The organism is Enterobacter cloacae complex sp. P12RS, assembly GCF_014895875.1.
GTDB lineage: Bacteria > Pseudomonadota > Gammaproteobacteria > Enterobacterales > Enterobacteriaceae > Enterobacter > Enterobacter bugandensis.
On sequence record NZ_JADBQO010000034.1, the window covers coordinates 1 to 57,671 of the forward strand.

At 55.3% G+C, this 57,671-nt stretch carries 51 protein-coding genes (1 of these 51 running past the window's edge); 36 read left to right on the forward strand and 15 right to left on the reverse strand.

What is annotated here, in order from left to right; genetic code table 11:
- The first annotated feature begins 1 nt into the window (after position 1).
- The 7 genes from IM284_RS18075 (at position 2) to fhuB (ending at position 10,384) form a co-directional block, all read left to right on the forward strand.
- Complete coding sequence (locus IM284_RS18075; protein ID WP_193055856.1) at positions 2 to 697, forward strand: molecular chaperone; 696 nt, start codon at positions 2 to 4, stop codon at positions 695 to 697.
- A 19-nt stretch (positions 698 to 716) separates the two neighbouring features.
- The gene (locus IM284_RS18080; protein ID WP_047367356.1) at positions 717 to 3,197 is read left to right on the forward strand and encodes a fimbria/pilus outer membrane usher protein; all 2,481 of its coding nucleotides are present in this window, start codon (positions 717 to 719) and stop codon (positions 3,195 to 3,197) included.
- 8 nt (positions 3,198 to 3,205) lie between these two features.
- Entirely contained in the window at positions 3,206 to 4,210 is a 1,005-nt protein-coding gene (locus IM284_RS18085) for a fimbrial protein (RefSeq protein WP_082131795.1), read from the forward strand.
- A 201-nt stretch (positions 4,211 to 4,411) separates the two neighbouring features.
- Positions 4,412 to 6,667, forward strand: coding sequence for a ferrichrome porin FhuA (gene fhuA / locus IM284_RS18090; protein ID WP_045259489.1), 2,256 nt, complete (start codon positions 4,412 to 4,414; stop codon positions 6,665 to 6,667).
- A 50-nt stretch (positions 6,668 to 6,717) separates the two neighbouring features.
- Positions 6,718 to 7,515 carry a Fe3+-hydroxamate ABC transporter ATP-binding protein FhuC gene (fhuC, locus tag IM284_RS18095; RefSeq protein WP_028015563.1) on the forward strand — a complete coding sequence of 266 codons (798 nt, stop codon included), beginning with the start codon at positions 6,718 to 6,720 and terminating at the stop codon, positions 7,513 to 7,515.
- Positions 7,515 to 8,405, forward strand: coding sequence for a Fe(3+)-hydroxamate ABC transporter substrate-binding protein FhuD (fhuD, locus tag IM284_RS18100; RefSeq protein ID WP_047367357.1), 891 nt, complete (start codon positions 7,515 to 7,517; stop codon positions 8,403 to 8,405). Before fhuC ends, fhuD begins: the two co-directional genes overlap by 1 nt.
- Positions 8,402 to 10,384, forward strand: coding sequence for a Fe(3+)-hydroxamate ABC transporter permease FhuB (fhuB, locus tag IM284_RS18105; protein ID WP_047367358.1), 1,983 nt, complete (start codon positions 8,402 to 8,404; stop codon positions 10,382 to 10,384). The genes fhuD and fhuB overlap by 4 nt, the downstream gene beginning before the upstream one ends.
- A gap of 84 nt (positions 10,385 to 10,468) precedes the next feature.
- Here the strand turns inward: fhuB and hemL are convergent, their stop codons facing one another.
- Entirely contained in the window at positions 10,469 to 11,749 is a 1,281-nt protein-coding gene (gene hemL / locus IM284_RS18110; protein ID WP_041911201.1) for a glutamate-1-semialdehyde 2,1-aminomutase, read from the reverse strand.
- A gap of 177 nt (positions 11,750 to 11,926) precedes the next feature.
- Here hemL and clcA point away from each other — a divergent pair, with 177 nt between their 5' ends.
- Together clcA and erpA are read left to right on the forward strand one after the other, a co-directional pair.
- Positions 11,927 to 13,327, forward strand: a complete 1,401-nt coding sequence (gene clcA, locus IM284_RS18115) for a H(+)/Cl(-) exchange transporter ClcA (RefSeq protein WP_041911200.1) — start codon at positions 11,927 to 11,929, stop codon at positions 13,325 to 13,327.
- Positions 13,328 to 13,406: 79 nt separating this feature from the next.
- Positions 13,407 to 13,751, forward strand: coding sequence for an iron-sulfur cluster insertion protein ErpA (gene erpA, locus IM284_RS18120; RefSeq protein WP_008501923.1), 345 nt, complete (start codon positions 13,407 to 13,409; stop codon positions 13,749 to 13,751).
- Positions 13,752 to 13,809: 58 nt separating this feature from the next.
- Here the strand turns inward: erpA and IM284_RS18125 are convergent, their stop codons facing one another.
- The 3 genes from IM284_RS18125 to mtnN are packed head-to-tail and all read right to left on the reverse strand — an operon-like array spanning position 13,810 to position 15,946.
- Positions 13,810 to 14,433 carry a TRIC cation channel family protein gene (locus tag IM284_RS18125; protein WP_023616579.1) on the reverse strand — a complete coding sequence of 208 codons (624 nt, stop codon included), beginning with the start codon at positions 14,431 to 14,433 and terminating at the stop codon, positions 13,810 to 13,812.
- 21 nt (positions 14,434 to 14,454) lie between these two features.
- Positions 14,455 to 15,255: a vitamin B12 ABC transporter substrate-binding protein BtuF gene (btuF, locus tag IM284_RS18130; protein WP_045631184.1), complete on the reverse strand. Its 801-nt coding sequence runs from the start codon at positions 15,253 to 15,255 to the stop codon at positions 14,455 to 14,457.
- Positions 15,248 to 15,946 (reverse strand): 5'-methylthioadenosine/S-adenosylhomocysteine nucleosidase, encoded by a 699-nt coding sequence (gene mtnN / locus IM284_RS18135; protein WP_028015570.1) that lies wholly within the window; start codon positions 15,944 to 15,946, stop codon positions 15,248 to 15,250. Before mtnN ends, btuF begins: the two co-directional genes overlap by 8 nt.
- A gap of 82 nt (positions 15,947 to 16,028) precedes the next feature.
- Between mtnN and dgt the strand changes: the two genes are divergently transcribed.
- The 3 genes from dgt (at position 16,029) to cdaR (ending at position 20,415) form a co-directional block, all read left to right on the forward strand.
- Positions 16,029 to 17,543, forward strand: a complete 1,515-nt coding sequence (dgt, locus tag IM284_RS18140) for a dGTPase (protein WP_028015571.1) — start codon at positions 16,029 to 16,031, stop codon at positions 17,541 to 17,543.
- 131 nt (positions 17,544 to 17,674) lie between these two features.
- A complete protein-coding gene (degP, locus tag IM284_RS18145) occupies positions 17,675 to 19,111 on the forward strand; it encodes a serine endoprotease DegP (protein WP_028015572.1) in 1,437 nt (478 codons plus the stop codon).
- Positions 19,112 to 19,257: 146 nt separating this feature from the next.
- The gene (cdaR, locus tag IM284_RS18150; protein WP_032644978.1) at positions 19,258 to 20,415 is read left to right on the forward strand and encodes a DNA-binding transcriptional regulator CdaR; all 1,158 of its coding nucleotides are present in this window, start codon (positions 19,258 to 19,260) and stop codon (positions 20,413 to 20,415) included.
- Positions 20,416 to 20,507: 92 nt separating this feature from the next.
- Here cdaR and IM284_RS18155 read toward each other — a convergent pair whose 3' ends face one another.
- The 3 genes from IM284_RS18155 to IM284_RS18165 all read right to left on the reverse strand — a co-directional run bounded on the left by IM284_RS18155 (position 20,508) and on the right by IM284_RS18165 (position 23,336).
- Positions 20,508 to 20,894 (reverse strand): DUF3461 family protein, encoded by a 387-nt coding sequence (locus IM284_RS18155; RefSeq protein WP_014168696.1) that lies wholly within the window; start codon positions 20,892 to 20,894, stop codon positions 20,508 to 20,510.
- A gap of 213 nt (positions 20,895 to 21,107) precedes the next feature.
- The gene (locus IM284_RS18160; protein ID WP_131701650.1) at positions 21,108 to 22,790 is read right to left on the reverse strand and encodes a hypothetical protein; all 1,683 of its coding nucleotides are present in this window, start codon (positions 22,788 to 22,790) and stop codon (positions 21,108 to 21,110) included.
- A gap of 9 nt (positions 22,791 to 22,799) precedes the next feature.
- Positions 22,800 to 23,336 (reverse strand): hypothetical protein, encoded by a 537-nt coding sequence (locus IM284_RS18165; protein ID WP_047363662.1) that lies wholly within the window; start codon positions 23,334 to 23,336, stop codon positions 22,800 to 22,802.
- A 251-nt stretch (positions 23,337 to 23,587) separates the two neighbouring features.
- Between IM284_RS18165 and IM284_RS18170 the strand changes: the two genes are divergently transcribed.
- Positions 23,588 to 24,220, forward strand: coding sequence for a DNA-binding protein (locus IM284_RS18170; protein WP_041911197.1), 633 nt, complete (start codon positions 23,588 to 23,590; stop codon positions 24,218 to 24,220).
- Here the strand turns inward: IM284_RS18170 and dapD are convergent.
- From dapD to map, 3 genes are all read right to left on the reverse strand, one after another.
- Positions 24,217 to 25,041: a 2,3,4,5-tetrahydropyridine-2,6-dicarboxylate N-succinyltransferase gene (gene dapD, locus IM284_RS18175; RefSeq protein ID WP_008501915.1), complete on the reverse strand. Its 825-nt coding sequence runs from the start codon at positions 25,039 to 25,041 to the stop codon at positions 24,217 to 24,219. The two genes, IM284_RS18170 and dapD, sit on opposite strands and share 4 nt — an antisense overlap.
- A 32-nt stretch (positions 25,042 to 25,073) precedes the next feature.
- Positions 25,074 to 27,749 (reverse strand): bifunctional uridylyltransferase/uridylyl-removing protein GlnD, encoded by a 2,676-nt coding sequence (gene glnD, locus IM284_RS18180; RefSeq protein WP_193055857.1) that lies wholly within the window; start codon positions 27,747 to 27,749, stop codon positions 25,074 to 25,076.
- A gap of 62 nt (positions 27,750 to 27,811) precedes the next feature.
- Entirely contained in the window at positions 27,812 to 28,606 is a 795-nt protein-coding gene (gene map / locus IM284_RS18185; protein WP_028015578.1) for a type I methionyl aminopeptidase, read from the reverse strand.
- Positions 28,607 to 28,928: 322 nt separating this feature from the next.
- On the opposite strand from map, the gene rpsB reads away from it, so the two are divergent.
- The 20 genes from rpsB (at position 28,929) to tilS (ending at position 52,412) form a co-directional block, all read left to right on the forward strand.
- Positions 28,929 to 29,654 (forward strand): 30S ribosomal protein S2, encoded by a 726-nt coding sequence (gene rpsB, locus IM284_RS18190; RefSeq protein ID WP_003856207.1) that lies wholly within the window; start codon positions 28,929 to 28,931, stop codon positions 29,652 to 29,654.
- 117 nt (positions 29,655 to 29,771) lie between these two features.
- Positions 29,772 to 30,623: a translation elongation factor Ts gene (gene tsf / locus IM284_RS18195; RefSeq protein ID WP_028015579.1), complete on the forward strand. Its 852-nt coding sequence runs from the start codon at positions 29,772 to 29,774 to the stop codon at positions 30,621 to 30,623.
- Positions 30,624 to 30,773: 150 nt separating this feature from the next.
- Positions 30,774 to 31,499 carry a UMP kinase gene (pyrH, locus tag IM284_RS18200; RefSeq protein WP_008501910.1) on the forward strand — a complete coding sequence of 242 codons (726 nt, stop codon included), beginning with the start codon at positions 30,774 to 30,776 and terminating at the stop codon, positions 31,497 to 31,499.
- Positions 31,500 to 31,666: 167 nt separating this feature from the next.
- Positions 31,667 to 32,224 carry a ribosome recycling factor gene (frr, locus tag IM284_RS18205; RefSeq protein ID WP_003856180.1) on the forward strand — a complete coding sequence of 186 codons (558 nt, stop codon included), beginning with the start codon at positions 31,667 to 31,669 and terminating at the stop codon, positions 32,222 to 32,224.
- A gap of 95 nt (positions 32,225 to 32,319) precedes the next feature.
- Positions 32,320 to 33,519, forward strand: a complete 1,200-nt coding sequence (gene ispC, locus IM284_RS18210; RefSeq protein ID WP_193055858.1) for a 1-deoxy-D-xylulose-5-phosphate reductoisomerase — start codon at positions 32,320 to 32,322, stop codon at positions 33,517 to 33,519.
- 185 nt (positions 33,520 to 33,704) lie between these two features.
- The gene (ispU, locus tag IM284_RS18215) at positions 33,705 to 34,463 is read left to right on the forward strand and encodes a (2E,6E)-farnesyl-diphosphate-specific ditrans,polycis-undecaprenyl-diphosphate synthase (RefSeq protein WP_028015581.1); all 759 of its coding nucleotides are present in this window, start codon (positions 33,705 to 33,707) and stop codon (positions 34,461 to 34,463) included.
- A gap of 12 nt (positions 34,464 to 34,475) precedes the next feature.
- Complete coding sequence (gene cdsA, locus IM284_RS18220) at positions 34,476 to 35,333, forward strand: phosphatidate cytidylyltransferase (protein WP_041911193.1); 858 nt, start codon at positions 34,476 to 34,478, stop codon at positions 35,331 to 35,333.
- A gap of 11 nt (positions 35,334 to 35,344) precedes the next feature.
- On the forward strand, positions 35,345 to 36,697 hold the full coding sequence (gene rseP / locus IM284_RS18225; protein WP_041911192.1) for a sigma E protease regulator RseP: 1,353 nt from the start codon (positions 35,345 to 35,347) through the stop codon (positions 36,695 to 36,697).
- A gap of 31 nt (positions 36,698 to 36,728) precedes the next feature.
- A complete protein-coding gene (gene bamA / locus IM284_RS18230) occupies positions 36,729 to 39,146 on the forward strand; it encodes an outer membrane protein assembly factor BamA (RefSeq protein WP_028015584.1) in 2,418 nt (805 codons plus the stop codon).
- Between the two features lie 122 nt (positions 39,147 to 39,268).
- Entirely contained in the window at positions 39,269 to 39,763 is a 495-nt protein-coding gene (gene skp, locus IM284_RS18235) for a molecular chaperone Skp (RefSeq protein ID WP_014882635.1), read from the forward strand.
- Between the two features lie 3 nt (positions 39,764 to 39,766).
- On the forward strand, positions 39,767 to 40,792 hold the full coding sequence (gene lpxD / locus IM284_RS18240) for a UDP-3-O-(3-hydroxymyristoyl)glucosamine N-acyltransferase (protein WP_028015585.1): 1,026 nt from the start codon (positions 39,767 to 39,769) through the stop codon (positions 40,790 to 40,792).
- A gap of 102 nt (positions 40,793 to 40,894) precedes the next feature.
- The gene (gene fabZ / locus IM284_RS18245) at positions 40,895 to 41,350 is read left to right on the forward strand and encodes a 3-hydroxyacyl-ACP dehydratase FabZ (RefSeq protein ID WP_010426706.1); all 456 of its coding nucleotides are present in this window, start codon (positions 40,895 to 40,897) and stop codon (positions 41,348 to 41,350) included.
- A 3-nt stretch (positions 41,351 to 41,353) separates the two neighbouring features.
- Entirely contained in the window at positions 41,354 to 42,142 is a 789-nt protein-coding gene (gene lpxA / locus IM284_RS18250; protein WP_041911189.1) for an acyl-ACP--UDP-N-acetylglucosamine O-acyltransferase, read from the forward strand.
- Positions 42,142 to 43,290 carry a lipid-A-disaccharide synthase gene (gene lpxB / locus IM284_RS18255; RefSeq protein ID WP_047367360.1) on the forward strand — a complete coding sequence of 383 codons (1,149 nt, stop codon included), beginning with the start codon at positions 42,142 to 42,144 and terminating at the stop codon, positions 43,288 to 43,290. The genes lpxA and lpxB overlap by 1 nt, the downstream gene beginning before the upstream one ends.
- A complete protein-coding gene (gene rnhB / locus IM284_RS18260) occupies positions 43,287 to 43,883 on the forward strand; it encodes a ribonuclease HII (protein ID WP_028015588.1) in 597 nt (198 codons plus the stop codon). Before lpxB ends, rnhB begins: the two co-directional genes overlap by 4 nt.
- 38 nt (positions 43,884 to 43,921) lie before the next feature.
- Complete coding sequence (dnaE, locus tag IM284_RS18265; protein ID WP_041911187.1) at positions 43,922 to 47,404, forward strand: DNA polymerase III subunit alpha; 3,483 nt, start codon at positions 43,922 to 43,924, stop codon at positions 47,402 to 47,404.
- 12 nt (positions 47,405 to 47,416) lie between these two features.
- Positions 47,417 to 48,376, forward strand: coding sequence for an acetyl-CoA carboxylase carboxyl transferase subunit alpha (gene accA, locus IM284_RS18270; RefSeq protein WP_047367361.1), 960 nt, complete (start codon positions 47,417 to 47,419; stop codon positions 48,374 to 48,376).
- Between the two features lie 100 nt (positions 48,377 to 48,476).
- Entirely contained in the window at positions 48,477 to 50,609 is a 2,133-nt protein-coding gene (locus IM284_RS18275) for a lysine decarboxylase LdcC (protein ID WP_047367362.1), read from the forward strand.
- A gap of 65 nt (positions 50,610 to 50,674) precedes the next feature.
- Positions 50,675 to 51,064, forward strand: coding sequence for a VOC family protein (locus IM284_RS18280; protein ID WP_047367363.1), 390 nt, complete (start codon positions 50,675 to 50,677; stop codon positions 51,062 to 51,064).
- A 58-nt stretch (positions 51,065 to 51,122) separates the two neighbouring features.
- Entirely contained in the window at positions 51,123 to 52,412 is a 1,290-nt protein-coding gene (gene tilS, locus IM284_RS18285; protein ID WP_047367364.1) for a tRNA lysidine(34) synthetase TilS, read from the forward strand.
- A 28-nt stretch (positions 52,413 to 52,440) separates the two neighbouring features.
- Here the strand turns inward: tilS and rof are convergent, their stop codons facing one another.
- Together rof and IM284_RS18295 are read right to left on the reverse strand one after the other, a co-directional pair.
- The gene (rof, locus tag IM284_RS18290; RefSeq protein ID WP_028015593.1) at positions 52,441 to 52,701 is read right to left on the reverse strand and encodes a Rho-binding antiterminator; all 261 of its coding nucleotides are present in this window, start codon (positions 52,699 to 52,701) and stop codon (positions 52,441 to 52,443) included.
- A complete protein-coding gene (locus IM284_RS18295) occupies positions 52,688 to 52,888 on the reverse strand; it encodes a YaeP family protein (protein ID WP_008501889.1) in 201 nt (66 codons plus the stop codon). Before IM284_RS18295 ends, rof begins: the two co-directional genes overlap by 14 nt.
- 196 nt (positions 52,889 to 53,084) lie before the next feature.
- Here IM284_RS18295 and IM284_RS18300 point away from each other — a divergent pair, with 196 nt between their 5' ends.
- Genes IM284_RS18300 through nlpE form a run of 3 tightly spaced genes read left to right on the forward strand, consistent with a single transcriptional unit; the run spans position 53,085 to position 54,782 of the window.
- Positions 53,085 to 53,630: a YaeQ family protein gene (locus IM284_RS18300; RefSeq protein WP_047367365.1), complete on the forward strand. Its 546-nt coding sequence runs from the start codon at positions 53,085 to 53,087 to the stop codon at positions 53,628 to 53,630.
- The gene (arfB, locus tag IM284_RS18305) at positions 53,627 to 54,049 is read left to right on the forward strand and encodes an alternative ribosome rescue aminoacyl-tRNA hydrolase ArfB (protein ID WP_028015595.1); all 423 of its coding nucleotides are present in this window, start codon (positions 53,627 to 53,629) and stop codon (positions 54,047 to 54,049) included. The genes IM284_RS18300 and arfB overlap by 4 nt, the downstream gene beginning before the upstream one ends.
- 34 nt (positions 54,050 to 54,083) lie before the next feature.
- Entirely contained in the window at positions 54,084 to 54,782 is a 699-nt protein-coding gene (nlpE, locus tag IM284_RS18310) for an envelope stress response activation lipoprotein NlpE (protein ID WP_048960338.1), read from the forward strand.
- A 47-nt stretch (positions 54,783 to 54,829) separates the two neighbouring features.
- On the opposite strand, the gene proS is transcribed toward nlpE, so the two are convergent.
- The 3 genes from proS to rcsF form a co-directional block, all read right to left on the reverse strand.
- Positions 54,830 to 56,548 carry a proline--tRNA ligase gene (proS, locus tag IM284_RS18315; protein WP_028015597.1) on the reverse strand — a complete coding sequence of 573 codons (1,719 nt, stop codon included), beginning with the start codon at positions 56,546 to 56,548 and terminating at the stop codon, positions 54,830 to 54,832.
- A 112-nt stretch (positions 56,549 to 56,660) separates the two neighbouring features.
- A complete protein-coding gene (gene tsaA, locus IM284_RS18320; RefSeq protein ID WP_041911179.1) occupies positions 56,661 to 57,368 on the reverse strand; it encodes a tRNA (N6-threonylcarbamoyladenosine(37)-N6)-methyltransferase TrmO in 708 nt (235 codons plus the stop codon).
- Positions 57,365 to 57,671 carry the 3' portion of an Rcs stress response system protein RcsF gene (gene rcsF, locus IM284_RS18325; protein ID WP_008501883.1) on the reverse strand. 98 nt of this gene lie beyond the right edge of the window, so the window shows 307 of its 405 coding nt (coding positions 99-405); its start codon lies beyond the right edge, outside the window; its stop codon occupies positions 57,365 to 57,367. The genes tsaA and rcsF overlap by 4 nt, the downstream gene beginning before the upstream one ends.

The following is a 57,671-nucleotide window of genomic DNA, read 5'->3' on the forward strand; positions in this document are numbered from 1 at the left end:
TTTGTTATGTGGTTGTTTATTTATTTGCTGCTGTTCAGTACAGGCTAGTGTTGTTCTCGGTGGTACGCGAATTATTTATCCATCGAATAAATCAGAAGTTCAGATAGCACTTAAAAATAAAGATCCGCATACACGTTATCTGGTGCAAAGCTGGGTAAGTTACCCCAATGATGCGAAAGCGCCATTTATTATTACTCCTCCTGTTTACAAATTGCAGGAAAATCGTCAAACCCTTTTGCACGTTATTTTTACCGGCGATAAAAAAAGCCTGCCCGCAGACCGGGAATCTCTGTTTCTGGCAAACGTTAAATCCGTATCGGCACTCTCGCCGGAGCTGAAAGAGAAAAATACGCTGCAATTTGCGATGAAAACGCGCCTGAAGCTTTTCTGGCGTCCGGCTCAGCTGAAGGAAAGCGATGCCCTGGAAGCCTACGCAAAAATCACATTCCAGCGTCAGGGCGACACGCTAATTGCAAACAACCCGACCCCGTTTTACGTCTCGTTTGGCGAGCTGGCCGTTGGTGGGAAAAGTGTTCCGGTGAAAGAGACCAAAACCACGCCAGGCGCCATTTCAATGATGGTGGCTCCGTTCAGCGAGCAGCGTTTCGCGTTACCGAATTCAGCAAAGGGCGCGGTGACCTGGACAGCAATCAATGATTTCGGTGGGCAAACCCCACAGCGCAAGCAGGCTCTTTAAATTATCATGTTGGTATTTTATGTCGTCATCTCTGCTTCACAAACAGGTACTGTACGGGATCGCGCTGACGCTGCTCGCCGCGATCCAGCCTGCAAGTGCTGATGACGAATTTAACCTGCGGATCCTTGAGCTGGATACGCCCCTCGAAAATACCTCTACATTAAAAAACTTCATTAACGATAACGGGCTACTTGCCGGAAGCTACCTTACGACTGTTATGTGGGATCGGGATGTAGTGGATAAACGTCCCATCGCTTTCGTGCTGTCTGACGATAAACAGCGCCTGCTGCCGGAGCTGACGAAAGCGGACCTGCGCGATTACGGCGTGAAAGTCGACACGATCCCGGACTTAAAAGATCTGGATGACGGCGCTTATGTCCGCGATATCTCCCATTTCATTGAAAATGCCCGTTACGAATACAATCAGGATGACCAGACCCTGAAGCTGGTCATCCCGCAGGCGTATCGCGACCATGCTGCCGCTGGCGCGATACATCCAAAATTCTGGGATGACGGCGCGCCTGCCGCCTGGACAAGCTATCAACTCAGCGGTTCTCAGCAGCACTACAGTTCGGGCAAAACCTCTTCGACCTGGCTTGGCCTGGAGTCGGGGATTAACCTTGGGGCGTGGCGGCTGCGGAATAACAGCACCTGGAGCGACGCTTCCGGCTGGGAGGGCATTGCCAGCACGTTACAACGCGACATCAAAACGCTGAAAAGCCAGCTTGAGATTGGTCAGACATATACCAATGGTGAACTTTTTGACAGCGTCCAGATGACCGGCGTGAAGCTGGAAACGGATACTTCTATGCTGCCTGTTAGTCAGCAGGGCTTTGCGCCCGTCGTGCGCGGTATTGCCAATAGCGATGCGAAAATCACTATCAAGCAAAACGGCTACACCATCTATCAGACAAACGTCTCGCCGGGGCCGTTCGAGATCCGCGATTTAAGCCAGGTAACATCCGGAGCCGATCTGGAAGTGACCGTCGAAGAGGCGGACGGCAGCGAGCATAGCTTCATCCAGGCCAGCGCGTCGGTGCCGGTGTTACAGCGGGAAGGCGGCTTTAAGTATTCGCTGGCCGCAGGGCGCTATCGCGGTAATGAAGGTGAAGACGAACCCACCTTTGCGCAAGGCACGGCCATCTATGGTCTGCCTTACGGCGTCACGGCGTATACCGGCGCGCTGGGTTCATCACTGTATCATGCGCTGCTGCTGGGGCTCGGTGCCGATCTGGGGCATTTCGGCTCCGCCTCTGTCGACCTCACGGCCGCGCGTACCGCGTTTGATGACGGGCGTGACGATGCCAGTGGTTTATCCTGGCGGGCGCAGTATTCAAAAGATATTCCCGATACGGATACCACTATCACGCTTGCCAGCTATCGCTACTCCACATCGGGGTTCTATACCTTTCAGGAAGCTATCGATCAGCGTGACAGCGAAATCGATGACGGCATTTATACCTACCGCAGAACTAATAACCGCCGTAGCCGCATGCAGCTCAACCTTTCCCAGCGGTTTTCTGACTGGGGCTCGGCCTATCTCAACGGCTATCAGCAGGACTACTGGGATATGGACGGCCATGAGCGTAGCGTCAGCGCGGGGTTCAGCTCCAGCTGGCGCGACATCACCTGGTCGATAAGTTACAACCTGACCCGCACGCCAGATGCCGATACCGACCGGCAAATGGCGTTGACGGTCAACATTCCGTTATCAAAGTGGCTGCCGAATTCCTGGGCAACCTACAGTGCCAATACCTCCAGTGGCGGATTTGTCTCGCATCAGGTTGGGCTTGGCGGTACCGCGCTGGAGGACAATAAGCTGAGCTACAACCTCCAGCAGACCTATGCCAACCAGGATACGGGTTACGGCGGCAGCCTGTCCGGGCGTTATCGCGGGGCTTCCGGTGAGGTAGGGATGGGGTACAGCTACGGTGGTAACAATCGGCAGTGGAACTACAGCGCTCAGGGGTCAATCGTTGCTCACGAGCATGGCGTGACGCTGGGGCAACCCGTACGCGACGCCTTCGCCATTGTGCACATTAAAGATGGTGATAACGTCAAAGTGCAAAATGGGCGCGGCATCACGACGGACCGTTTTGGTAACGCGATTGTTCCTTCTCTGACGGCCTACCGGCACAACATCATCACCGTGAATACGCAGGATCGGGAAGATATTGATATCGACGCGGCAACGCTGGATCTCGTGCCGACGAAAGGGGCGGCAGTGCCGGCCACGTTCGACGCGCGCGTGGGACGACGCGCGCTGGTGACCTTGCTCTACGCGGGTAAGCCCGTGCCGTTTGGTGCCCTGGTGGCGCTGGACAACACCACGGCCATCGTGGGCGATGATGGGGAGGTTTACCTGACAGGGCTGTCCGGCAAAACAACGTTTAGCGTGCAGTGGGGAGAAGAGCGCGATCGGCAGTGTCACGGGACGCTCGATCTTCCCTCGCACAGCCCGGCAGGGATCGTGAAAGCCACGATCAACTGCCTTAACTGAGGTATCTCATGAACCTACGACGTATCGTTAACACTTTTCTGCCACCGGTACTGCTTGTGCTGGCGGGGGCGTTTTGCCATTCAGCCCGGGCAGATTGTACCTTCAACGGCAGCGCTGACGCGGACGCCGTGGTGACGTTTCAGCTTCCCCCGGTCATTATTGTCGCCCCCGACACACCCGTCGGCACCGTGCTTTATGACGCCAGCGTCGAGAGTAAAGCGGTAACAGTGGATTGTAGCGGTGACGCGCAAATTCGACGCGGGTATTTGTACCTCACGGATGCGGATGCGCGCGAAGGTGTGATGAGCGGGGTTTATCAGACCAACGTGCCTGGTATTGGCATCCGTGCGGCGTCATCGACCGAACGGCTTCCCGGTTACACTGAACAGGATTTAGTCCGGCCCATGCAATTTCTGGGATCGATCCACGGCTCTTCGACAAGTACATCTGTATTTCGCGCCGCTGCCCAGCTGGTCGTCACGGGCGCTATCCAGGAGGGCGATCTTGATACCTCACGGTTAACCTCAATGGATATCATGGGCAACGCGCCGATCGGTGAAATGCGCTTCTCTCCCACCACTATTCGCATCACCACAAACACCTGTAACCTGGTCGATCGCAATATCTATGTGCCGCTGAAAACGGTCAATACCCAGGACTTTAGCGGCCAATACTCTGACATCCTCACGGACGGCAGCTTTAAGATTGAGATCACCGACTGCGCGGCAGGCACAAAGGTGGATTATCAGTTTACCAGCGCGGGATCAACGGGCGTCACGAACGGCAATATTTTGGGGATCGCCTCCGGAGATTCCGCCGCTGAAGGCGTCGGCATTCAGATCCTTGACCAGAATGATACTGTACTGCAGTTCGATCGGAACTATACGGCGATAACCGGCACGCAGGACAACGTTCCTGTCGAGATCCCACTCAAGGCTCGCTACGTCAGGACGGGGGAGATAAAAGCCGGCAAAGTCGATTCTGTCGCGACGTTCGAGCTCTTTTACCGTTGATTCATCCTGCCCGCTCTGGCGGGCTAAGGATCATTTCACTAACTTCGTTAACCCTCTCTTTTCATCTGGTTAATTCTTAAACCCTTAAATCTTGTAGGGCCGCTTACTGCTTGCTATGCAACCAGCGTTTCGCATATTATTCTGCGGTCATAATAATAATTCTCGTTTACGTTATCATTCACTTTTCCATCAGAGATAAACATGGCGCTTTCCAATACTGCTCAGCCAATTAACACGTCGCTGCGTAAAGTCGCGGTTGTCGTAGCCACAGCGGTTGCCGGCATGTCTGCATTTGCTCACGCTGCCGAAACCCCGAAAAAAGAAGATACTATTACCGTTACCGCTGCACCTGCTGCACAGGAAAGTGCCTGGGGACCTGCTGCGACTATCGCCGCTCGCCAATCTGCGACCGGTACCAAAACAGACACCCCAATTCAAAAGGTTCCACAGTCTATTTCTGTGGTAACGGCCGAAGAGATGGCGCTGCATCAGCCACGTTCCGTTAAAGAAGCTCTGAGCTATACCCCGGGCGTTGCAGTAGGCACCCGTGGTGCTTCCAATACTTACGACTACCTGGTTATTCGCGGTTTCGCGGCCGATGGCCAGAGCCAGAACAACTACCTCGACGGCATGAAGATGCAGGGCAACTTCTATAATGACGCGGTGATAGACCCGTACATGCTGGAGCGCGCCGAAATCATGCGCGGTCCGGTTTCCGTTCTGTACGGTAAAAGCAGCCCAGGCGGCCTGCTGAACATGGTAAGTAAGCGCCCAACAACCGAGCCGCTGAAAGAGATCCAGTTTAAAGTGGGTACCGACAGCCTGTTCCAGACAGGCTTTGACTTCAGCGATGCGATCGACGATGACGGTGTCTATTCATACCGCCTGACGGGCGTTGCGCGCTCGAACAATTCGCAGCAGGAAGATAAGGGCGAGCAGCGTTATGCCATCGCGCCATCCTTCTCCTGGCGTCCGGATGACAAAACCACCTTCACGTTCCTCTCCTACTTCCAGAACGAGCCTGAAACGGGCTACTACGGCTGGCTGCCAAAAGAGGGGACGGTTGACCCGCTGCCAAACGGCGATCGTCTGCCGACTAACTTCAATGAAGGCGCGAAGAACAACACCTATTCCCGTAACCAGAAAATGGTGGGATACAGCTTCGACCACGAATTCAACGATACTTTCACCGTGCGTCAGAATCTGCGCTTTGCCGAGAACAAAACCTCGCAAAACAGCGTTTACGGCTACGGCATGTGTTCCGATCCGCTCTATTCGAGTAATCCGGCATCCAGCCCTTGCGCGAGCATTCCTCAGTCACAATGGGGGCATACGCTGACTCGCCAGTATGTGATCGATGACGAGAAGCTGCAAAACTTCACCGTTGATACGCAGCTTCAGAGCAAGTTCGCGACGGGGGCTCTCGACCATACTCTGTTGACAGGCGTTGATTTCATGCGCATGCGTAATGACATTAACTCCTGGTTCGGCTATGCCGGCTCCGTTGCGCCATCCGATATTTACGATCTCGATCGTGGCGATTTCGATTTCGGTTCACACCCTGGACCATCTGGTGCTTACCAGGTGCTGAACAAGCAGAAGCAGACCGGCGTTTACGCTCAGGATCAGATCGAATGGGATAAAGTGCTGGTGACACTGGGCGGCCGTTACGATTGGGCCGATCAGGAGTCCTACAACCGCGTATTAAATACCACCGCCAAGCGTGATGATACTCAGTTCACCTGGCGTGGCGGCGTTAACTACCTGTTCGACAACGGGGTAACTCCTTATTTCAGCTACAGCGAATCCTTTGAACCGGCTTCCCTGACCGACGCTCAAGGTAAACCATTCTCACCGTCTAAAGGCAAACAGTACGAAGCGGGCGTGAAATACGTGCCTAACGATCGTCCGATCGTGATCACCGGTGCAGTGTATCAGCTGACCAAAACCAACAACCTGATGGCTGACCCAACTGGCTCACCCTTCTCCGTTGAAGGCGGCGAGATCCGCGCCCGTGGCGTAGAGCTGGAAGCCAAAGCGGCGTTATCTGCCAGCGTGAACGTTGTCGGTTCTTATACCTATACCGATGCGGAATACACCACCGACACCAACTACAAAGGCAACACGCCGGCGCAGGTGCCAAAACATATGGCATCCCTGTGGGGTGATTACACGATGTTTGACGGCCCACTTTCTGGCCTGACGCTGGGTACCGGTGTGCGTTATACCGGCTCCAGCAAAGGTGACCCGGCGAATAGCTTCACTGTTGGAAGCTATACACTGGTTGATGCACTGGTCAGATACGATCTGGCGCGTGTAGGCATGGCCGGATCAAACGTCGCGCTTCACGTGAACAACCTGTTCGATCGTGAGTACGTTGCCAGCTGCTTCAACACCTACGGTTGCTTCTGGGGTGCTGAACGCCAGGTTGTCGCCACCGCGACCTTCCGCTTCTAACCTCTTTATGGGCACGGTTCGCCGTGCCCTTTTTATTTAAGTTGGCTGACATGCAGGATAATAAAACGCAATCCGACACCACCTTTACGCTCAATAATCTCTCCTTTCGCGTACCCGGGCGCACTCTGCTGCATCCGCTCTCTCTGACGTTTCCTGCCGGTAAAGTGACGGGCCTGATTGGCCACAACGGTTCCGGTAAATCCACGCTGCTCAAGATGCTGGGACGCCACCAGCCACCTTCTGAAGGGGATATTCTGCTGGACGATCGGCCGCTGGAGGGCTGGAGCAGTAAAGCCTTTGCCCGCAAGGTGGCCTACTTGCCGCAGCAGCTGCCGCAGGCGGAAGGGATGACGGTGCGTGAGCTGGTAGCGATTGGCCGCTATCCGTGGCACGGGGCGCTTGGCCGCTTCGGCGTCGCCGACCGGGAGAAAGTAGAAGAGGCGATTGCGCTGGTAGGGCTAAAACCGCTGGCGCATCGCCTGGTGGATAGTCTGTCCGGCGGTGAACGTCAGCGGGCGTGGATTGCGATGCTGGTGGCGCAGGACAGCCGCTGCCTGCTGCTGGATGAACCGACCTCTGCGCTGGATATCGCCCATCAGGTCGACGTGCTGGCGCTGGTGCATCGCTTAAGCCAGCAGCGCGGCCTGACGGTGATCGCTGTCCTGCACGATATCAACATGGCGGCGCGCTACTGTGACTACCTCGTCGCGCTGCGCGGCGGTGAAATGATCGCTCAGGGCACGCCGTCTGAGCTGATGCGCAGCGAAACGCTGGAACATATTTACGGTATTCCGATGGGTATTTTGCCTCACCCTGCCGGGGCAGCTCCCGTGAGCTTTGTCTACTGATGCTGGATTCAACATACATTAGCCGCCGTCGCCTGCTGACGGCCATGGCGCTCTCGCCGCTGCTGTTGAAGATGGCCCCGGCCCGCGCCGCCGCTATCGATCCGCACCGCATCGTGGCGCTGGAGTGGTTACCCGTCGAGCTGATGATGGCCCTGGGTATCACGCCCTACGGCGTGGCCGACATTCCCAACTACACCCTGTGGGTGAATGAGCCAAAACTGCCGGACTCGGTCATCGACATCGGTCTGCGCACGGAGCCAAACCTTGAGCTTCTCACGCAGATGAAACCGTCTTATTTATTCTGGTCTGCGGGGTATGGCCCGTCGGAAGAGATCATGGCGAAGATTGCGCCGGGACGAGGCTTTTCCTTTAGCGACGGAAAAAAGCCGCTGACCATGGCAAAAAATTCTATCCACGAGATGGCCCAGTTCCTCAACCGGGAAGCGGAAGCAAAACAGCATCTCGATGAGTTTGACGCGCTGATTGAGTCTCTTAAGCCGCGCTTTGCCCGCCGTGGCGATCGGCCATTGCTGATGGTGACGCTGCTGGATGCCCGCCATATGCTGGTCTTTGGAAAGAACTGCCTGTTCCAGGAAGTGCTCGACAACTTCGGCATTCGCAACGCCTGGGAAGGCGAGATGACGTTCTGGGGAAGCACCGCCGTGGGCATCGACCGCCTGGCGTCGTTTCGCGACGTCGACGTGCTGTGCTTTGACCACGGCAACGAGCGTGAAATGCAAACCCTGATGGCGACCCCGCTCTGGCAGGCGATGCCGTTCGTGCGCGAGCAGCGCTTCCTGCGCGCCCCTGCGGTATGGTTTTACGGCGCGACGCTGTCGGCAATGCACTTTGCCCGCGTGCTGGACAACGTGATGGGGGGCAAAGCATGAGTACGCGTATTGCCCGTTTCCCGGCGCTGCTGCTGGGGCTGATTTTTCTGGCGGCGCTGGCGCTAACCGGGTTCAACCTCTCCACGGCATTGCCGCGCGAGCAGTGGGCGGCCGCGTTTGCCGCTCCGGACATCGACAATATTCAGCAGATGTTGTTCCACTACAGCCTGCTGCCGCGTCTTAGCATCTCCCTGCTGGTCGGGGCGGGGCTGGGACTGGTGGGCGTGTTGTTCCAGCAGGTGCTACGTAACCCGCTGGCGGAGCCAACCACGCTGGGCGTGGCGACGGGGGCACAGCTGGGGATCACCATCACCACCCTCTGGACGCTGCCGGGGGCATTAACCTCGCAGTTTGCCGCGCTGGCAGGTGCCTGCGTCGTGGGCGCGCTGGTCTTTGGCGTGGCCTGGGGAAAACGTCTCTCGCCGGTCACGCTGATCCTCGCCGGGCTGGTCGTCAGCCTCTACTGCGGCGCGATCAACCAGCTGCTGGTGCTGTTTCACCACGACCAGCTGCAAAGCATGTTTATGTGGAGCACCGGCACGCTCACCCAGACCGACTGGAGTATCGTCCAGCGCCTGTGGCCACAATTGTTTGGCGGCGTGGTGCTCACGCTGCTGCTGCTGCGCCCGCTGACGCTGATGGGGCTGGATGATGGCGTGGCGCGCAACCTGGGGCTGGCGCTGTCGCTGGCTCGTCTGGCGGCGCTCACGCTGGCGATTGTGCTGAGCGCTCTGCTGGTTAACGCGGTTGGCATCATCGGGTTTATCGGCCTCTTTGCGCCGCTGCTGGCGAAAATGCTCGGGGCGCGTCGCCTTCTGGCACGTCTGCTGCTGGCGCCGCTGATCGGGGCGCTGATCCTCTGGCTTTCCGATCAGATCATTCTCTGGCTGGCGCGCGTCTGGATGGAAGTGTCTACCGGGTCGGCAACGGCGCTTATCGGTGCGCCGCTGCTGCTGTGGCTGCTCCCGCGTTTGCGCAGCATCAGCGCCCCAGCGATGGACGCGGGTGATAAGGTCTACGCTGAACGTCAGTCGGTGCTGTGGTTCAGCCTTGCCGGTCTGGCGGTGTTGCTTATCGCCTCGTTTGCCGCCCTCGCGTTTGGGCGCGATGCCGCAGGCTGGCACTGGGCAACGGGTGACTTACTCAACGAACTGCTGCAGTGGCGCTGGCCGCGTATTCTCTCCGCGCTGATTGCCGGGGTGATGCTGGCGGTGGCGGGCTGTATTATTCAGCGTCTGACCGGTAACCCGATGGCAAGCCCTGAAGTGCTGGGGATCAGTTCCGGCGCGGCCTTTGGCGTGGTGCTGATGCTCTTCCTGGTGCCGGGCAATGCGTTTGGCTGGCTGATGCCTGCCGGGAGTATCGGTGCGGCGGCCACGCTGATGATTATTCTGGTTGCCTCTGGCCGCGGCGGATTTTCTCCGCACCGCATGCTGTTGGCCGGTATGGCGCTCAGCACCGCCTTTACTATGCTGCTGATGATGCTGCAGGCGAGCGGCGATCCGCGCATGGCGAAGATCCTGACCTGGATTTCCGGCTCAACGTACAACGCCACCGCCAGCCAGGTTGCCTGGTCAGGAAGCGTTATGATCGTGCTGCTGGCGATGGTACCGCTGTGCCGTCGCTGGATGACCATTCTGCCGCTGGGGGGCGAAACCGCGCGTGCGGTTGGCTTAGCGCTGACGCCAACGCGCGTCGCGCTTCTTCTGCTGGCGGCGTGTCTGACGGCAACCGCCACCATGACCATCGGTCCACTAAGCTTTGTAGGGTTGATGGCGCCGCATATCGCCAGAATGATGGGTTTCCGACGGACGATGCCACATATTGTGATGTCGGCCCTGACGGGCGGGGTCATTCTGGTGTTTGCCGACTGGTGTGGAAGGATGGTGCTGTTCCCGTATCAGATCCCGGCGGGCCTGCTGTCGACCTTTATCGGTGCGCCTTACTTTATCTATCTGTTGAGAAAGCAGAGTCGGTAGTCAGGTGCGGCCTGATACCCTCTCCCACGGGGAGAGGGAGAACATCGTAGGCCGGGTAAGCGTTAGCGCCACCCGGCAAGGCCCTTAAAGCTTCGCAAACACCTTACGCGCCGCGTCGATGGTGTTATTGATATCTTCTTCGCTGTGCGCCACGGACATAAAGCCCGCTTCGAACGCGGACGGTGCCAGGTACACGCCTTCTTCCAGCATCAGGTGGAAGAAGCGCTTGAAGCGTTCAACGTCGCACTTCACCACGTCCTGATAGCGGGTCACGGTTTTCGCATCGGTGAAGAAAATCCCGAACATGCCGCCCACGTGGTTAACAACCAGCGGAATTCCCGCTTCTTCTGCGGCTTCCAGCAGACCGTTTGCCAGCTGCGTGGTACGGTCCGTCAGGGTTTCATGAATACCCGGCTGCGCCACTTCGGTCAGACAGGCGAAGCCCGCAGCCATGGCAATTGGGTTACCGGATAGCGTGCCCGCCTGGTAAACCGGGCCGGTTGGCGCCAGGGCTTCCATCACGTCCTTACGACCGCCGAAAGCACCGACCGGCATGCCGCCGCCGATGATTTTGCCGAGGCAGGTCAGGTCCGGCTCAACCTCATAATAAGACTGGGCGCCCGCCAGTGCCACGCGGAAGCCGGTCATCACTTCATCGATGATCAGCAGCGCGCCGAACTCATCGCACAGCGCGCGCAGGCCCGGCAGGAAGTCAGGCTGCGGCGGGATGCAGTTCATATTGCCCGCAACCGGTTCAACGATAATGCAGGCGATCTCCTGCGGATACTGCTCGAACGCCGCGCGAACGGTGTTCAGATCGTTGTAGGTGCAGGTCAGGGTGTGCTTCGCGAAATCAGCAGGTACGCCAGGCGAGTTTGGCTGGCCGAGGGTCAGCGCGCCGGAGCCCGCTTTCACCAGCAGGCAGTCCGCATGGCCGTGGTAGCAGCCTTCGAATTTGATGATTTTGTCGCGACCGGTAAAGCCGCGCGCCAGACGGATGGCACTCATGGTGGCTTCGGTACCGGAGTTCACCATACGCACCATGTCCATGGTCGGCACCAGTTCGGTAACCAGCTCCGCCATTTTCACTTCCATCTCGGTCGGCGCACCGAAGCTCAGGCCGCGCTGCGCGGCTTCGATGACCGCGTTACGAATGGCGGGATGGTTATGTCCGAGAACCATCGGCCCCCAGGAACCGACGTAATCGATATAGGCTTTGCCATCGACATCATACAGATACGCGCCGTCAGCACGTTCAATAAACAGCGGCGTGCCGCCCACGCCGGTAAAGGCGCGTACTGGCGAGTTCACGCCACCGGGGATTAGCTCGCGGGCTGCACTGTAGAGGTTTTCAGACTTGCTCATAGCGTCGTTCCTGGTTCGTATAAAATGATTAAGCACACTATTCTAAGTGATCCGCAGAAGGTTATGAAATTTTTAGCCTGTTAATGCTTTAAGATTTGTTAAGTATTTTTCAGGCGTCGCAGGGAAGGTCTCTGGTAAAATCTTCGCGGCTTTTTGTATGACGAATAAGAACAGGACATGAAATCAGATTCCCCGTCTTTTGAAGAACAACAGTTTACGCGCGCCCAGCACCGAATCAGCATTCGGCGGCTGCTCAATCGCGATAAAACGCCGCTGGCGATCCTGCTGGCCGCTGCCGTGGTGGGTACCCTTGCAGGGCTGGTTGGCGTGGCGTTTGAAAAAGCGGTTAATGCCGTACTCAACTGGCGAGTGGGTACCGTAGCCGGTTTTGCCGATCGCGAATGGCTGGTCTGGGTAGCGGCATTCGGCCTGTCTGCGCTGTTTGCCATGGTGGGGTATTTTCTGGTGCGTAAATTCGCCCCGGAGGCGGGCGGGTCTGGCATCCCGGAAATTGAAGGCGCGCTGGAGGAGCTGCGCCCGGTGCGCTGGTGGCGGGTGATCCCGGTTAAGTTTATTGGCGGCATGGGGACGCTGGGCGCAGGGATGGTGCTCGGCCGGGAAGGGCCAACGGTGCAGCTGGGGGGGAACGTCGGCCGCATGGTGGGCGATCTGTTCCGCATGCGCAGCGCCGAGGCGCGCCATACGCTGCTGGCCACCGGTGCAGCGGCGGGGCTTTCTGCGGCGTTTAACGCGCCGCTGGCCGGTATTTTGTTCATCATCGAAGAGATGCGCGCGCAGTTCCGCTACAACCTGATCTCCATTAAAGCGGTCTTTACCGGCGTCATTATGTCGAGCATCGTCTTTCGCATCTTTAATGGCGAAGGGGCGGTGATTGAAGTCGGTAAACTGACCAACGCACCGGTTAACACCCTGTGGCTATACCTGATCCTCGGCATGATTTTTGGTGTGGTGGGCCCGCTGTTTAACACCTTTATCTTACGCGCTCAGGATATGTTCCAGCGCGTTCACGGCGGCAATACCACGAAATGGGTGCTGATGGGCGGCCTGCTGGGCGGCATTTGTGGCGTGCTCGGCTTTATTGAACCGAATGCCGCGGGCGGCGGTTTCGGGCTGATTCCCATTGCCGCAGCCGGGAATTTCAGCGTGGGTTTGCTGCTGTTTATGTTTTTCTCCAGGGTCATTACGACGGTACTGTGCTTCTCCTCCGGCGCGCCCGGCGGGATTTTTGCCCCGATGCTGGCACTGGGAACGCTGCTCGGCACCGCGTTTGGTATGGCGGCTGAGGCAGGTTTCCCCGCTTACCACCTGGACGCCGGCACCTTTGCAGTGGCCGGGATGGGGGCGCTGCTGGCCGCGTCCCTGCGCGCGCCGTTAACCGGCATCGTGCTGGTGCTGGAGATGACGGATAATTACCAGCTCATTTTGCCAATGATCATTACCTGTCTCGGCGCGACACTATTAGCCCAATTCCTGGGTGGAAAACCGCTATACTCCACCATCCTCGCGCGTACCCTGGCAAAACAAGAGGCGGAGCGGGCCGCCACGCAGAATACTTGAATGAATTACCAGGGTATTAGATAATGACGAAAAGAATTGGGTGAATTTTACCCAATAGCAGTATTCATGGGAGCATAAGATGAGTGATGACGTAGCTGTGCCGCTGGAGTTTACCGAAGCAGCAGCCAACAAAGTGAAAACCCTGATTGCCGACGAAGACAATCCGGATCTGAAACTGCGTGTCTATATTACCGGTGGCGGCTGCAGCGGCTTCCAGTACGGTTTTACCTTTGACGATCAGGTGAACGACGGCGATATGACCATCGAGAAGCAAGGCGTCGCGCTGGTAGTCGACCCGATGAGCCTGCAGTATCTGGTGGGCGGTTCGGTGGATTACACCGAAGGTCTGGAAGGTTCGCGTTTTGTGGTGACCAACCCGAACGCAACAAGCACCTGCGGGTGTGGTTCTTCGTTCAGCATTTAAGCCTGAATGCGGATTGTAGGCCCGGTAAGCGAAGCGCCACCGGGCTTATAAACGACGCCTATCTTGAAGTTTCATCCAGCGCAAACGTCGGCAGCTTCAGGTGCCAGCGTATCGCCGCTAAACGTATCACCAGCGTCACGACCATCCCCAGCATCGCGGCGTTTTCCAGCGGAATTGCAAACGTGTAGTACGCGGTCGCGTGGACAATGCCGCCCGCAATACAGGCCGTTGCGTAAATTTCAGTACGCAGGATCATCGGCACCTCCCGCGCCAGAATGTCGCGAATGATGCCGCCGCCCACGCCGGTTAACACGCCCATGCAGATCGCCACCATCGGGCCGGTGCCCGCATTAAACGCCTTATTGACGCCAATACCGACAAACACGGCCAGACCGACGGCATCCAGCACCGGCAATATCCATTTGGGTAATCGGCGGGGCTGGCGAACCAGCACAATGGTCAACAGACAGGTGACCATGGCGACCACAAGATCGGTAGGATCTTTCACCCAAAACACCGGGCCATTTGCCAGCGCCATATCGCGGATTGTCCCGCCGCCAACGGCGGTCACCACGCCAAGCACCAGCACGCCAAACGGATCCATGCGTAGTTTTCCGGCGAGCAGGACGCCGGAGATAGCAAAAACGGCTGTACCAAGAATATCCAGCCAATAAACGAGCATCGTTAAATCCTCGAACAAATGTTAATGACCCTCTGCCAGGGCGGCACAGAGCTGTTTTGCGGCGAGGATAATACGCGGGCTGGCGCGTTCAAACCAGTCACCGTTGAGTGGGATCACCGGAATTTTTAGCTGGCTCTGCCAGAATTGTTTAATTTTAGGAATCTCGCTCGCATTTCCGACCACGACGATGGCCTGCGGCTGGCGCGCCAGAACCTGCTCACGGCTCACCTGAGGCCACGGTACCCGGCTGGCAGCAAAGATATTTTCACCGCCGCAGACTTCCAGCACCTGGTTCTGAATCGAGCCTTTTCCGGTGGTAAACAGCGGCTGGCTGCCGAACTGCAGGAAGATGCGCTTTTTAACAGGCGTATCGTATTGGGCTTTCAGCGCGGCATAGTCGCTGAGCATCTGGTTCGCCGCACTCTCGGCTTTTTGAGGCGCAGGGCTATAAGGGGCCAGGGCGCGCAGAGCCTGAGCGACCTGCTCAATACTTACCGCGTCAACCCACATGACCTTGATGCCAAGCGAGGTGAGCTGGTTAACCTGCCGCTCGGCGTTACCGCCGCGCCAGGCCAGCACGAGATCCGGCTTAAGCGCCACAATGCGCTCAAGATTCATCCCTTGCCAGGTTGCCACTTGTTCAATGCCGGCCGCCTGTGGGGGGTAATCTGAAAAGCTGCTGACGCCAACGGGGGTGATCCCGGCGGCAAACGCCAGTTCGGTGTTAGCGGGAGAGAGGGTAATCACACGCGGCGCGGCGAACAGCCACGCCGGTGCAAGCAGCAGCAGGGCGGCCAGCGCCCTGATAGACCGTTTAGCCACGCGCCAGGTTCTGCACCAGGCGTTCCACCATCACGGTGGACTGTTTTGCCGCAACGGCCAGGAACTCGTCGAAGCTGATGTGAGACTGCTGGTCTGCCACGTCAGAGATGGCGCGAACCACCACGAATGGTACGCTGAAATTGTGGCAAACGTGCGCAATCGCGGTCGCTTCCATCTCTACGGCAACCGCCTGCGGGAAGTTATGACGGATTTTCGCCAGACCGACCGAGCCATTGATGAACGCATCACCGCTGACAATCAGGCCGCGTACCGCGTTGAGATTGAGCTCAGCAATGCAGGCTTCAGCCGCCGCTATCAGTTTATCGTCAGCTTTAAACCCTGCCGGGCAGCCCGGAAGCTGGCCGTATTCGTAGCCGAACGCGGTGACGTCAGCATCGTGGTAACGCGCTTCGTCGGAGACAACGATATCGCCCACTTTCAGCGTCGGTGCCAGACCGCCTGCTGAGCCCGTGTTAATGATGACGTCCGGCTTGCAGCGCTCAAGCAGCAGGGTCGCACCCAGCGCAGCAGCCACTTTACCGATGCCTGATTTCAGCAGAGCCACCTCAACACCGTTCAACTGCCCGGTGTAGATCTCACAACCCCCGAGAGAGAGGGTCTGACGGTTCTCAATTTTGTCACGCAGGAGCGTAACTTCTTCTTCCATTGCACCAATAATGCCGATTTTCATAGATTTACTCGCGATGTGCCTTGTTAAGAGGCATAGTCTATCATGCGGTTAAGGGGAAACGCATTCTCACGCGGGGGAGCACATGTCACCAATCGATTTTCGTACCAAAATTAACTGGCACCGACGTTTCCGTTCGCCGCAGGGCGAAAAGAGCGAACATGAGATCCTGCGTATCTTCGAAAGCGATCGCGGCAGGATTATTAACTCGCCCGCCATCCGGCGTCTGCAGCAAAAGACCCAGGTATTCCCGCTGGAGCGTAACGCCGCGGTGCGCACGCGCTTAACCCACTCCATGGAAGTGCAGCAGGTCGGGCGTTATATTGCCAAAGAGATTTTAAGCCGCCTCAAAGAGCAGCGTTTACTGGAAACCTATGGCCTGGATGAGCTGACGGGGCCTTTCGAGAGCATCGTTGAGATGGCCTGCCTGATGCATGACATCGGCAACCCGCCTTTTGGCCATTTTGGCGAGGCGGCTATTAATGACTGGTTTAAACAACGGCTTTATCCGTCGGATGCGGCAAGCCAGCCACTCAGCGATGACCGCTGCATCGTGCGCGATTTACGCCTGCGTGAAGGCGAAGAAGGGCTGAACGATCTGCGCCGCAAAGTGCGCCAGGATCTCTGTCACTTTGAGGGCAACGCGCAGGGGATCCGGCTGGTGCACTCCCTGATGCGCATGAACCTGACCTGGGCGCAGGTTGGCTGCATTTTGAAATATACGCGTCCCGCGTGGTGGATGGGGGAGACGCCTGCATCCCACAGCTATTTAATGAAAAAACCGGGCTATTACCTTTCCGAAGAGGCCTATATAGAACGGCTGCGTAAAGAACTTTCCCTGACGCCAAACGGCCGATTCCCATTGACGTGGATTATGGAAGCCGCCGACGATATTTCCTATTGCGTGGCTGACCTGGAAGATGCCGTTGAGAAAAGAATATTCAGCGTCGAGGAGCTTTATCAGCATCTTTATGCGGCATGGGGAACCCATGAAAAAGGATCGCTGTTTGCGCAGGTTGTCGAAAATGCCTGGGAAAAATCGCGCTCAAATACGTTGAGCCGCAGTACGGAAGATCAGTTCTTTATGTATTTGCGGGTTAATACATTAAATAAACTGGTGCCGTATGCCGCCTCGCGCTTTATTGATAATTTGCCGCAAATCTTTAGCGGGGAATTCAATCACGCGCTGCTGGAAGATGACAGCAGTTTCAGCCAACTCCTTGAGCTTTATAAACATGTGGCGATGCGGCATGTGTTCAGCCATCCTGATGTCGAGCAGCTGGAACTGCAGGGATACCGTGTAATCAGTGGATTACTGGAAATTTATTCCCCGTTGCTTCAACTCTCCGTCGAGGAGTTTAGCGAGCTGGTGGAAAAAGAACGCGTGCGGCGAATTCCTATCGAATCCCGGCTTTATCAGAAACTTTCTACCCGTCATCGGCTGGCGTATGTCGAAGCGATGGGTAAGCTGGATCGCCACGCTCTGGAATGGCCGGTGATGGAATATTATTATCGCTGCCGTCTAATCCAGGACTATATCAGCGGCATGACCGATTTGTATGCCTGGGATGAATACCGCAAGCTCATGGCCGTGGAATAATTCCGGAGTTTTGTAAAGAAGGCCAATAAATTTTTACCTTTTCCATAAACTTATGGCCGGAACTAAGCGGTATAAAATGAATCTGAGTTACACAGCAATTTTGCGTTACCTGTAAATCGAGATTGAGAAACATGAAAAAAACCACATTAGCAATGAGTGCACTGGCTCTGAGTTTAGGTTTAGCGCTGTCTCCTCTGACTGCTACTGCAGCCGAGACCGCGTCGTCGGCAGCAACCGCGCAGCAGATGCCAAGCCTGGCACCGATGCTCGAAAAAGTGATGCCATCGGTGGTGAGTATTAACGTTGAGGGCAGCACGACCGTCAATACGCCGCGCATGCCGCGTAACTTCCAGCAGTTCTTCGGTGACAATTCACCGTTCTGCCAGGACGGTTCGCCATTCCAGAGTTCTCCGTTCTGTCAGGGCGGTGGCGCAGGGGATGACGGCCAGGGCGGCGGCCAGCAACAGAAATTCATGGCGCTTGGTTCCGGTGTGATTATTGATGCCGCAAAAGGCTACGTGGTCACCAACAACCACGTTGTGGATAACGCCAGCACCATTAAAGTACAGCTGAGCGATGGTCGTAAATTCGATGCTAAAGTGGTGGGTAAAGATCCGCGCTCCGACATCGCGCTGATCCAGATTCAGGATCCGAAGAACCTGACGGCGATTAAAATTGCCGACTCCGATGCGCTGCGCGTGGGCGATTACACCGTCGCTATCGGTAACCCGTTCGGTCTGGGTGAAACCGTGACCTCGGGTATCGTCTCTGCGTTGGGCCGTAGCGGCCTGAATGCGGAAAACTATGAAAACTTCATCCAGACGGATGCGGCCATTAACCGTGGTAACTCCGGCGGTGCGCTGGTGAACCTGAACGGCGAGCTGATCGGTATCAACACCGCTATTCTGGCACCGGACGGCGGTAACATCGGTATCGGCTTTGCTATCCCGAGCAACATGGTGAAAAACCTGACTGCTCAGATGGTGCAGTACGGCCAGGTGAAACGCGGTGAGCTGGGTATTATGGGTACCGAGCTGAACTCCGAGCTGGCGAAAGCGATGAAGGTGGATGCGCAGCGCGGTGCGTTCGTCAGCCAGGTTATGCCGAACTCCTCTGCAGCGAAGGCGGGCATTAAAGCGGGTGATGTGATCACCTCTCTGAACGGTAAACCGATCAGCAGCTTTGCCGCCTTGCGTGCGGAAGTGGGCTCGATGCCAATTGGCAGCAAAGTGACCCTTGGCCTGCTGCGTGACGGCAAACCGGTTAACGTAAGCCTGGAGCTGCAGCAGAGCAGCCAGAATCAGGTGGACTCCAGCACCATCTTCAGCGGAATTGAAGGCGCAGAGATGAGTAACAAGGGCCAGGACAAAGGCGTGGTGGTGAACAACGTGAAAGCAAATTCACCTGCTGCCCGTATCGGCCTGAAAAAAGGCGATGTGATCATGGGGGCTAACCAGCAACCGGTGAAAAACATCGCTGAACTGCGCAAAATTCTCGACAGCAAACCGTCCGTGCTGGCGCTGAATATCCAGCGCGGTGACACCTCAATTTACCTGCTGATGCAGTAATTCTCTTAAGCCCCTGTACGCAGGGGCTTTCTTGTTTCTGTGACGCCTACCGCAACTCCATACTTCCCCCTCTCACTTTGTGCATTCGCACAATGCAGTCGCTGTTGAACTTCCCTATGCTTGAGCTCTGCTCACAGGAGGGTTACATGGCTGGCTGGCATCTTGATACCAAAATGGCGCAGGATATTGTGGCGCGCACCATGCGCATCATTGATACCAATATCAACGTAATGGATGCCCGCGGGCGCATTATTGGCAGCGGCGATCGCGAGCGTATTGGGGAATTGCACGAAGGAGCCCTGCTGGTGCTCTCTCAGGGCCGCGTGGTTGATATCGATGATGCGGTAGCGAAACACCTGCACGGCGTGCGTCAGGGGATCAACCTGCCGCTGCGTCTGGAAGGGGAAATTGTTGGCGTCATCGGCCTGACGGGCGAACCGGAATCCCTGCGTAAATACGGCGAGCTGGTCTGTATGACGGCGGAAATGATGCTGGAGCAGTCGCGTCTGATGCATCTGCTTGCCCAGGACAGCCGTTTACGCGAGGAGCTGGTAATGAACCTGATTCAGGCGGAAGAACATACGCCTGCACTCAGCGAATGGGCGCAGCGTCTGGGGATCGATCTGAACCAGCCGCGCGTGGTGGCGGTGATTGAGGTCGATAGCGGACAGCTTGGCGTAGACAGCGCGATGGCCGAGCTGCAGCAGCTGCAAAATGCGCTAGCGACGCCTGAGCGCGACAACCTGGTGGCGATCGTCTCGCTGACGGAAATGGTGGTACTCAAACCCGCGCTCAATGCGTTCGGCCGCTGGGATGCGGAAGATCATCGTCGTCGCGTGGAACTGCTGATTTCACGTATGCAGGAGAACGGCCAGTTGCGTTTTCGCGTTGCCCTGGGCAATTACTTTACCGGGCCGGGCAGCATCGCCCGGTCCTGGCGTACCGCGCGCACCACCATGATGGTGGGCAAGCAGCGGATGCCGGAGAGCCGCAGTTATTTCTATCAGGATCTGATGCTGCCGGTGCTGCTCGACAGCCTGCGCGGCGGCTGGCAGGCCAATGAGCTGGCGCGGCCATTAGCGCGCCTGAAGGCGATGGACAACAATGGGTTGCTGCGCCGGACGCTGCAGGCGTGGTTTCGCCATAACGTGCAACCGCTGGCGACCTCAAAAGCGCTGTTTATTCACCGCAATACGCTTGAGTACCGGCTAAACCGGATCTCGGAGCTGACGGGGCTGGATTTGGGGAACTTTGACGACAGGCTGCTGCTCTATGTCGCCTTGCAGCTGGACGAACAGAGATGACTGAGTGCGGTCTGGTGCCCTCACCCCATCCCTCTCCCACGGGGAGAGGGCGCAAACACTAAAAACGGCAATCAGGGATTGCCGTTTTGCTTTTATTTCCGCGTTAATTTCTCAAGATCCGCTTCAATCTCGCTGATCTTGTTGGTGACAACGCTTTCAAGGTGACGCAGATCGTCGAGGATCTTACGCTTGAGATCGACTTCGGTGCGATCGCGCTGGCAAATCTGATCGAGTTCATCGATCACATAGCGCAGGTTAGGGCTGATTTCCTGCACCTCTTTGTACCCTTGTCCTACGCCGTCAGCGACGACGGTCTTACGCTGGCGTGGATATTTAAACTTCACGCTCTTGGCGAAAAACTCTCCTTTATCCTTGTGAAAATAGATTTTTAAAATGTCGTTGTTGGCTTCCTGGCGAAGGCTGTAACGATCGATTTCATCAGGATTGGTAATGCCCAGACTTTTCAGATTATCGTACATAGCGGTACCCTTATCTCAACATAACCTTTGAATAATTAATGAAAAAATTCCTTTTTGCCACCCTCATATATAAAAAAAGCGGGGTCGATCCTGATTACATTTCACTGAAATTACCGGGCAGGGAAGGTGCATTGCCCCCACTCGTTTATTGTTGTTTTTAACGACTACGTCAAGTGGAAATCATTTTAATACCAAAACCTGACGATCTGAGCGCTAGCGCAGTAAGGCGATGGAGGCCAGCATTTCGCTTTCCGTGGTGGCAATTTCCTGTTCCAACAGTTCGTCGATCCGCTGTTTTTTGATTGCCTGATTGACGCCGAACAGATCGAGCTTATCCAGCAGGAACATCACCAGCGCCGTAATCACGGCGGTCAGGACCGATGAGAGTAAAATGGGGAGCGGTCCTGGTAGACCAAGGCCGCTGAGCCATGACTCAAGGCCAATAGCGGCAAAGACGGAAAGAGAACCTGCTACAAGCTTAAGAATGGCATCGCCTTTTTGGGCCATACTGCTGTGTTTATCCCTGAGGATCGGTACCGTCTGCATCAGGACCTTAAAGCCTTCTTTTACCATCCGCATGATGTTTTTGAACACGCCAACGAAGCAGTTAACAATCCCTTCCAGCAGCATCGACACGAAATTTTTAATAAAGCCGACGGCAACATCTTTTAATAAAACGACAGCGTTTTTGAGAATGTGATCTTTCATGCGACCAAGACGAATCGACAGAGCCTGCGAAAAATCGCTCGCACCTACGCCAGCTTCAATACCGTGCGTTAAACAGCTGCGCAGCTCATAGTAAAGAGGCTTGATAATGAAGAGAATGAGATCGCCCAGCGACTGATGACCTGATGCCTGGGCCGCATCTTTCGCTAGAACTTTTTGGACGTCGCGATCCTTGCGGATATTATCAAATACGGTTTCATTGGTTTTGGTATCCATCGTTTGCTGCGCGATGTCCATTTTCTCGACCATCACCTGTCGCGTTTTGATTTCCTCTTCTGTCAGCGGATGCGCGACATCTTTTTTCCCTTTTTTGACAACTACAAAGCCCTGATCGATCTCCTGCTGGAGTTCTTCGCGGGTTTTAGCGAACTTACCGGTTTTCTCGCCACGGTTGTTTTGCATGCTGGTAACAGCATAATTTTCGTCAATATTGAGAATATTTTTGATGTCATCAAGCTTCAGAGCCTTGTTGCTTTTGAGGTTGTTGCATACTTCGGCGCACGAGACGACATGATCGACTTCGGCAGCCTGCTTCTGCTCTCCCTCGCTTTTCGCATGTTTTTTGTACTGGTAGATCGTGCCGTTACCATATTCATCCTCAGCGCGCAGACTACCGGAGAAATGGTTCTCTTTACGGGCCTTCATTTTTGCACCATCGCGCATGTTCAGAGAGTCGTTGTTGCGCGTCATTTCGCCGCCGTTAAACGACGATTGTTCAGAAAAACGGTCAATGTTTTGACGCTCGTTCAAGTGCTCGCTGTAGCTATCCAGCATAAAGGCATTTCTTTCGGGCGCTTCGTAACTGAACGCCCGGCACTCCTGGTACAGGCGGGACGGGGTAACACCTTGTCGGGTGCCGATATTGCAGGCGCGCATTGTGCCGTCGAGCAGGCTGAGAAACACGGGTTCGAGGATATTGTCGATGGCGCTGCCCGTTGAGATTACGTTCAGGCGGGCCATAACGTCGTCGTTGCTGACCGTCAGGTTGGCCCCCATGATCGCTTCGCGGTAAATGCTGCCGGTATCGCACCCCTTTATAAATGCAGCATCGACTTCTCCGGTCAGATGAGCTTTGATGGCGGACGCCGTCGCCACGGATTTTAGCGCAGGGGCATTCCGCACCTGTTGCAGCTTTTTCATTCTGGCGAGATGTGCATTAAGATTTGTCATCCGTCGTCCTCAGGCCGCAACCAGTAAGTTCCAGGAGGCCATAAAATCACTTTCGCTTTGTGTTCTTAGCTCATCCTGACTTGCCATCATGCCAACAATGAGGCTAAACCTCTCCAGGCTTTTCGCATCGTTAAGCTGATATTCATTTATAAGTGACCAAACCGTTGGCAGATTGGGCGGTGTTTCGACCATCTCGACGATCTTCTGCTGAACGGCTTGAGGTAACTTTTCCCGCGGAACAAGACCAGACACTGCATCATCCAGCAGGGCAATATTTTCCGCTGGGGTCTTGCCATTAGCCTTGATGCAGCATGTCCCCAGCGCATACGCCGCGAGGATAAAGTCATCCCGTTTACTGATATCGCGCATCTTGTCCGCCAGTTCAGTCTGGAGTTTTTTGATCTTTTCGGCATATTCAGCTTTTGCGATCTGCTGCCCTTCAGCAATCCCTTCGTCTTTGCCGTTATTTTTTCCCCATAAATACGTCCCGGCCAGAGTGACCAGACCTGCGATCCCCGCACCAATTATTTTGCCGTAATGACTCATTGCACGATTCCCGTTTATTGTCCGCAAGGCCAGATTATTATTTGCTGTTCACGAATAATATCGTTAATCCTGTTTTTCAACAAACCTATGTTTTAAAAGAAAAAATTTGCATTAAGTAACGAGGTGAACTTGCTTGTAAAGAGATTCATCATTGTTACTTCAGCTGAGAAAAGGCGAGCGAGACGGGTATTCAAAAGCGGGGAAATGAGGCAAAGTTATCGCACGAAAGCGTAGCCCGCGGGGATAATGACATGTCAGGACGCATTGATTATCAGATCGAAAAATACAGCTTTGGCGCCGCAGATGAGAGCCCAAGGCTCACGCACCAGTGGGCAGAAGTTGCCGCAGAGTGCCGCCAGCTAAAAGCGGGTGCGGAAGAGCGTTTACGTATTGCCTTACTGAACGTGGATTATGTCACCAGCTTCGAACTGCCGTTCCGACTGGTGCTGACCCGCGCCCCTCAGCTTATCGCCGGGCTGCGCGATGAGTTTCAGCTAAGCCAGAAGAACGTCATCTTTAACGGCAAGCGCTTTGGCTGCGTCTACAGCCTGAAAGCCGATCTCAATGCGATTCCTGAGGCTTTTCAGTACCGCATGAGCACCCGCATTCGGCGGATCGATCCCACCGGGCTTACTGCAGAGCCCTTCCGGCAGATCGCCAAAGAGGTAAAAGCGCCGCGTGAGCGACTGAAGCTGGCGCTGGAGTCGGGTCTGGCCGTGACGGCTCTCGACGGGCTTTTCTGGCTGGGGAGCCAGCGTATGGCGGCGGATATCGCAGGGTTGAGAAAAAAGGGAATGGCAATCGCCACTGCGGAAACGGACGTTTTTGATGATTACACCGGGACGCACAGGCGCGTCCCGGTTTATCAACGCGTCGGGGATTAGTCGATGGTGCGCAGCAGTTCGTTGATGCCCACTTTACCGCGGGTTTTCGCATCCACTTTCTTCACGATAACGGCACAGTACAGGCTGTATTTACCGTCTTTTGACGGCAGGTTACCGGAAACGACCACTGAGCCCGCCGGAACGCGACCGTAGTGCACTTCGCCGGTTTCGCGATCGTAAATGCGGGTGCTCTGGCCGATGTAAACGCCCATGGAGATCACGGAGCCTTCTTCCACGATCACGCCTTCAACCACTTCTGAACGCGCGCCGATGAAGCAGTTGTCTTCGATGATGGTCGGGTTAGCCTGCAGTGGCTCCAGAACGCCACCGATGCCGACGCCGCCGGACAGGTGAACGTTTTTACCGATCTGCGCGCAGGAACCGACGGTTGCCCAGGTATCGACCATGGTGCCTTCGTCAACGTACGCACCGATGTTCACATAGGATGGCATCAGCACGGTGTTGCGTGCGATGAATGCGCCCTGACGAACTGCCGCTGGTGGGACTACGCGGAAGCCTTCTTTCTGGAAACGCGCTTCGTCGTAATCCGCGAATTTCATTGGCACTTTATCGAAGTAGCGGCTTTCTGCTCCGTCGATAACCTGGTTATCGTTGATGCGGAAAGAGAGCAGCACGGCCTTCTTCAGCCATTGATGAGTAACCCACTGACCGTCGATTTTTTCTGCCACGCGCAGGGCGCCGGAATCCAGCAGGGAAATAACCTGGTTTACCGCTTCACGGGTCACGGTATCCACATTTGCCGGAGTGATCTCGGCGCGACGCTCAAAAGCGGACTCAATAACGTTCTGTAACTGCTGCATTGTTTACTCTTTCCATTTTACTAAAAAACACGTCACCCTTTATCGTTTGGATTGAGGGCTGCTGTCAACCGTTGTTGCACTTCAAGCTGCAGGTCATTATTAAGGGCACGCCGATCGGCGGTGGCGATTATAAATAAATCTTCTACTCGCTCGCCAATGGTTGTAATTCGGGCCCCATGAAGCGAAATTCCCAGATCGGCAAAAACCTGGCCGACGCGGGCAAGCAGCCCTGGCTGGTCGAGCGCGATCAGCTCCAGGAACGATTTACGGTCGGTGTGGGTCGGCAGGAAGTTGACCTCGGTATCGACGGTAAAGTGGCGTAACTTAGCCGGCTGACGGCGCGGCTGCGGTGGCTGCCAGCTGCGCTGCGTGATCGCCTGCTCCAGACCGAAGCGTATCCCTTCATGCCTGTCCGAGGACAGCGGGCTGCCGTCCGGCTCCAGCACAATAAAGGTATCCATCGCCATGCCGTCGCGGGTGGTAAAAATCTGCGCGTCGTGAACGCTCAGGTTACGCCTGTCCAGCTCGGCGCAGACGGCAGCAAACAGATAAGGCCGGTCCGGGCTCCAGATGAATATCTCCGTTCCGCCGCGCGTGGCCTGCGGGCTCAGCAGGATCATCGGTTGAGACAGATCGTGCTTCAGCAGGTGCCGCGCGTGCCAGGCAAGCTGGTTTGGGCTGTGGCGCACAAAATAGTTGGCACGGCAGCGGGCCCAAATCTGATGCAGCGCTTCTTCATCAATGTTATCCATCCGCAGCAGCGCCAGCGCCTGCAGCTGGTGATGACGCACACGCTCGCGCATGTCCGGGGTGTTTTGCATCCCGCGTCGCAGCTGTTTTTCGGTGGCGAAGTACAGCTCGCGCAGCAGGCTCTGCTTCCAGCTGTTCCACAGGGTCTCGTTGGTGGCGCAAATATCGGCCACCGTCAGGCAGACCAGATAGCGCAGACGGTTTTCCGTTTGAACTTCTTCGGCGAACTGCTTAATTACCTCAGGGTCCTGAATATCGCGACGCTGGGCGGTGACCGACATCAGCAGGTGATGGCGCACCAGCCAGGCGACCAGCTGCGTTTCGCGCGAATTGAGACCGTGCAGTTCGGCAAATTTCAGCACGTCCTGTGCGCCCAGCACCGAGTGATCGCCGCCGCGGCCCTTGGCGATGTCGTGGAACAGGGCGGCAATCAGGATCAGTTCCGGATGGGTCAGGCGCGGCCACAGCTCCACGCACAGCGGGTGGCGGGAGCGCGTCTCTTCTTTGGCAAAGCTTTCCAGCTTGAGCATCACGCGGATGGTGTGTTCATCCACCGTGTAGGCGTGGAACAGATCGAACTGCATCTGCCCAACGATGTGCGACCACTGCGGCATATAGGCCCACAGCACGCTGTGGCGGTGCATCGGCAGCAGCCCGCGGCTGACGGCACCCGGATGGCGGAGCATGCTCAGGAACAGCGAGCGCGCTTCCGGGATGTAACACAAAGGCTGCGTCAGATGGCGGCGCGCGTGGCGCAGATGGCGCAGGGTGGTGGAGTAGATCCCGGTGATGGTGCTGTTGCGCACCATGGTATAGAACATCCGCAGGATCGCTTCCGGCTCGCGGATAAACAGCGTTTCGTCGCGCAGATCGATAAGCGTGCCGCGCAGCTGGAATTCGTCATCAATCGGGCGCGGCTTTTCGTCGGCAGTCAGGGCCAGAATGGCCTCGTCGAACAGCTGCAACAGCATCTGGTTCAGCTCGGTGACCCGGCGGGTGACGCGGAAGAAATCCTTCATCATCTGCTCAACCGGCTCGTTGCCTTCGCCCTGATAGTTCAGCCGCTGCGCTACGCTGAGCTGACGGTCAAACAGCAGGCGGTTATCGTAGCGGGTCACTTCCAGATGCAGGGCAAAACGGATGCGCCACAGCAGGTGCAGACACTCGTTCAGCTCGTTACGCTCGGCCTCGGTCAGGAAGCCAAAGCCGACCATCTCGTCCATCGAGGTGGCACCAAAGTGGCGACGGGCGACCCACTGTAACGTGTGGATGTCGCGCAGGCCGCCGGGGCTGCTTTTAATATCAGGTTCAAGATTATAGCTGGTGCCGTGGTAGCGCTGGTGGCGCTGGTTTTGCTCCTCGACCTTGGCGGCGAAGAATTTCTCAGATGGCCAGAAGCCGTCGCTGAAAATATGCTTTTGCAGCTCCAGGAACAGCGCGACGTCGCCAATCAGCAGGCGGATTTCAATCAGGTTGGTGGCGACGGTCAGGTCCGATAGCCCCTCCAGCAGGCACTCTTCCAGGGTGCGCACGCTGTGGCCCACTTCAAGCTTGACGTCCCACAGCAGAGTCAGCAGCTCGCCTATTTTCTGCGCCTGTTCGTCCGGCAGCTTTTTGCGGCTCAGGATCAGCAGGTCGATATCGGAAAGCGGATGCAGCTCCCCGCGGCCATAGCCCCCGACGGCAACCAGCGCGACGTCGCTCACCTGCCCGAAACCGTAGTCGATCCACAGACGCTGCAGGAGCTGGTCGATAAATTCGGTGCGCGCTTCGATGAGCTGCTCGGCAGAGACGCCCGCGTCGAACGCGCTGCCCAGCCAGCGGTGGAAAACATCCATATGGGCTTTTATGTGCGCGCAGGTCAGCTCGTGCGGCGGCCAGACGCCCGGGTTATCGGGCTGGTCGGGGAGGGTGGGAAGTGCTGTGTTAGCATACTGTTCGGGTAATAGATTACTCATCGTGCGCCACCCATAAGAAAAAGCTATCGCCATTAAAAAAGCCGGCATTTGCCGGCTTCTTATCACTCAATGTTCGTCAGTATCGCCGGGATGGTGTCATCCTTGCGCAACGTCATAATTTCGCAGCCGTTGTCCGTTACCACAATAGTATGCTCGTACTGGGCAGACAAGCTTCTGTCTTTGGTTTTCACCGTCCAGCCGTCTTTCATGGTGCGGATGCGGTAGTCACCGGCGTTGACCATCGGTTCGATGGTGAAGGTCATCCCTTTTTGCAGCACCACGCCGCCGTCATCAGCATCATAGTGCAGAACCTGCGGCTCTTCATGGAAGACGCGGCCAATGCCGTGACCGCAGTATTCGCGCACCACGGAGAAACCTTCCGCTTCCACGAATTTCTGAATTGCGGCACCGAGGGTGCGCAGGCGGATGCCCGGCTTAACCATTTTCAGCGCCAGGTACAGGCTCTCTTGCGTCACTTTGCACAGACGCTCGCCCAGAATCGTTGGTTTGCCAACGATGAACATCTTCGAGGTGTCACCGTGGTATTCGTCTTTAATGACGGTCACGTCGATGTTGACGATATCGCCATCTTTCAGCAGTTTTTCGTCGTCCGGAATACCGTGGCAAACCACTTCATTAATAGAGATGCAGACGGATTTCGGGAAACCGTGGTAGCCGAGACAGGCGGAAACCGCGTGCTGCTCGTTAACGATATAGTCATTACAGATGCGATCCAGTTCGCCGGTGCTGACGCCCGGCTTCACGAACGGCTCGATCATTTCCAGCACTTCCGCGGCCAGACGACCGGCGACGCGCATCTTTTCAATTTCTTCAGGTGTCTTAATAGAGATAGCCATGTAATCTGTCCATCGGTGTCGATTTTTTCGACAATACTAGTCTAAGTGTCGTCAATGGTATCAGTCAGGCACACCCCGTGCCAAATTGAGAATCATTAACAGCACACTCCGCCAACAACTGTTGGTTTCTGGTCGTGTTTTGTGGTATAAAGCGCGCCGGACTTCCGATCCATCTCAGATACACAGGCTGGACGGAAGCGACAAATCTCACTTTGTGTAACAACACACACGTATCGGCACATATTCCGGGGTGCCCTTCGGGGTCGGTAATATGGGATACGTGGAGGCATAACCCCAACTTTCAATATAGAGGTTTTAAAACATGGCAACTGTTTCCATGCGCGACATGCTCAAGGCTGGTGTTCACTTTGGTCACCAGACCCGTTACTGGAACCCGAAAATGAAGCCTTTCATCTTCGGCGCGCGTAACAAAGTTCACATCATCAACCTTGAGAAAACTGTACCAATGTTCAACGAAGCCCTGGCTGAGCTGAACAAGATCTCTTCCCGTAAAGGTAAGATTCTGTTCGTTGGTACTAAGCGCGCTGCAAGCGAAGCTGTGAAAGATGCTGCTAACAGCTGCGACCAGTTCTTCGTGAACCATCGCTGGTTGGGCGGCATGCTGACCAACTGGAAAACTGTTCGTCAGTCCATCAAGCGCCTGAAAGATCTGGAAACCCAGTCTCAGGACGGTACTTTCGACAAGCTGACTAAGAAAGAAGCGCTGATGCGCACTCGTGAACTGGACAAGCTGGAAAACAGCCTGGGCGGTATCAAAGATATGGGCGGCCTGCCAGACGCGCTGTTCGTAATCGATGCAGACCACGAGCACATCGCTATCAAAGAAGCTAACAACCTGGGTATCCCGGTATTTGCTATCGTTGATACCAACTCCGATCCGGACGGTGTTGACTTCGTTATCCCGGGTAACGACGACGCAATCCGTGCTGTTAGCCTGTACCTGAGCGCTGTAGCTGCTACCGTTCGTGAAGGCCGTTCCCAGGATCTGGCTTCTCAGGCGGAAGAAAGCTTCGTAGAAGCTGAATAATAAGGTTTTACCCCTTATTAGTACCGTGTATGAATAGGGGCCCATTATCGGCCCCTTTCTTCAATTTACACTGTTTGGCCTCCGGCCGGGCAGTTCACATCTCCCGAGGATTTAAGAATGGCTGAAATTACCGCATCCCTGGTAAAAGAGCTGCGCGAGCGTACTGGCGCAGGCATGATGGATTGCAAAAAAGCGCTGACTGAAGCGAACGGCGACATCGAGCTGGCAATCGAAAACATGCGTAAATCCGGTGCGATCAAAGCAGCTAAGAAAGCAGGCAACGTTGCTGCTGACGGCGTGATCATCACTAAAATCGACGGCACCTACGGCATCATTCTGGAAGTTAACTGCCAGACTGACTTCGTTGCTAAAGATGGCGGTTTCCAGGCATTTGCGAACAAAGTTCTGGACGCAGCGGTTGCTGGCAAAATCACTGACGTTGAAGTTCTGAAAGCACAGTTCGAAGAAGAACGTGTTGCGCTGGTTGCTAAAATCGGTGAGAACATCAACATCCGTCGCGTATCTTCCCTGGAAGGCGAAGTACTGGGTTCTTACCAGCACGGCGCACGTATCGGTGTTCTGGTTGCGGCTAAAGGCGCTGACGAAGAGCTGGTTAAACAGCTGGCAATGCACATCGCTGCAAGCAAACCAGAATTCGTTAAGCCAGAAGACGTGTCTGCTGAAGTGGTAGAAAAAGAGTACCAGGTTCAGCTGGACATCGCGATGCAGTCTGGTAAGCCAAAAGAAATCGCAGAGAAAATGGTTGAAGGCCGCATGAAGAAATTCACCGGCGAAGTTTCTCTGACTGGCCAGCCTTTCGTTATGGATCCAAGCAAGTCTGTTGCTCAGCTGCTGAAAGAGCACAACGCTGACGTAACTGGCTTCATCCGCTTCGAAGTGGGCGAAGGCATCGAGAAAGTTGAGACTGACTTCGCAGCAGAAGTTGCTGCAATGTCCAAGCAGTCTTAATGATTGAAAAGGAGCCGCCTGAGGGCGGCTTCTTTTTGTCACCCGTCACAGGAAATCAGACAGGCTCCAGTATCGCCGTGCTGATTTGCGGCATATTATGTCGCCAGAATTAACTCCCATCTTAATCGTTGACAGTCTCAGGAAAGAAACATGGCTACCAATGCAAAACCCGTGTACAAACGCATTCTGCTTAAGCTGAGTGGCGAAGCGCTGCAGGGATCGGAAGGCTTCGGTATTGACGCAAGCATCCTTGATCGCATGGCACAGGAAATCAAAGAACTGGTCGAACTGGGTATCCAGGTTGGCGTGGTCATTGGCGGTGGCAACCTTTTCCGTGGTGCTGGTCTGGCGAAAGCGGGAATGAACCGCGTTGTGGGCGACCACATGGGTATGCTGGCAACCGTGATGAATGGCCTGGCAATGCGTGATGCGCTCCATCGCGCCTACGTGAATGCCCGCCTGATGTCCGCGATTCCCCTGAATGGCGTATGCGATAATTACAGCTGGGCAGAGGCCATCAGCCTGCTGCGCAACAACCGCGTGGTGATCCTCTCCGCCGGTACGGGTAACCCGTTCTTTACCACCGATTCCGCTGCCTGCCTGCGCGGTATCGAAATTGAAGCCGACGTGGTGCTGAAAGCGACCAAAGTAGACGGCGTGTTTACTGCCGACCCGGCAAAAGATCCTTCTGCGACCATGTACGATCAGCTGAGCTACAGCGAAGTGCTGGATAAAGAGCTGAAAGTGATGGATCTTGCCGCCTTCACGCTGGCTCGCGACCACAAACTGCCGATCCGTGTCTTCAACATGAACAAGCCTGGCGCACTGCGTCGCGTGGTCATGGGCGAAAAAGAAGGCACTTTGATCACGGAATAATTTCCGTCGACGATAAATACAGGTAAGATTCCGCTTTACTTTGTAGTGGTATCTTACCTGGACGCGCCTTTGGCGTTGTCATGAATTAAACGCGACTATACTTAGCACACCTGTAGCGCTGTGCTGGCGGATAGTCTGCCTGAGACAAGTTTTCAAGGATTCGTAACGTGATTAACGACATCAGAAAAGATGCTGAAGTACGCATGGACAAATGCGTAGAAGCGTTCAAAAACCAAATCAGCAAAATCCGTACTGGCCGTGCTTCCCCAAGCCTGCTGGATGGCATCATCGTAGAATACTACGGTACGCCAACCCCTCTGCGTCAGCTCGCGAGCGTGACGGTTGAAGATACCCGTACGCTGAAAATCAACGTCTTCGATCGCTCTATGAGCCCGGCCGTTGAGAAAGCGATCATGGCTTCTGACCTGGGTCTGAACCCAAGCTCAGCGGGTGCTGACATCCGCGTTCCGCTGCCTCCGCTGACGGAAGAGCGTCGTAAAGATCTCATCAAAGTGGTTCGCGGTGAAGCTGAGCAGGGTCGTGTTTCCGTGCGTAACGTGCGTCGCGATGCGAACGATAAAGTGAAAGCACTGCTGAAAGAAAAAGAGATCAGCGAAGATGACGATCGTCGTTCTCAGGACGACATTCAGAAAATGACCGACGCTGCCATCAAGAAAATTGATGCGGCGCTGGCAGAAAAAGAAGCGGAACTGATGCAGTTCTGATTTCTGTCGTACACTGATAAACGCCGTTCAGAGGGACTTCGGGTCTTGCTGGCGGCGTTTTGCTTTTATCTGGTCTAACTTTTTTCGGGCATCTCATGAAGCATTTAACACTCCTCGGCTCAACCGGTTCCATTGGTTGCAGTACTCTCGACGTCGTCCGCCATAATCCTGAACTTTACACCGTGACAGCGCTGGTGGCCGGTAAGAATGTGCAGCGTATGGTCGAGCAGTGCCTGGAGTTTATGCCCCGCTATGCGGTGATGGATGACGAAGAGGGCGCGCGCCTGCTAAAAGCCCAACTGCGTGAGAAGGGCAGCCGAACCGAGGTGCTGAGTGGCCAGCAGGCGGCCTGCGAGATGGCGGCGCTGGATGAGGTTGACCAGGTTATGGCGGCCATTGTCGGCGCAGCCGGGCTGCTGCCGACACTTGCTGCGATCGATGCCGGTAAAGATGTTTTGCTCGCCAATAAAGAGTCGCTGGTGACCTGCGGACGTCTGTTCATGGACGCGGTAAAACAGCGCGGGGCGCGTATTTTACCGGTCGACAGCGAGCACAACGCCATTTTTCAGAGTTTACCGCAACCTTTTCAACAGAACCTGGGGTACGCTGACCTGGAGCAGAATGGCGTTGTGTCGATTCTGCTTACCGGGTCTGGTGGCCCGTTCCGTGAAACGCCACTGTCTGAACTGCGCGCAATGACGCCGGATCAGGCGTGCCGTCATCCGAACTGGTCAATGGGGCGTAAAATCTCCGTGGATTCTGCCACCATGATGAACAAAGGTCTGGAATACATTGAAGCGCGCTGGCTGTTTAATGCGTCGGCGAAACAGATGGAAGTACTGATCCACCCGCAGTCGGTGATTCACTCGATGGTGCGCTATCAGGATGGCAGCGTGCTGGCACAGCTCGGCGAGCCGGATATGCGTACGCCTATTGCTCATTCAATGGCATGGCCGAACCGGGTGAAATCCGGCGTGAAGCCGCTTGATTTCTGTAAGCTCAGTTCTCTGACGTTCAGTGAACCAGACTACGATCGTTATCCTTGTCTGAAGCTTGCAATGAACGCCTTTGACCAGGGGCAGGCGGCGACGACGGCACTGAATGCAGCCAATGAAATTACCGTTGACGCATTTCTGAATCAGCAGATCCGTTTTACCGATATCGCGTCCTTAAATTTATCGGTACTGGAAATGATGGATTTGCGCGAGCCACAAAGCGTGGAAGAGGTGCTGGCGGTGGATACAGCTGCTCGTGATATTGCGCGTAAACAGGTGACACGTCTCGCAAGCTGGTGATAAAGCAAGCACTAGTGGTCGTGCTATTTGTTAGCGTTGGGCTTCAGTGATATAGTCTGCGCCACCTGATCGCAGGAATTTGACTTTATGTGGTCAGGTAAGCCGTGGTTTGACACGGCTTTTTTATGTACAGGCTTAAGTATTCCTGAGTACCGTTAAATCCTTTCAGGGACAAAAAACGCGTTATGTTGTCTGCGAATCAACCAATAAGCGAAAACTTGCCAGCTCATGGCTGCCGTCATGTAGCAATCATTATGGATGGCAACGGGCGCTGGGCGAAAAGACAAGGGAAAATACGAGCCTTTGGGCATAAAGCGGGAGCGAAATCTGTTCGCCGCGCCGTCTCTTTTGCCGCCAATAACGGCATTGATGCGTTAACGCTCTATGCTTTTAGCAGTGAAAACTGGAATCGACCTCCGCAGGAAGTGACTGCGTTGATGGAATTGTTCGTGTGGGCGCTAGACAGCGAAGTAAAAAGCCTGCACCGCCACAACGTTCGCCTGCGCATCATTGGCGATACCAGTCGTTTTAACTCACGTTTGCAGGAGCGGATTCGTAAAGCAGAAGCGCTGACGGAAAATAATACCGGTCTGACGCTCAACGTTGCGGCGAATTACGGTGGACGCTGGGATATTATCCAGGGCGTTCGGCATCTGGCCGAACAGGTTCAGGAAGGGCTGTTGAGACCCGACCAGATTGATGAAGAGGCGCTGAGCAAGCAAATCTGCATGAATGAACTGGCACCTGTGGATTTGGTAATTAGGACAGGGGGGGAACATCGCATAAGTAACTTTCTGATATGGCAAATTGCCTATGCTGAACTTTACTTTACGGATGTTCTCTGGCCCGATTTTGATGAACAAGACTTTGAAGGTGCGCTGCATGCCTTTGCCAATCGAGAGCGTCGTTTCGGCGGCACCGAGCCAGGTGGCGACAAAGCCTGATGGGGGTAGCTTTTGCTGAAGTATCGCCTGATTTCCGCTTTTGTTTTAATACCCATTGTCATTGCGGCGCTGTTTTTACTGCCCCCGGTGGGATTCGCCATTGTCACGCTGGTAGTGTGCATGCTTGCCGCGTGGGAGTGGGGACAGTTTAGCGGCTTTACCTCGCGCAGCCAGCGAGTATGGCTTGCGGTACTCTGTGGCTTTATCCTGGCCATAATGCTGTTTACGTTGCCTGAATATCACCATGATATTCATCAACCGCTGGTTGCCGGCTCCTTGTGGATGTCGTTGGCCTGGTGGGTTGTTGCGCTGTTACTGGTGCTTTTTTATCCAGGTTCGGCCGCAATCTGGCGTCATTCAAAAGTGCTGCGACTGATTTTTGGTTTGCTCACCATTGTTCCGTTTTTCTGGGGCATGGTCGCGCTGCGCGCCTGGCACTATGACGAAAATCACTACAGCGGTGCGATCTGGCTGCTTTATGTGATGATTCTCGTCTGGGGGGCTGACTCCGGGGCCTATATGTTTGGTAAACTGTTTGGCAAACATAAGCTGGCACCAAAAGTTTCGCCGGGGAAAACCTGGCAAGGCTTCATCGGCGGCTTGTTTACGGCAGCGATCATCTCCTGGGGCTATGGCGTCTGGGCAGATCTGGCCGTGGCACCATCAATACTGCTGGTGTGCTCGATTTTTGCTGCACTTGCCTCAGTGCTCGGTGATTTAACCGAAAGTATGTTTAAGCGTGAAGCAGGGATTAAGGACAGCGGACATCTTATTCCAGGGCATGGCGGTATACTGGATCGCATTGACAGCCTGACAGCGGCTGTTCCAGTATTTGCTTGCCTGCTTTTACTGGTATTCGGGACGATTTAACGGAAGGTTTTATGCTGAGCATTCTCTGGAATCTGGCGGCGTTCATTGTTGCACTGGGTGTACTGATTACCGTGCATGAATTTGGCCATTTCTGGGTTGCTCGCCGTTGCGGTGTGCGGGTAGAGCGATTCTCCATTGGTTTTGGCAAATCACTCTGGACGCGCACCGATCGTCACGGCACGGAATTTGTCATCGCCCTTATCCCGCTTGGCGGCTACGTCAAAATGCTCGACGAACGTGTTGAGCCTGTCGCTCCCGAACTGCGACACAGTGCGTTTAACAACAAAACCGTTGGACAACGCGCCGCTATCATCGCTGCCGGACCGGTAGCCAACTTCATCTTTGCGATTTTCGCTTACTGGCTGGTGTTTATCATCGGCGTCCCTGGCGTGCGTCCGGTAGTGGGGGATATTGCCCCTGACTCCATCGCGGCGAGTGCGCAAATTACCTCCGGGATGGAACTTAAAGCGATTGATGGCATCGAAACCCCTGATTGGGATGCCGTGCGACTGCAGCTGGTAGCCAAAATTGGCGATCCGCAGACAACTATCAGCGTATCGCCGTTTGGGTCAGACGCGCGTCAGGACAAAGTACTGGATTTACGCCACTGGCGTTTCGAGCCAGACAAAGAGGATCCCGTCGCTGCGCTGGGCATTCGTCCCCGCGGCGCGCAGATTGAGCCGGTATTAGCCGAAGTACAGGCAAATTCGGCGGCGAGCAAAGCGGGTTTGCAAGCTGGCGACAGGATCGTTAAAGTCGATGGTCAACCATTAACAGAGTGGATGACCTTTGTTACTCTGGTGCGCGATAATCCGGGGACGTCCCTCGCGCTGGAAGTTGAAAGGCAAGGCAGTCCGCTTTCGCTGACGCTGATCCCGGATACGAAGTCGGTCGGCAAAAAGGCAGAAGGGTTTGCAGGCGTTGTGCCAAAAGTGATCCCGCTGCCAGATGAGTACAAGACAATACGCCAGTATGGGCCGTTTAGCGCCATTCTTGAAGCCACGGATAAAACATGGCAACTGATGAAGCTGACGGTCAACATGTTGGGGAAATTGATAACCGGTGATGTGAAACTGAACAACCTCAGTGGGCCAATCTCGATTGCTCAGGGGGCTGGGATGTCAGCGGAGTTCGGGGTGATTTACTATCTCATGTTCCTCGCGCTTATTAGCGTGAACCTTGGGATTATCAACCTGTTCCCGCTTCCCGTTTTAGACGGGGGTCATCTGCTGTTTTTAGCGATTGAAAAGCTAAAAGGCGGGCCGGTATCCGAGCGAGTTCAAGACTTTAGTTATCGCATTGGCTCGATTTTGCTGGTGCTGTTAATGGGGCTTGCACTTTTCAATGATTTCTCTCGGTTGTAAGAGAGTTAGTTAGGAAGAACGCATAATAACGATGGCGATGAAAAAGTTGCTCATAGCGTCGCTGCTGTTTAGCAGCGCCACCGTATACGGTGCTGACGGGTTCGTAGTGAAAGATATTCATTTCGAAGGCCTTCAGCGTGTCGCCGTTGGTGCGGCCCTCCTCAGTATGCCTGTGCGCCCCGGCGATACGGTTAATGATGAAGATATCAGTAACACCATCCGTGCTCTGTTTGCCACCGGCAACTTTGAGGACGTCCGCGTCCTGCGCGATGGTGATACGCTGCTGGTACAGGTAAAAGAACGTCCAACGATCGCCAGTATCACTTTCTCCGGCAACAAGTCGGTGAAAGATGACATGCTCAAGCAAAACCTTGAAGCATCGGGTGTTCGTGTGGGTGAATCTCTGGACCGCACAACCCTTTCAGACATTGAAAAAGGTCTGGAAGACTTCTACTACAGCGTCGGTAAATACAGCGCCAGCGTGAAAGCGGTTGTCACTCCGCTCCCGCGTAACCGTGTTGACCTGAAGCTGGTCTTCCAGGAAGGTGTTTCTGCGAAGATCCAGCAGATCAACATCGTGGGTAACCACGCGTTCAGCACCGACGAACTGATCTCGACCTTCCAGCTGCGCGATGAAGTGCCGTGGTGGAACGTGGTTGGCGATCGTAAATACCAGAAACAGAAGCTGGCGGGCGACCTTGAAACCCTGCGCAGCTACTATCTGGATCGCGGTTATGCCCGCTTCAACATCGACTCGACTCAGGTCAGTCTGACTCCGGACAAGAAAGGTATCTACATTACGGTTAACATTACTGAAGGCGATCAGTACAAGCTTTCTGGTGTTGAAGTGAGTGGTAACCTGGCGGGGCATTCTGCTGAGATCGAATCGCTGACCAAAATTCAGCCGGGCGATCTGTACAGCGGATCCAAAGTCACCAAAATGGAAGACAGCATTAAGAAGCTGCTCGGCCGCTATGGTTATGCCTATCCGCGCGTACAAACTCAGCCGGAAATCAACGATGCGGATAAAACCGTTAAGCTGCACGTTAACGTTGATGCGGGTAACCGTTTCTACGTGCGTAAGATCCGCTTCGTCGGTAATGACACCTCTAAAGACTCCGTTCTGCGTCGTGAAATGCGTCAGATGGAAGGGGCGTGGCTGGGCAGCGACCTGGTCGACCAGGGTAAAGAGCGTCTGAACCGTCTGGGCTATTTTGAAACCGTAGATACTGAAACTCAGCGTGTACCGGGCAGCCCGGATCAGGTTGATGTCGTTTATAAAGTGAAAGAGCGTAACACCGGTAGCTTTAACTTCGGCGTGGGCTACGGCACGGAAAGCGGCGTGAGTTTCCAGGTAGGCGTCCAGCAGGATAACTGGCTGGGTACGGGTTACTCTGTTGGTATTAACGGTACCAAAAACGACTACCAGACCTACTCTGAGTTCTCCGTTACCAACCCATACTTCACCGTTGACGGTGTGAGCCTGGGCGGTCGTATCTTCTATAACGACTTTAAAGCGGATGATGCAGATCTGTCTTCCTACACCAACAAAAGTTACGGTGTGGACGGAACGCTTGGCTTCCCGGTTAACGAATACAACACCCTGCGAGCGGGCTTAGGTTACGTGCATAACGACCTGTCCAACATGCAGCCGCAGGTGGCGATGTGGCGTTATCTGGATTCCATCGGCCAGTCGGCGAGTACCTCCAGCGATGACAACGGTTTTGCTGCAGATGACTTCACCTTCAACTATGGCTGGACCTACAACCGTCTTGACCGCGGTTTCTTCCCAACGGAAGGCTCTCGCGTTAACCTGAACGGTAAGGTGACCATTCCTGGTTCCGATAACGAGTTCTACAAGGTGACGCTGGATACCGCGTCCTACTTCCCGATTGATGACGATCACAAGTGGGTGGTGCTGGGTCGTACCCGTTGGGGCTATGGTGACGGTATCGGCAGTAAAGAGTTGCCGTTCTATGAGAACTTCTACGCGGGTGGTTCAAGCACCGTGCGTGGCTTCCAGTCTAACAACATTGGTCCGAAAGCGGTTTATTACGGCGGTAATGATGAAGATAACTGCGCAAGCCGTGATCCAAAACAAGTATGTAGCTCTGATGATGCGGTAGGCGGTAACGCCATGGCCGTGGCCAGCCTGGAGTTCATCACCCCAACGCCATTTATCAGTGATAAATACGCGAACTCCGTACGTACGTCCTTCTTCTGGGATGCGGGTACGGTGTGGGATACCAACTGGGAGAATACTGCCCAGATGCGCGCGGCTGGCGTTCCAGACTATAGCGATCCGGGCAATATTCGCATGTCTGCCGGTATCGCATTACAATGGATGTCACCGCTGGGGCCGTTGGTCTTCTCCTACGCCCAGCCGTTTAAGAAATACGATGGAGACAAAGCGGAGCAATTCCAGTTTAACATTGGTAAAACCTGGTAATAATCCGCTGCAATGGAATGCGTTGGCAGTGTAGCGCTGACAACCGGCGATCGGTAAAACGGTCGCCTTGCCACGCAAAGAACGGTACCTTCTGGTGCCAATGGGATGGTAAGGAGTTAATTGTGAAAAAGTGGTTATTAGCTGCAGGTCTCGGTTTAGCGATGGCAACTTCTGCTCAGGCAGCAGACAAAATCGCAATCGTCAACATGGGTAATTTGTTCCAGCAGGTCGCTCAGAAAACAGGTGTTTCTGCGACTCTGGAAAACGAATTCAAAGGCCGTGCGAGCGAGCTGCAGCGTATGGAAGGCGATCTTCAGTCCAAAATGCAGCGTCTGCAGCGTGATGGTTCTACCATGAAAGCAAGCGATCGCAGCAAACTGGAAAAAGACGTTATGGCTCAGCGCCAGACCTTCTCCCAGAAAGCGCAGGCTTTCGAGCAGGATCGTCAGCGTCGTTCTAACGAAGAGCGTGGCAAGCTGGTGACTCGCATTCAGACTGCTGTTAAAGCAGTTGCTGCCGATCAGAGCATCGATCTGGTTGTTGATGCGAACGCCGTTGCTTTCAACAGCAGCGATGTTAAAGACATCACCGCTGATGTTCTGAAACAGGTTAAATAAGTAATGCCTTCAATTCGACTGGCTGATTTAGCTCAGCAGTTGGATGCAGAATTACACGGTGATGGCGATATCGTCATCACCGCTGTTGCGTCCATGCAATCTGCTAAAGCTGGCACGATTACCTTCATGGTAAGCCCTAAGTACCGTGAACAACTGGCTCAATGCCAGGCGTCAGCTGTTGTTCTGACGCAGGACGATCTTCCTTTTGCCACTGGAAGCGCGCTGGTAGTGAAAAATCCCTACCTGACGTATGCTCGCATGGCTCAAATTCTTGATACCACGCCGCAGCCGGCGCAGAACATTGCTGCCAGTGCAGCGATTGATCCGACGGCTAAGCTGGGTAACAACGTGGCCGTTGGCGCGAATGCGGTTATTGAATCTGGCGTTGAGCTGGGCGATAACGTCATCATTGGCCCTGGATGCTTCGTTGGGAAAAATACGAAAATCGGCGCTGGCACCCGTTTATGGGCCAATGTGTCCGTTTATCATGAAGTTGAAATCGGCGAAAATTGCCTCGTCCAGTCCAGTACCGTGATTGGTTCTGATGGCTTTGGTTACGCGAACGATCGCGGTAACTGGGTAAAGATCCCGCAGCTTGGTCGCGTTATTATTGGCGATCGCGTGGAGATCGGAGCCTGTACCACGATCGATCGTGGTGCACTCGACGACACGATCATTGGCAATGGTGTTATCATCGATAACCAGTGCCAGATTGCGCATAACGTTGTGATTGGCGACAATACCGCGGTTGCGGGGGGCGTCATCATGGCGGGCAGCCTGAAAATTGGTCGTTACTGCATGATTGGCGGCGCGAGCGTGATTAATGGCCATATGGAAATATGCGACAAGGTGACGGTGACGGGCATGGGCATGGTAATGCGTCCTATCACTGAACCTGGCGTCTATTCCTCCGGTATTCCGCTGCAACCCAACAAGGTATGGCGTAAAACAGCAGCTCTGGTGATGAACATTGATGATATGAGCAAGCGACTCAAGTCTCTTGAGCGTAAGATCGATCAACAAGACTAAACGTCACCCGTTTAACGCTATCTTTCCCGGCCTGTCGGCTTTCTAATAAACCGGCAGGCCGTGTTATTATTGTTATCAGTACATTTTGACAGGAAGAGTATTTTGACTACTGACACTCATACTCTGCATATTGAAGAGATTTTAGAACTTCTGCCGCACCGCTACCCGTTTTTGCTGGTAGACCGTGTGCTGGATTTTGAAGAAGGTCGTTTTCTGCGCGCAGTGAAAAATGTTTCCGTGAACGAGCCGTTCTTCCAGGGACACTTCCCGGGTAAGCCTATCTTCCCGGGTGTGTTGATTCTGGAAGCGATGGCTCAGGCTACCGGTATTCTGGCGTTTAAAAGCGTCGGTAAGCTGGAGCCGGGTGAACTGTATTACTTCGCAGGTATTGATGAAGCACGCTTCAAGCGTCCTGTCGTGCCTGGTGATCAGATGATCATGGAAGTCACTTTTGAAAAAACGCGTCGTGGCCTGACTCGCTTCAAAGGCGTAGCGCTGGTTGACGGCAAAGTTGTTTGCGAAGCGACGATGATGTGTGCTCGTAGCCGGGAGTCCTGATACGTGATTGATAAATCCGCCTTTATTCATCCTACCGCTATTGTGGAAACCGGTGCCATTATTGGCGCAAACGTCCACATTGGCCCGTTCTGTATTGTTGGACCCCATGTCGAAATTGGTGAGGGTACAGTACTGAAATCTCACGTTGTCGTGAATGGTCACACGACCATTGGCTGCAATAACGAGATCTATCAGTTCGCTTCCATCGGCGAAGTTAACCAGGATCTGAAATATGCTGGTGAGTCGACCCGTCTGGAAATTGGCGATCGTAACCGTATTCGCGAAAGCGTCACCATTCATCGTGGAACAGTGCAGGGTGGTGGGTTGACGAAGGTGGGCAGCGACAACCTGTTCATGGTGAATGCGCACATTGCGCACGACTGTGCCGTGGGCGATCGCTGTATTCTTGCCAACAACGCAACGCTGGCAGGACACGTATCGGTTGATGACTTCGCAATTATTGGCGGCATGACCGCAGTCCATCAGTTCTGCATCATTGGTGCACACGTGATGGTCGGCGGATGCTCCGGTGTGGCGCAGGACGTCCCGCCGTATGTGATTGCGCAGGGCAACCATGCCACGCCGTTTGGCGTGAACATCGAAGGCCTCAAGCGTCGTGGCTTTAGCCGCGAAGCGATTACTGCTATCCGCAACGCGTACAAACTGCTGTACCGTAGCGGTAAAACGCTGGAAGAGGCGAAGCCGGAAATTGCCGAGCTGGCGAATAAGCATCCTGAAGTGAACGCGTTCATGGAGTTCTTTGACCGTTCCACGAGGGGTCTGATTCGTTAATGGTCGACAGTCGTCCGCTTACGATAGCCCTGGTCGCCGGAGAAACCTCCGGCGATATTCTTGGTGCAGGTCTCATCCGGGCGCTTAAGGCGCGCGTACCCAATGCTCGCTTTGTTGGCGTGGCTGGCCCGCTGATGCAGGCCGAAGGCTGTGAAGCCTGGTATGAAATGGAAGAGCTGGCCGTGATGGGCATCGTCGAGGTGCTGGGGCGCCTGCGACGCCTGCTGCATATTCGTGCCGATCTCACCCGCCGCTTTACCGAACTCAAACCCGATGTGTTTGTCGGTATCGATGCACCTGATTTCAACATTACCCTCGAAGGTAATCTGAAAAAGCAGGGCATCAAAACCATTCACTATGTCAGTCCGTCCGTCTGGGCGTGGCGACAGAAACGCGTTTTCAAAATCGGACGGTCCACCAACCTGGTGCTGGCTTTCCTGCCTTTCGAAAAAGCGTTTTATGACAGATTTAATGTTCCGTGCCGTTTTATCGGTCATACCATGGCGGATGCGATGCCGCTGGATCCAGATAAAAACGCGGCGCGAGACGTGCTGGGTATCCCGCATGATGTGCACTGTCTGGCGTTGCTGCCGGGCAGCCGTGGCGCAGAGGTCGAGATGCTGAGCGCTGATTTCCTGAAGACCGCGCAGATTCTTCGCCAGACCTATCCCGATCTTGAAGTGGTTGTGCCGCTGGTGAATGCCAAACGCCGCGAGCAGTTCGAGCGTATCAAAGCCGACGTTGCCCCGGATCTTCACGTTCGTCTTCTCGACGGGAAAGGGCGGGAAGCCATGTATGCAAGCGATGCCGCACTGCTGGCTTCCGGCACGGCAGCGCTGGAGTGTATGCTGGCGAAATGCCCGATGGTGGTCGGTTATCGCATGAAGCCGTTTACCTTCTGGCTGGCAAAACGTCTGGTGAAAACGGATTATGTCTCCCTGCCAAACCTGCTTGCCGGGCGCGAGCTGGTGAAAGAGCTGTTGCAGGATGAGTGCCAGCCGCAGGCGCTTGCGGATGCCCTGCTGCCGCTGCTGGCCAACGGCAAGACCAGCCACCAGATGCACGATACTTTCCGTGAACTGCATCAGCAGATCCGCTGTAATGCTGATGAGCAGGCGGCTGATGCAGTGCTGGAGTTATCAAAATGATGGAATTTACTTATCCCCACACGCACCTTGTTGCCGGAGTGGATGAAGTCGGGCGCGGCCCGTTGGTCGGTGCCGTGGTGACCGCGGCGGTGATCCTCGATCCAACGCGCCCGATTATGGGTCTGAACGACTCAAAAAAACTCAGTGAGAAGCGCCGCCTGGCGCTGTTCGATGAAATTAAAGAGAAGGCGCTGGCATGGAGCGTAGGGCGCGCAGAGCCGAATGAAATCGACGATCTGAATATTCTGCATGCCACGATGCTGGCAATGCAGCGAGCCGTTGCTGGCCTGAAGGTTGTGCCTGAATATGTGCTGATCGACGGTAACCGTTGCCCGGCGCTGCCGATGCCTTCGATGGCCGTCGTTAAAGGCGACAGCCGCGTCGCAGAGATCAGTGCAGCTTCTATTATTGCCAAAGTGACGCGCGACGCCGAAATGGCCGCGCTGGACCTCACTTATCCCGCGTATGGTTTCGCCCAGCATAAGGGATATCCAACGGCTTTCCATCTGGAAAAGCTGGCTGAACATGGCGCAACTGAACATCATCGGCGCAGCTTTGGCCCGGTGAAGCGCGCGCTGGGACTGGTGTCCTGAATCAAGACGCAAGCAATTAAGTAACGCGGGATCTGAAGATGGCTGAACCACGTTTCGTACACCTGCGGGTGCATAGCGACTACTCCATGATCGATGGGCTGGCAAAGACCGGGCCGCTGGTAAAAAAGGCGGCCTCGCTTGGCATGCCTGCGCTGGCGATCACCGATTTTACCAACCTGTGCGGCCTGGTTAAGTTCTACGGGACGGCGCATGGCGCGGGGATGAAGCCTATCGTCGGTGCGGATTTCCATGTGCAGAGCGATCTCATCGGCGATGAACTGACGCAAATCTCCGTGTTGGCGATGAACAATACGGGTTACCAAAACCTCACTCTGCTTATCTCAAAAGCCTATCAGCGCGGTTATGGGGCGCTGGGGCCGTGGATTGACAGGGAATGGCTGGCTGAGCTGAACGAAGGGCTGCTGCTGATCTCCGGCGGCCGCATGGGCGATGTCGGTAAATCCCTGCTGCGCGGTAACAGCGCGCTGGTGGATCAGTGCGTCTCGTTCTATGAAGAGTACTTCCCGAATCGTTACTATCTGGAGCTGATTCGCACCGGCCGCCAGGATGAAGAGAACTATCTGCACGCTGCTGTCGCGCTGGCAGAAGAGCGCGGCTTGCCCGTGGTGGCAACGAATGACGTGCGTTTCCTGGAGTCCGGCGATTTTGATGCGCATGAAATTCGCGTCGCTATCCACGATGGCTTCACCCTCGACGATCCAAAGCGTCCGCGGAACTACTCATCGCAGCAGTATATGCGCAGCGAAGAGGAGATGTGCGAGCTCTTCTCCGACATTCCGGAAGCGCTGGAAAACAGCGTAGAGATTGCCAAGCGCTGTAACGTGACCGTGCGCCTCGGCGAATACTTCCTGCCGCAGTTCCCGACCGGGGACATGACCACGGAAGATTTCCTGGTCATGAAATCGAAAGAAGGTCTGGAAGAGCGTCTCGAATTCCTGTTCCCGGATGAAGAAGAGCGTAAAAAACGTCGTCCGGAGTATGACGAACGCCTGGATATTGAACTCCAGGTGATTAACCAGATGGGCTTCCCGGGCTACTTCCTGATTGTAATGGAGTTTATCCAGTGGTCGAAGGATAACGGCGTGCCGGTAGGTCCGGGTCGTGGCTCGGGTGCGGGCTCACTGGTGGCGTATGCGCTGAAAATTACCGACCTCGATCCGCTGGAATTTGACCTGCTGTTCGAACGTTTCCTTAACCCGGAACGTGTCTCCATGCCCGACTTCGACGTCGACTTCTGCATGGAAAAACGCGACCAGGTGATTGAGCACGTCGCCGATATGTACGGTCGTGACGCGGTTTCGCAGATCATTACCTTCGGTACCATGGCGGCGAAAGCGGTTATCCGCGACGTGGGCCGCGTGCTGGGCCACCCGTACGGTTTTGTCGATCGTATTTCAAAGCTGGTGCCGCCCGATCCGGGCATGACGCTGGCAAAAGCCTTTGAAGCCGAACCTCAGCTGCCGGAAATCTACGAAGCTGATGAAGAGGTAAAAGCGCTGATCGACATGGCGCGCAAGCTGGAAGGCGTGACGCGTAACGCCGGTAAGCATGCGGGGGGCGTGGTTATCGCCCCGACCAAAATCACCGACTTTGCGCCGCTCTACTGCGACGAAGCGGGCCAGCACCCGGTCACCCAGTTCGATAAAAACGACGTGGAATACGCCGGGCTGGTGAAGTTCGACTTCCTCGGCCTGCGTACGTTGACCATCATCAACTGGGCGCTGGAGATGATCAACGCCCGCCGCGAGAAAAACGGCGAGCCGCCGCTGGATATCGCGGCCATCCCGCTGGATGACAAGAAAAGTTTCGACATGCTGCAGCGCTCGGAGACGACAGCCGTCTTCCAGCTTGAATCCCGCGGCATGAAAGATCTGATTAAACGCCTGCAGCCCGACTGCTTCGAAGATATGATCGCGCTGGTGGCCCTGTTCCGTCCGGGCCCGCTGCAGTCAGGGATGGTGGATAACTTTATCGACCGTAAACACGGGCGCGAAGAGATTTCCTACCCGGACGTGCAGTGGCAGCATGAAAGCCTGAAACCGGTGCTGGAGCCGACCTACGGCATCATCCTGTATCAGGAACAGGTCATGCAGATCGCCCAGGTGCTTTCCGGCTATACCCTTGGCGGCGCGGACATGCTGCGTCGTGCGATGGGTAAGAAAAAGCCGGAAGAGATGGCCAAGCAGCGCTCCATCTTTGAAGATGGGGCGAAGAAAAACGGCGTCGATGGCGAACTGGCGATGAAAATCTTCGACCTGGTGGAGAAATTCGCCGGGTACGGATTTAACAAATCTCACTCCGCCGCCTATGCTTTGGTTTCGTATCAAACGCTGTGGCTCAAGGCCCACTATCCCGCTGAGTTTATGGCGGCGGTAATGACCGCCGATATGGACAACACTGAGAAGGTGGTTGGCCTGGTGGACGAGTGCTGGCGCATGGGGCTGAAGATCCTGCCGCCGGATATTAACTCGGGTCTGTACCATTTCCACGTTAACGATGACGGGGAGATCGTCTACGGGATCGGCGCGATCAAAGGCGTGGGTGAGGGGCCGATCGAGGCGATCATCGAAGCGCGTAATAACGGCGGCTACTTCCGTGAGCTGTTCGATCTGTGCGCCCGTACCGATACCAAAAAACTGAACCGCCGCGTGCTGGAAAAACTGATCATGTCCGGCGCGTTTGACAGGCTGGGGCCACACCGTGCCGCGCTGATGAACTCGCTCGGCGATGCGTTGAAGGCGGCCGATCAGCATGCAAAAGCGGAAGCCATTGGCCAGGCGGATATGTTCGGCGTGCTGGCTGAAGAGCCAGAGCAGATCGAGCAGTCCTATTCCAACTGCCAGCCTTGGCCAGAACAGGTAGTACTGGATGGAGAGCGGGAAACGTTAGGTCTGTACCTGACGGGGCACCCGATCAACCAGTATCTTAAAGAAATTGAGCGCTATGTCGGCGGCCACAGGCTCAAAGACATGCATCCGACAGAACGTGGTAAAATCACCACGGCTGCGGGGCTCGTGATTGCTGCAAGGGTAATGGTCACCAAGCGCGGCAATCGTATCGGCATCTGTACGTTAGATGACCGTTCCGGGCGTCTGGAGGTGATGTTGTTCACCGACGCGCTGGATAAATACCAGCAATTGCTGGAAAAAGACCGCATACTTATCGTCAGCGGACAGGTCAGCTTTGATGACTTCAGCGGGGGGCTTAAAATGACCGCCCGCGAAGTGATGGACATTGACGAAGCCCGGGAAAAATATGCTCGCGGGCTTGCTATCTCGCTGACGGACAGGCAAATTGATGACCAGCTTTTAAACCGACTCCGTCAGTCTCTGGAACCCCACCGCTCGGGGACCATTCCAGTACATCTCTACTATCAGAGGGCGGATGCACGTGCGCGGTTGCGCTTTGGTGCAACGTGGCGTGTCTCTCCGAGCGATCGTTTACTGAACGATCTCCGTGGCCTCATTGGTTCGGAGCAGGTGGAACTGGAGTTTGACTAATACAGGAATACTATGAGTCTGAATTTCCTTGATTTCGAACAGCCGATTGCTGAGCTGGAAGCGAAAATCGATTCTCTGACAGCGGTAAGCCGTCAGGATGAAAAACTGGATATTAACATCGACGAAGAAGTGCATCGTCTGCGCGAAAAAAGCGTAGAGCTGACGCGCAAAATCTTTGCCGATCTCGGCGCATGGCAGATCGCGCAGCTGGCGCGTCATCCACAGCGTCCGTACACCCTGGATTATGTCCGCCTGGCGTTTGACGAATTTGACGAACTGGCAGGCGACCGCGCATACGCTGACGATAAAGCTATCGTTGGCGGTATCGCGCGTCTGGAGGGACGTCCGGTGATGATCATTGGTCACCAGAAAGGCCGTGAAACCAAAGAGAAGATCCGTCGTAACTTCGGTATGCCAGCACCAGAAGGCTACCGTAAGGCCCTGCGTCTGATGGAGATGGCTGAGCGTTTCAATATGCCAATCATCACCTTCATCGACACGCCGGGTGCATACCCAGGCGTAGGCGCGGAAGAGCGCGGCCAGTCTGAAGCTATCGCACGCAACCTGCGCGAGATGTCTCGCCTGAAGGTTCCGGTCATCTGTACCGTTATCGGTGAGGGTGGTTCTGGCGGTGCGCTGGCGATTGGCGTGGGCGATAAAGTGAATATGCTGCAGTACAGCACCTATTCCGTTATCTCCCCGGAAGGCTGTGCGTCCATTCTGTGGAAAAGCGCCGACAAAGCGCCGCTGGCCGCTGAAGCGATGGGCATCATTGCGCCGCGTCTGAAAGAGCTGAAGTTGATCGACACCGTTATCCCGGAACCGCTGGGCGGCGCGCATCGTAAGCCGGAAGTGATGGCTGCTTCCCTGAAAGCACAGCTGCTGGCCGACCTGGCCGATCTGGACGTCCTGAGCAAAGAAGACCTGCTCAACCGTCGTTACCAGCGTCTGATGACCTACGGTTACGCGTAAGCTTCACAATTATCTGAAAAGCCGCACATTGTTGCGGCTTTTTTTATACCTGCCGTTTACCTTAACTATGCTTATCTGATGTTTTTCAAGGAGGTAAACCATGAACATCATTGCCATCATGGGGCCACACGGCGTCTTTTATAAAGACGAGCCCATCAAGGAGCTGGAGCAAGCCCTTAAAGCACGCGGTTATCAGCTGATCTGGCCGCAAAACAGCGCCGATCTGCTGAAATTCATCGAACATAATCCGCGCATCTGTGGCGTGATATTCGACTGGGACGAATACGACATGGAGCTGTGCAGCGAGATCAACAGGCTGAATGAATACCTTCCGCTCTACGCCTTTATCAACACTCACTCGACCATGGACGTCAGCGCGCACGATATGCGCATGGCGCTGTGGTTCTTCGAATACGCGCTCGGCGTGGCCGAGGACATTGCGACCCGCATTCAGCAGTACACCGGTGAATACCTGGATAACATCACGCCGCCGTTTACGCGCGCGCTGTTCACCTATGTGAAAGAGGGGAAATACACCTTCTGTACGCCGGGACACATGGCCGGAACGGCCTATCAAAAAAGCCCGGTGGGGTGCCTGTTCTACGATTTCTTCGGCGGAAACACCCTGAAAGCAGACGTGTCGATTTCAGTGACAGAACTGGGTTCTCTGCTGGATCACACCGGCCCACATCTTGAAGCCGAAGAGTATATCGCCCGCACCTTTGGCGCCGAGCAGAGCTATATGGTGACCAATGGCACCTCGACCTCGAACAAAATCGTCGGGATGTACGCCGCGCCAACCGGAAGCACGTTGCTGATTGACCGTAACTGCCATAAATCGCTGGCGCACCTGCTGATGATGAGCGACGTCGTCCCGATCTGGCTGTCACCCACGCGTAACGCGCTCGGTATCCTCGGCGGCATTCCGCGCCGGGAGTTCATGCACCAGGCCATCGAAAGTAAGGTTGCGGCGATCCCCGACGCAAGCTGGCCTGTCCATGCGGTAATCACCAACTCCACCTATGACGGTCTGCTGTATAACACGAACTGGATCAAGCAGACGCTGGACGTACCGTCGATCCACTTCGATTCCGCGTGGGTGCCCTATACCAACTTCCACCCGATTTACTCGGGCAAAAGCGGGATGAGCGGCGAGCGCGTGCCGGGCAAGGTATTTTTCGAAACGCAGTCGACGCACAAAATGCTGGCCGCGTTTTCGCAGGCTTCGTTAATCCATATTAAAGGCGAGTACGACGAGGATACGTTTAACGAAGCCTTTATGATGCACACCACTACCTCACCGAGCTATCCGCTGGTGGCCTCTATCGAGACGGCGGCTGCGATGCTGCGCGGCAATCCGGGTAAGCGCCTGATTAACCGCTCGGTGGAACGGGCGCTGCATTTCCGTAAAGAGGTCCAGCGGCTGAAGGATGAGGCCGACGGCTGGTTCTTCGATATCTGGCAGCCGGAAGAGATCGATGAGGCGGAGTGCTGGCCCGTCGCGCCGGGTGAGAGCTGGCACGGCTTCCGGGATGCTGATGCGGACCATATGTTCCTCGATCCGGTTAAGGTGACGATCCTGACGCCGGGCATGGACGAACAGGGCGTGATGGGCGAGGAGGGGATCCCTGCTGCACTGGTAGCGAAGTTCCTTGACGAGCGCGGCGTGGTGGTGGAAAAAACCGGTCCTTACAATCTGCTGTTCCTGTTCAGCATCGGGATCGATAAAACACGGGCGATGGGTTTGCTCCGCGGGCTGATGGAGTTCAAGCGCGCCTATGATCTCAACCTGCGGGTGAAGAACATGCTGCCGGATCTCTACGCGGAAGATCCTGACTTTTACCGCAACATGCGCATTCAGGATCTGGCCCAGGGGATCCACCGGCTGATCCGCCAGCACGATCTGCCGCGCCTGATGCTACAGGCGTTTGACGTCCTGCCTGATATGAAGCTGACGCCGCACAAGGCCTGGCAGCGGCAGGTGAAAGGCGAAGTCGAAACCGTTGAGCTGGAAAACCTGGTTGGCCGCGTATCGGCCAACATGATCCTGCCGTATCCGCCGGGCGTGCCGCTGCTGATGCCGGGTGAGATGATCACCGAGGAGAGCCGGGCGGTGCTCGATTTTCTGCTAATGCTCTGTTCGGTAGGACGTCACTATCCAGGCTTTGAAACGGATATTCACGGCGCGAAGCGCGATGAAAACGGCGTTTACTGGGTGCGAGTCCTAAAATAAAGGTGACCGCTTGCCAGGTGTGGGTTTTCGGTTGTAACGTTCAGGCATCATAAAAAGGAGAAGCTATGCTGGGTTTAAAAGCGGTTCACCATATTGCGATCATCGCCACCGATTATGCGAAAAGTAAGGCCTTCTACTGCGACATTCTTGGCTTTACGCTCATGAGCGAGGCCTACCGCGAGGAGCGTGACTCCTGGAAGGGCGATCTCGCGCTAAACGGGCAGTATGTGATTGAGCTGTTCTCTTTTCCTTTCCCGCCTTCGCGTCCGTCCCGCCCGGAAGCCTGCGGCCTGCGTCATCTGGCTTTCAGCGTTGATGACCTTGATAGCGCAGTAAAACATCTGGAAGCCCACGGCGTGGCCTGTGAAGCGATTCGCGTCGATCCGTTTACCGATAAGCGTTTCACCTTTTTCAACGATCCGGACGGCCTGCCGCTGGAGCTTTACCAGCAGTAATGTTTGTCCTGTGTGATAATGCCCGCTCAGTTCGGGCATTTTTTATGTGTAATTTCCTATGACCTTACCTGCTATCGCACAAGCCGTTTCACCGTACCGCCAGCTGCTGGTGGGGTTTAGCGGTGGCCTGGATTCCACCGTGTTGCTACATCGCCTTAAGCTCTGGCGCGACCGGGACCCTGGCGTCCAGCTTCGGGCTATACATATCCACCACGGACTAAGCCGTCATGCAGAGGATTGGGTGGCGCACTGTGAAGCCTTGTGTGAGGCGTGGGCTATCCCGCTCATCGTTGAGCGCGTCACGCTTGCTGATGAAGGATTGGGTATTGAGGCGCAGGCGCGTAAAGCCCGCTATACCGCTTTTGCCGGCGTATTGCTGCCCGGCGAAGCGCTGGTCACGGCGCAGCATCTGGACGATCAGTGCGAAACCTTTTTGCTGGCACTTAAGCGGGGCAGCGGACCCGCGGGGCTTTCCGCCATGCCGGCGCGTTCAGAGTTTGCCGGAACGCAATTATTACGGCCGTTGCTTGGCGAGACACGCGCGTCGCTGGAAGCCTGGGCGCGAGAACATCAGCTGAGCTGGATCGAAGATGAGAGCAACCAGGACGACAGCTACGATCGTAACTTCCTGCGTCTGCGCGTCCTCCCGCTTTTAAGCGAGCGCTGGCCGCATTTCGCCGACGCGACGGCAAGAAGCGCCATGCTGTGTGCCGAACAGGAAAGCCTGCTGGATGAGTTACTCAGCGAGGAGCTGTCTGACCTCATTTCAGAAGACGGAGCGCTGGCAATTGCGCCTCTGGAGGCGATAAGCCCGGCGCGTCGGGCCGCGCTGTTACGTCGCTGGCTCGCCACTCATCATGCTGCGATGCCGTCGCGGGCAATGCTGAGCCGTATCTGGGACGAAGTCGCGCAGGCGCGGGAAGATGCTTCCCCCTGCGTACACCTGAGTGGATATGAGGTCAGACGCTATAAAGGCAAACTCTGGTGGGTAAAATACTCCCCCTCGCTGACCGATATGGTGCTCCACTGGACCTCACCAGAGGCACCGCTGATATTGCCCCGGGACGCGGGGAGTGTCTCTCTGATGCCGACTGGGCATGTGCGTCTGCCAAAGCCCGGTGAACCCGTCAGCGTGCGCTTTAAGGCTGGCGGCTTGCTGCATATCGTCGGACGCAACGGGGGACGGAAGCTGAAAAAGATATGGCAGGAGTACAACGTGCCGCCGTGGTTGCGCGACACCACGCCGCTGCTGTTCTACGGTGAAACGTTGATTGCTGCTGCAGGGGTGTTCATCACGGAAGAGGGGTGGACAGAAGAGGGTGCCAGCTTCGAGTGGCGGAAAGCGTAACGGGCAGCCTGGCTGCCCGTTAGTGTCATCAGGATTCGCTCACCACGACGGTGCCGATTTGCGGGTGGCTGAAGCTGGCTATTTTGTCCAGACGCAGCTCGCGCGTCGCACCGGCATCTTCCACGACCAGGTATTCCACATTCTTGCGTGAAAGCAGATCGCTGGCCTTCGCCTTCAACACTTCGCCATCTTTTAGCTCCAGCGTCAGTATTAAATGATGCTGGCAGGCGAGTTCGAGGTTGTCATAGTCATCACAATTGATGGGTTGATAAGTATCATTCATCGACATAATCGCTCACCAGTAAATTCGCCGCAGCATACGCTGCTTTTTCCCTGACCGACTCTGAAAGGCTCTCATCAGAGGCCACTTCATTAAGCACCTTCAATACACAGCCCAACGCGTCCGGGACATACCCCAGATCTCCGCTGGCGATTTCCGCATACCGTTTGCGAATTAACTCACAATAATTATTCACATCCCCTCCCGCCAGCGCACTGACTTACTGTGAGATATCATTAAGCCTACGAAGATAAACTCGGTTTAGCAAGGTGACTATACCATACTCATTTAAGCAATATCAGCGCCTTGATAGCGGTGTATTTATTACTCGGTAACAGCCTTTTGCCTCCGTTTTCGCTACAATGTGCGGCTGATTCGAATGGAGTTCTCTCATGGCGCTGAAAGCGACAATTTATAAAGCAGTGGTCAACGTGGCCGATCTTGATCGCAACCAGTTTCTGGACGCGTCGCTTACGCTGGCACGCCACCCCTCCGAAACACAGGAGCGTATGATGCTGCGCCTGCTGGCGTGGATTAAGTATGCTGATGAACGTCTGCAGTTTACCCGTGGGTTAAGTGCGGAAGACGAGCCTGAAGCCTGGCTGCGCAACGACCATCTGGGGATCGATTTATGGATTGAACTCGGTCTGCCGGACGAGCGCAGGATTAAAAAGGCGTGTACTCAGTCTGCGGAAGTGGCGTTATTCGCCTATAACCAGCGCGCGGCGGAGATTTGGTGGCAGCAAAATAAGAATAAATGCGCGCAGTTTAAAAATCTCGCCGTCTGGTATCTGGATGATGAACAGCTGGCGCAGCTGAGCGAGTTCGCCAGCCGGACGATGGCGCTGCAGGCAACGATCCAGGACGGAGCCATCTGGCTTTCTGATTCTCAGAATAATCTGGAAATTCATCTGACAGCCTGGCAGCCTGCGTCATGATCGTCTTGTCCCGAAGCGTCAGCATCCCTGATAGCGAGCTGGAGATCGCCGCCATCCGTGCTCAGGGCGCGGGCGGGCAGCACGTCAACAAGGCGTCGACGGCTATCCATTTGCGTTTTGACATTCGGGCCTCAAGCCTGCCAGAGTATTATAAAGAAAGCCTGCTTGCCGCCAGCCATCACTTGATCACCAGCGATGGCGTGATTGTGATCAAAGCCCAGGAGTACCGCAGCCAGGAATTAAACCGGGAAGCGGCGCTAGCCAGGCTGGTGGCGGTCATCAAAGAGTTAACGGCAGTACAAAAAAGCCGCCGGGCAACGCGGCCAACCCGCGCATCGAAAGAGCGTCGGCTGTCCTCGAAAGCCCAAAAATCCACAGTGAAAGCATTACGCGGTAAAGTTCGTCGCCCGATGGAGTGACGAAAGGGAACACAATTTTCATAAGGAATTCATTGTGAAAAAAGCATTATTTTCAGCGCTGGCAGTGAGTACATTGTTTGCGCTTTTCGGGTGTAACAACCGTTCTGAAACGCAGGTTTTGCAGCCAGCGCAGAATGAAGAGTTAAAGCCAATGCAACAGAGCTGGCGCGGCGTATTGCCTTGCGCGGACTGCGAAGGCATTGAAACGTCACTGTTCCTGCAAAAAGACGGTACCTGGGTGATGAACCAGCGCTACCAGGGCGCGAAAGAACCCTCTTCATTTGCCACCTACGGGACATGGGCGCGTACGGCGGAGAAGCTGGTCCTGACGGATACCTCCGGTGACAAAACCTGGTTCCGCCCAAAAGGTGAGAACATGGAAATGCTCGACCGGGAAGGCAATCCGATTGAATCCCAGCTCAACTACACGCTGACGCCGGTGAAAGCGGCGCTGCCAGCCACGCCAATGGCGATGCGGGGGATGTATTTCTATATGGCGGATGCGGCGATCTTTACCGACTGCGCTACCGGTAAGAAAGTCAGCGTGGCAAACAATGCGCAGCTTGAACGTGATTACGCCGTGGCGCGCGGCAATGACAGCAAGCCGGTATTGCTGACGGTTGATGGCCACTTTACGCTGGAGCCAAACCCGGATAGCGGGGAGATGGTGAAAACGCTGGTGGCAGATAAAGACGCGAAGTTTGTCGCGGGTAAAGACTGTAACAGTAAATAATTTGACGTTGAGCCATTAAAAAACCCCGCCAGAGCGGGGTTTTTTGTTTAGCCTTTGATGGCTTTCACCAGGTAATCAAGAATATCGCCGGTCTTGATCATCTGTTTTTCGCCGCTGCGACGGTATTTGTATTCAATCTCATCGCTGTCGAGGTTACGGTCGCCGATGACGACGGTGTGCGGGATACCGATCAGTTCCATATCGGCAAACATCACGCCCGGACGCTCTTTACGGTCATCCATCAGCACTTCGATACCCTGAGCGCGCAGCTCGGCGTACAGCTTCTCGGCCAGCTCCTGCACGCGGTAAGACTTGTGCATGTTCATTGGCAGAATGGCCACCTGGAACGGCGCGATATTGTCCGGCCAGACGATGCCGCGCTCGTCGTAGTTCTGCTCGATGGCCGCAGCCACCACGCGCGTTACCCCGATACCGTAGCAGCCCATGGTCAGGATCTGGTTACGGCCATCTTCACCCTGAACGGCGGCGTTCAGCGCACGAGAGTATTTATCACCCAGCTGGAAGATGTGGCCCACTTCGATACCGCGCTTGATCATCAGCGTACCCTGGCCGTCCGGGCTTGGGTCGCCTGCAACCACGTTACGGATGTCTGCCACTTCTGGCGTCGCCACGTCGCGATCCCAGTTGATGCCGAAGTAATGTTTACCGTCGATGTTAGCACCCGCGGAGAAGTCGCTCATTGCAGCAACCGTGCGGTCAATAACGACAGGAACCGGCATATTCACCGGACCGAGAGAGCCTGGGCCGGCATTCACGACGGCGCGGATTTCCGCTTCCGTGGCGAACGTCAGCGGGCTGGCGACCTGCGGCAGCTTTTCGGCTTTCACTTCGTTCAGTTCATGATCGCCACGCACCAGCAGGGCAACCAGCGGGTAAGCGCTGCCTTCGGTGGATTTCACCAGCAGCGTTTTCACGGTTTTCTCGACTGGCAGACTGAACTGCTCAACCAGCTCGGCGATGGTTTTCGCATTTGGCGTATCAACCAGCGTCATCTCTTGCGTTGCCGCGCCGCGAGGTTCTTTTGGTGCCAGCGCTTCTGCAAATTCGATATTCGCCGCGTAGTCTGAAGAGTCAGAGAAGATCACATCGTCTTCACCGCTCTGCGCCAGAACCTGGAACTCATGGGACGCGCTACCGCCGATGGAGCCGGTATCAGCCTGCACAGCGCGGAAATCCAGACCCATGCGGGAGAAGATTTTGCTGTAAGCCTCGTACATTTTGTCGTAGGTCTCTTGCAGCGATTCCTGTGACGTATGGAAAGAGTAGGCATCTTTCATCAGGAATTCGCGAGAGCGCATCACGCCGAAACGTGGGCGCACTTCGTCACGGAACTTGGTCTGGATCTGGAAGAAGTTCAGCGGCAGCTGTTTGTAAGAGCTCAGCTCGTTACGAATCAGATCGGTAATGACTTCTTCATGCGTTGGACCGAGAACGAACGGACGCTCGCCGCGATCGACGAAGCGCAGCAGTTCTGGGCCATATTGCTCCCAACGACCGCTCTCCTGCCACAGGTCAGCGGGCTGAACCACGGGCATGGACACCTCGATAGCACCGGCGTTGTTCATCTCTTCACGCACGATGTTTTCGACTTTTTTCAGGACGCGCACGCCGGTCGGCAGCCAGGTGTATAACCCGGAGGCCAGCTTGCGGATCATCCCGGCGCGCAGCATCAGCTGATGGCTGATTACTTCGGCGTCGGCAGGTGTCTCCTTCAGAGTGGAGAGCAGATATTGGCTAGTACGCATGTTGTTACGGTTCCATTTCGACGATTGGAACAGGCTGAAACGCCAGCCTGACACAAAAAAAGTGGTTTAGTTTACCAGTGTGGCAAAGATGCCAAAAGAGAGGAGAACAAAATTACCTGGGTTCAAGGGCAAACACTTCGAAACCTGCCCCAGTGACGCGCCAGCGCACGTTAAAATCCAGCAGCCAGACGGCGTACGTCTTTCCTGCTTCCTCTTCTTTACGGTAGGCCGGACGGGGGTCCTGTGCCAGAACTTCAGTGATGAAATGCCGTAAGCGAGGATAGCGTTTCTCCAGCTGACTCAGCTGTAAGGCTATCTCAGGCGTAAACGAGACTGGCATATCCGCCTGCGGTGCGTCCTGAGCGTAGCTTGCACGCGCATTCGGGAGGGATTCGGCGAAAGGCAAATAGGGTTTAATGTCGATAACCGGCGTGCCGTCAACCAGGTCCAGGCTGCCCAGCTCAAGGATGACCTGATCCTTCTGGCAACGTATGCCTTTCAGTTCAACCAGCGACATCCCGATCGGATTGGGGCGGAAGGTGGAACGAGTCGCAAACACGCCCATTCTCGCATTTCCGCCCAGGCGCGGGGGACGCACGGTGGGACGCCAGCCGCCTTCCATTGTCTGGTGAAAAACAAATACCACCCATAAGTGACTGAAAGACTCGAGCCCGCGTACCGCATCGGCCTGGTTATAAGGTGCCTGAAGATGAAGCTCGCCGCTGCCGCTGGTGACCAGACCGGGCTGGCGGGGCACGGCGAACTTCTCTTTATACGGAGAGTGGATAACGCCTATTTGCTCAAACTGAAATGCACTCATTTCGCCGTAATGTTCAGCGCAGAACCGATGCAAACCGCCTGACGGTAGCAGCCCGGCGTGCCGCTGGTGACTTCGCAGCTGTGCAGCAGCACCGCGTTAGCTTTCATTTTTGCGGCGTTAATCTGCATGCGTTTACGCGCAGTCGGGATATTCGGTGGAGAGTCCTGATTGGTTGCCTGACAGGATTCACCGCTCACTTCACCCAGTTCACGGAACGGTTTGCCGACCAGTTCGTCAGCCTTGGTGATAATGCGAACCGGCGCAGGGCGAACCACTTTCGGTTTTGCAGGCTCTGTTTTTGGC

Excerpts from the sequence above, each read along its gene's own strand:
- IM284_RS18080 (WP_047367356.1), top strand. The coding sequence starts at position 717 with ATGTCGTCATCTCTGCTTCACAAACAGGTACTGTACGGGATCGCGCTG.
- IM284_RS18085 (WP_082131795.1), top strand. The coding sequence starts at position 3,206 with ATGAACCTACGACGTATCGTTAACACTTTTCTGCCACCGGTACTGCTT.
- fhuA (WP_045259489.1), top strand. The coding sequence starts at position 4,412 with ATGGCGCTTTCCAATACTGCTCAGCCAATTAACACGTCGCTGCGTAAA.
- fhuC (WP_028015563.1), top strand. The coding sequence starts at position 6,718 with ATGCAGGATAATAAAACGCAATCCGACACCACCTTTACGCTCAATAAT.
- fhuD (WP_047367357.1), top strand. The coding sequence starts at position 7,515 with ATGCTGGATTCAACATACATTAGCCGCCGTCGCCTGCTGACGGCCATG.
- fhuB (WP_047367358.1), top strand. The coding sequence starts at position 8,402 with ATGAGTACGCGTATTGCCCGTTTCCCGGCGCTGCTGCTGGGGCTGATT.
- hemL (WP_041911201.1), bottom strand. The coding sequence starts at position 11,749 with ATGAGCAAGTCTGAAAACCTCTACAGTGCAGCCCGCGAGCTAATCCCC.
- clcA (WP_041911200.1), top strand. The coding sequence starts at position 11,927 with ATGAAATCAGATTCCCCGTCTTTTGAAGAACAACAGTTTACGCGCGCC.
- erpA (WP_008501923.1), top strand. The coding sequence starts at position 13,407 with ATGAGTGATGACGTAGCTGTGCCGCTGGAGTTTACCGAAGCAGCAGCC.
- IM284_RS18125 (WP_023616579.1), bottom strand. The coding sequence starts at position 14,433 with ATGCTCGTTTATTGGCTGGATATTCTTGGTACAGCCGTTTTTGCTATC.
- mtnN (WP_028015570.1), bottom strand. The coding sequence starts at position 15,946 with ATGAAAATCGGCATTATTGGTGCAATGGAAGAAGAAGTTACGCTCCTG.
- dgt (WP_028015571.1), top strand. The coding sequence starts at position 16,029 with ATGTCACCAATCGATTTTCGTACCAAAATTAACTGGCACCGACGTTTC.
- degP (WP_028015572.1), top strand. The coding sequence starts at position 17,675 with ATGAAAAAAACCACATTAGCAATGAGTGCACTGGCTCTGAGTTTAGGT.
- cdaR (WP_032644978.1), top strand. The coding sequence starts at position 19,258 with ATGGCTGGCTGGCATCTTGATACCAAAATGGCGCAGGATATTGTGGCG.
- IM284_RS18155 (WP_014168696.1), bottom strand. The coding sequence starts at position 20,894 with ATGTACGATAATCTGAAAAGTCTGGGCATTACCAATCCTGATGAAATC.
- IM284_RS18160 (WP_131701650.1), bottom strand. The coding sequence starts at position 22,790 with ATGACAAATCTTAATGCACATCTCGCCAGAATGAAAAAGCTGCAACAG.
- IM284_RS18165 (WP_047363662.1), bottom strand. The coding sequence starts at position 23,336 with ATGAGTCATTACGGCAAAATAATTGGTGCGGGGATCGCAGGTCTGGTC.
- IM284_RS18170 (WP_041911197.1), top strand. The coding sequence starts at position 23,588 with ATGTCAGGACGCATTGATTATCAGATCGAAAAATACAGCTTTGGCGCC.
- dapD (WP_008501915.1), bottom strand. The coding sequence starts at position 25,041 with ATGCAGCAGTTACAGAACGTTATTGAGTCCGCTTTTGAGCGTCGCGCC.
- glnD (WP_193055857.1), bottom strand. The coding sequence starts at position 27,749 with ATGAGTAATCTATTACCCGAACAGTATGCTAACACAGCACTTCCCACC.
- map (WP_028015578.1), bottom strand. The coding sequence starts at position 28,606 with ATGGCTATCTCTATTAAGACACCTGAAGAAATTGAAAAGATGCGCGTC.
- rpsB (WP_003856207.1), top strand. The coding sequence starts at position 28,929 with ATGGCAACTGTTTCCATGCGCGACATGCTCAAGGCTGGTGTTCACTTT.
- tsf (WP_028015579.1), top strand. The coding sequence starts at position 29,772 with ATGGCTGAAATTACCGCATCCCTGGTAAAAGAGCTGCGCGAGCGTACT.
- pyrH (WP_008501910.1), top strand. The coding sequence starts at position 30,774 with ATGGCTACCAATGCAAAACCCGTGTACAAACGCATTCTGCTTAAGCTG.
- ispC (WP_193055858.1), top strand. The coding sequence starts at position 32,320 with ATGAAGCATTTAACACTCCTCGGCTCAACCGGTTCCATTGGTTGCAGT.
- ispU (WP_028015581.1), top strand. The coding sequence starts at position 33,705 with ATGTTGTCTGCGAATCAACCAATAAGCGAAAACTTGCCAGCTCATGGC.
- rseP (WP_041911192.1), top strand. The coding sequence starts at position 35,345 with ATGCTGAGCATTCTCTGGAATCTGGCGGCGTTCATTGTTGCACTGGGT.
- bamA (WP_028015584.1), top strand. The coding sequence starts at position 36,729 with ATGGCGATGAAAAAGTTGCTCATAGCGTCGCTGCTGTTTAGCAGCGCC.
- lpxD (WP_028015585.1), top strand. The coding sequence starts at position 39,767 with ATGCCTTCAATTCGACTGGCTGATTTAGCTCAGCAGTTGGATGCAGAA.
- lpxB (WP_047367360.1), top strand. The coding sequence starts at position 42,142 with ATGGTCGACAGTCGTCCGCTTACGATAGCCCTGGTCGCCGGAGAAACC.
- rnhB (WP_028015588.1), top strand. The coding sequence starts at position 43,287 with ATGATGGAATTTACTTATCCCCACACGCACCTTGTTGCCGGAGTGGAT.
- dnaE (WP_041911187.1), top strand. The coding sequence starts at position 43,922 with ATGGCTGAACCACGTTTCGTACACCTGCGGGTGCATAGCGACTACTCC.
- accA (WP_047367361.1), top strand. The coding sequence starts at position 47,417 with ATGAGTCTGAATTTCCTTGATTTCGAACAGCCGATTGCTGAGCTGGAA.
- IM284_RS18275 (WP_047367362.1), top strand. The coding sequence starts at position 48,477 with ATGAACATCATTGCCATCATGGGGCCACACGGCGTCTTTTATAAAGAC.
- IM284_RS18280 (WP_047367363.1), top strand. The coding sequence starts at position 50,675 with ATGCTGGGTTTAAAAGCGGTTCACCATATTGCGATCATCGCCACCGAT.
- tilS (WP_047367364.1), top strand. The coding sequence starts at position 51,123 with ATGACCTTACCTGCTATCGCACAAGCCGTTTCACCGTACCGCCAGCTG.
- rof (WP_028015593.1), bottom strand. The coding sequence starts at position 52,701 with ATGTCGATGAATGATACTTATCAACCCATCAATTGTGATGACTATGAC.
- IM284_RS18300 (WP_047367365.1), top strand. The coding sequence starts at position 53,085 with ATGGCGCTGAAAGCGACAATTTATAAAGCAGTGGTCAACGTGGCCGAT.
- arfB (WP_028015595.1), top strand. The coding sequence starts at position 53,627 with ATGATCGTCTTGTCCCGAAGCGTCAGCATCCCTGATAGCGAGCTGGAG.
- proS (WP_028015597.1), bottom strand. The coding sequence starts at position 56,548 with ATGCGTACTAGCCAATATCTGCTCTCCACTCTGAAGGAGACACCTGCC.
- tsaA (WP_041911179.1), bottom strand. The coding sequence starts at position 57,368 with ATGAGTGCATTTCAGTTTGAGCAAATAGGCGTTATCCACTCTCCGTAT.